General features: G+C 71.5%; 56 protein-coding genes and 2 tRNA genes (1 of these 58 only partly in view). 24 read left to right on the top strand and 34 right to left on the bottom strand.

Annotated features, from left to right (window positions below; translation table 11 throughout):
- On the top strand, positions 1–1,534 hold the 3' portion of the coding sequence (pknB, locus tag AAG827_RS05685; RefSeq protein ID WP_341924878.1) for a Stk1 family PASTA domain-containing Ser/Thr kinase. 320 nt of this gene lie to the left of the window's left edge; 1,534 of the gene's 1,854 nt are visible here — the last part of the coding sequence; its start codon lies beyond the left edge, outside the window; the stop codon is at positions 1,532–1,534.
- 88 nt (positions 1,535–1,622) lie between these two features.
- Positions 1,623–2,948, top strand: a complete 1,326-nt coding sequence (locus AAG827_RS05680) for a hypothetical protein (RefSeq protein ID WP_341924877.1) — start codon at positions 1,623–1,625, stop codon at positions 2,946–2,948.
- Here AAG827_RS05680 and AAG827_RS05675 read toward each other — a convergent pair.
- The 4 genes from AAG827_RS05675 to AAG827_RS05660 are packed head-to-tail and all read right to left on the bottom strand — an operon-like array spanning position 2,929 to position 5,729.
- A complete protein-coding gene (locus AAG827_RS05675) occupies positions 2,929–3,528 on the bottom strand; it encodes a hypothetical protein (protein WP_341924876.1) in 600 nt (199 codons plus the stop codon). The genes AAG827_RS05680 and AAG827_RS05675 overlap by 20 nt on opposite strands.
- Positions 3,525–4,112, bottom strand: a complete 588-nt coding sequence (locus tag AAG827_RS05670) for a hypothetical protein (protein WP_341924874.1) — start codon at positions 4,110–4,112, stop codon at positions 3,525–3,527. Before AAG827_RS05670 ends, AAG827_RS05675 begins: the two co-directional genes overlap by 4 nt.
- Positions 4,112–4,750 (bottom strand): hypothetical protein, encoded by a 639-nt coding sequence (locus AAG827_RS05665; protein WP_341924873.1) that lies wholly within the window; start codon positions 4,748–4,750, stop codon positions 4,112–4,114. The genes AAG827_RS05670 and AAG827_RS05665 overlap by 1 nt, the downstream gene beginning before the upstream one ends.
- A gap of 52 nt (positions 4,751–4,802) precedes the next feature.
- Positions 4,803–5,729, bottom strand: coding sequence for a DUF881 domain-containing protein (locus AAG827_RS05660; RefSeq protein WP_341924872.1), 927 nt, complete (start codon positions 5,727–5,729; stop codon positions 4,803–4,805).
- 66 nt (positions 5,730–5,795) lie between these two features.
- On the opposite strand from AAG827_RS05660, the gene AAG827_RS05655 reads away from it, so the two are divergent.
- Positions 5,796–6,257 (top strand): cell division protein CrgA, encoded by a 462-nt coding sequence (locus tag AAG827_RS05655; RefSeq protein WP_341924871.1) that lies wholly within the window; start codon positions 5,796–5,798, stop codon positions 6,255–6,257.
- A 214-nt stretch (positions 6,258–6,471) separates the two neighbouring features.
- Here AAG827_RS05655 and AAG827_RS05650 read toward each other — a convergent pair whose 3' ends face one another.
- Positions 6,472–7,296, bottom strand: coding sequence for a rhomboid family intramembrane serine protease (locus tag AAG827_RS05650; protein WP_341924870.1), 825 nt, complete (start codon positions 7,294–7,296; stop codon positions 6,472–6,474).
- Positions 7,297–7,409: 113 nt separating this feature from the next.
- Positions 7,410–7,922, bottom strand: coding sequence for a peptidylprolyl isomerase (locus AAG827_RS05645; protein ID WP_341924869.1), 513 nt, complete (start codon positions 7,920–7,922; stop codon positions 7,410–7,412).
- A 213-nt stretch (positions 7,923–8,135) separates the two neighbouring features.
- Here AAG827_RS05645 and AAG827_RS05640 point away from each other — a divergent pair, with 213 nt between their 5' ends.
- On the top strand, positions 8,136–8,846 hold the full coding sequence (locus AAG827_RS05640) for a DLW-39 family protein (protein WP_341924868.1): 711 nt from the start codon (positions 8,136–8,138) through the stop codon (positions 8,844–8,846).
- Positions 8,847–8,881: 35 nt separating this feature from the next.
- Here AAG827_RS05640 and AAG827_RS05635 read toward each other — a convergent pair whose 3' ends face one another.
- Genes AAG827_RS05635 through AAG827_RS05620 form a run of 4 tightly spaced genes read right to left on the bottom strand, consistent with a single transcriptional unit; the run spans position 8,882 to position 11,923 of the window.
- Entirely contained in the window at positions 8,882–9,913 is a 1,032-nt protein-coding gene (locus tag AAG827_RS05635) for a 1-acyl-sn-glycerol-3-phosphate acyltransferase (RefSeq protein WP_341924867.1), read from the bottom strand.
- Positions 9,914–9,928: 15 nt separating this feature from the next.
- Complete coding sequence (locus AAG827_RS05630; RefSeq protein ID WP_341924866.1) at positions 9,929–10,765, bottom strand: patatin-like phospholipase family protein; 837 nt, start codon at positions 10,763–10,765, stop codon at positions 9,929–9,931.
- Between the two features lie 4 nt (positions 10,766–10,769).
- Positions 10,770–11,132 (bottom strand): DUF3817 domain-containing protein, encoded by a 363-nt coding sequence (locus AAG827_RS05625; protein WP_341924865.1) that lies wholly within the window; start codon positions 11,130–11,132, stop codon positions 10,770–10,772.
- Positions 11,129–11,923, bottom strand: coding sequence for an SURF1 family protein (locus AAG827_RS05620; RefSeq protein WP_341924863.1), 795 nt, complete (start codon positions 11,921–11,923; stop codon positions 11,129–11,131). The genes AAG827_RS05625 and AAG827_RS05620 overlap by 4 nt, the downstream gene beginning before the upstream one ends.
- Positions 11,924–12,319: 396 nt before the next feature.
- On the opposite strand from AAG827_RS05620, the gene AAG827_RS05615 reads away from it, so the two are divergent.
- The 6 genes from AAG827_RS05615 (at position 12,320) to AAG827_RS05590 (ending at position 19,135) form a co-directional block, all read left to right on the top strand.
- Entirely contained in the window at positions 12,320–13,285 is a 966-nt protein-coding gene (locus AAG827_RS05615) for a MoxR family ATPase (RefSeq protein WP_341924861.1), read from the top strand.
- Between the two features lie 18 nt (positions 13,286–13,303).
- Positions 13,304–14,524 carry a DUF58 domain-containing protein gene (locus tag AAG827_RS05610; RefSeq protein WP_341924860.1) on the top strand — a complete coding sequence of 407 codons (1,221 nt, stop codon included), beginning with the start codon at positions 13,304–13,306 and terminating at the stop codon, positions 14,522–14,524.
- Complete coding sequence (locus AAG827_RS05605) at positions 14,521–16,785, top strand: transglutaminase-like domain-containing protein (RefSeq protein WP_341924859.1); 2,265 nt, start codon at positions 14,521–14,523, stop codon at positions 16,783–16,785. The genes AAG827_RS05610 and AAG827_RS05605 overlap by 4 nt, the downstream gene beginning before the upstream one ends.
- Before the next feature lie 111 nt (positions 16,786–16,896).
- Positions 16,897–17,628: a GntR family transcriptional regulator gene (locus AAG827_RS05600; protein WP_341924858.1), complete on the top strand. Its 732-nt coding sequence runs from the start codon at positions 16,897–16,899 to the stop codon at positions 17,626–17,628.
- On the top strand, positions 17,625–18,356 hold the full coding sequence (locus AAG827_RS05595; RefSeq protein ID WP_341924857.1) for a sterol desaturase family protein: 732 nt from the start codon (positions 17,625–17,627) through the stop codon (positions 18,354–18,356). Before AAG827_RS05600 ends, AAG827_RS05595 begins: the two co-directional genes overlap by 4 nt.
- Positions 18,353–19,135, top strand: a complete 783-nt coding sequence (locus AAG827_RS05590; RefSeq protein WP_341924856.1) for an MBL fold metallo-hydrolase — start codon at positions 18,353–18,355, stop codon at positions 19,133–19,135. Before AAG827_RS05595 ends, AAG827_RS05590 begins: the two co-directional genes overlap by 4 nt.
- Before the next feature lie 59 nt (positions 19,136–19,194).
- Here AAG827_RS05590 and AAG827_RS05585 read toward each other — a convergent pair whose 3' ends face one another.
- Complete coding sequence (locus AAG827_RS05585) at positions 19,195–20,178, bottom strand: hypothetical protein (protein ID WP_341924855.1); 984 nt, start codon at positions 20,176–20,178, stop codon at positions 19,195–19,197.
- Between the two features lie 94 nt (positions 20,179–20,272).
- Between AAG827_RS05585 and AAG827_RS05580 the strand changes: the two genes are divergently transcribed.
- Positions 20,273–21,304: a phosphatase domain-containing protein gene (locus AAG827_RS05580; RefSeq protein WP_341924854.1), complete on the top strand. Its 1,032-nt coding sequence runs from the start codon at positions 20,273–20,275 to the stop codon at positions 21,302–21,304.
- Between the two features lie 35 nt (positions 21,305–21,339).
- On the opposite strand, the gene AAG827_RS05575 is transcribed toward AAG827_RS05580, so the two are convergent.
- The 13 genes from AAG827_RS05575 to AAG827_RS05515 form a co-directional block, all read right to left on the bottom strand.
- On the bottom strand, positions 21,340–22,002 hold the full coding sequence (locus tag AAG827_RS05575) for a hypothetical protein (protein WP_341924853.1): 663 nt from the start codon (positions 22,000–22,002) through the stop codon (positions 21,340–21,342).
- A 97-nt stretch (positions 22,003–22,099) separates the two neighbouring features.
- The gene (locus AAG827_RS05570; protein WP_341924851.1) at positions 22,100–22,291 is read right to left on the bottom strand and encodes a hypothetical protein; all 192 of its coding nucleotides are present in this window, start codon (positions 22,289–22,291) and stop codon (positions 22,100–22,102) included.
- A gap of 115 nt (positions 22,292–22,406) precedes the next feature.
- A tRNA-Ala gene (locus AAG827_RS05565) sits at positions 22,407–22,479 on the bottom strand.
- Positions 22,480–22,526: 47 nt separating this feature from the next.
- Positions 22,527–22,652: a DLW-39 family protein gene (locus AAG827_RS05560; protein WP_341924850.1), complete on the bottom strand. Its 126-nt coding sequence runs from the start codon at positions 22,650–22,652 to the stop codon at positions 22,527–22,529.
- 85 nt (positions 22,653–22,737) lie between these two features.
- Positions 22,738–22,811, bottom strand: a tRNA-Ile gene (locus tag AAG827_RS05555).
- 70 nt (positions 22,812–22,881) lie between these two features.
- Complete coding sequence (locus AAG827_RS05550) at positions 22,882–23,499, bottom strand: DUF3566 domain-containing protein (RefSeq protein WP_341924849.1); 618 nt, start codon at positions 23,497–23,499, stop codon at positions 22,882–22,884.
- Positions 23,499–26,189, bottom strand: coding sequence for a DNA gyrase subunit A (gyrA, locus tag AAG827_RS05545; RefSeq protein WP_341924847.1), 2,691 nt, complete (start codon positions 26,187–26,189; stop codon positions 23,499–23,501). Before gyrA ends, AAG827_RS05550 begins: the two co-directional genes overlap by 1 nt.
- Positions 26,190–26,243: 54 nt before the next feature.
- Positions 26,244–28,388 carry a DNA topoisomerase (ATP-hydrolyzing) subunit B gene (gyrB, locus tag AAG827_RS05540; RefSeq protein ID WP_341924846.1) on the bottom strand — a complete coding sequence of 715 codons (2,145 nt, stop codon included), beginning with the start codon at positions 28,386–28,388 and terminating at the stop codon, positions 26,244–26,246.
- A 254-nt stretch (positions 28,389–28,642) separates the two neighbouring features.
- A complete protein-coding gene (locus tag AAG827_RS05535; RefSeq protein WP_341924845.1) occupies positions 28,643–29,215 on the bottom strand; it encodes a DciA family protein in 573 nt (190 codons plus the stop codon).
- Positions 29,208–30,362 carry a DNA replication/repair protein RecF gene (gene recF / locus AAG827_RS05530; RefSeq protein WP_341924843.1) on the bottom strand — a complete coding sequence of 385 codons (1,155 nt, stop codon included), beginning with the start codon at positions 30,360–30,362 and terminating at the stop codon, positions 29,208–29,210. The genes AAG827_RS05535 and recF overlap by 8 nt, the downstream gene beginning before the upstream one ends.
- 13 nt (positions 30,363–30,375) lie before the next feature.
- Positions 30,376–31,284 (bottom strand): phosphogluconate dehydrogenase (NAD(+)-dependent, decarboxylating), encoded by a 909-nt coding sequence (gene gnd, locus AAG827_RS05525; RefSeq protein WP_341924842.1) that lies wholly within the window; start codon positions 31,282–31,284, stop codon positions 30,376–30,378.
- Positions 31,285–31,365: 81 nt separating this feature from the next.
- Positions 31,366–32,505, bottom strand: coding sequence for a DNA polymerase III subunit beta (dnaN, locus tag AAG827_RS05520; protein WP_309648815.1), 1,140 nt, complete (start codon positions 32,503–32,505; stop codon positions 31,366–31,368).
- 356 nt (positions 32,506–32,861) lie between these two features.
- Positions 32,862–33,290: an organic hydroperoxide resistance protein gene (locus AAG827_RS05515; protein ID WP_341924840.1), complete on the bottom strand. Its 429-nt coding sequence runs from the start codon at positions 33,288–33,290 to the stop codon at positions 32,862–32,864.
- Between the two features lie 40 nt (positions 33,291–33,330).
- Between AAG827_RS05515 and AAG827_RS05510 the strand changes: the two genes are divergently transcribed.
- Complete coding sequence (locus tag AAG827_RS05510; protein WP_341924839.1) at positions 33,331–33,783, top strand: MarR family transcriptional regulator; 453 nt, start codon at positions 33,331–33,333, stop codon at positions 33,781–33,783.
- A gap of 22 nt (positions 33,784–33,805) precedes the next feature.
- Here AAG827_RS05510 and dnaA read toward each other — a convergent pair whose 3' ends face one another.
- On the bottom strand, positions 33,806–35,227 hold the full coding sequence (gene dnaA, locus AAG827_RS05505; protein ID WP_341924900.1) for a chromosomal replication initiator protein DnaA: 1,422 nt from the start codon (positions 35,225–35,227) through the stop codon (positions 33,806–33,808).
- A gap of 548 nt (positions 35,228–35,775) precedes the next feature.
- Here dnaA and rpmH point away from each other — a divergent pair.
- The 8 genes from rpmH to AAG827_RS05465 all read left to right on the top strand — a co-directional run bounded on the left by rpmH (position 35,776) and on the right by AAG827_RS05465 (position 40,976).
- On the top strand, positions 35,776–35,913 hold the full coding sequence (gene rpmH, locus AAG827_RS05500) for a 50S ribosomal protein L34 (protein ID WP_091112357.1): 138 nt from the start codon (positions 35,776–35,778) through the stop codon (positions 35,911–35,913).
- 46 nt (positions 35,914–35,959) lie between these two features.
- Positions 35,960–36,301 (top strand): ribonuclease P protein component, encoded by a 342-nt coding sequence (gene rnpA / locus AAG827_RS05495; RefSeq protein WP_341924838.1) that lies wholly within the window; start codon positions 35,960–35,962, stop codon positions 36,299–36,301.
- Positions 36,298–36,555 (top strand): membrane protein insertion efficiency factor YidD, encoded by a 258-nt coding sequence (yidD, locus tag AAG827_RS05490; RefSeq protein WP_341924837.1) that lies wholly within the window; start codon positions 36,298–36,300, stop codon positions 36,553–36,555. Before rnpA ends, yidD begins: the two co-directional genes overlap by 4 nt.
- A 3-nt stretch (positions 36,556–36,558) precedes the next feature.
- Positions 36,559–37,575: a membrane protein insertase YidC gene (yidC, locus tag AAG827_RS05485; RefSeq protein ID WP_341924836.1), complete on the top strand. Its 1,017-nt coding sequence runs from the start codon at positions 36,559–36,561 to the stop codon at positions 37,573–37,575.
- The gene (locus tag AAG827_RS05480; protein WP_341924835.1) at positions 37,572–38,135 is read left to right on the top strand and encodes a R3H domain-containing nucleic acid-binding protein; all 564 of its coding nucleotides are present in this window, start codon (positions 37,572–37,574) and stop codon (positions 38,133–38,135) included. Before yidC ends, AAG827_RS05480 begins: the two co-directional genes overlap by 4 nt.
- 50 nt (positions 38,136–38,185) lie before the next feature.
- Complete coding sequence (gene rsmG, locus AAG827_RS05475; protein ID WP_341924834.1) at positions 38,186–38,875, top strand: 16S rRNA (guanine(527)-N(7))-methyltransferase RsmG; 690 nt, start codon at positions 38,186–38,188, stop codon at positions 38,873–38,875.
- A 281-nt stretch (positions 38,876–39,156) separates the two neighbouring features.
- Positions 39,157–39,975 carry a ParA family protein gene (locus tag AAG827_RS05470; protein WP_341924833.1) on the top strand — a complete coding sequence of 273 codons (819 nt, stop codon included), beginning with the start codon at positions 39,157–39,159 and terminating at the stop codon, positions 39,973–39,975.
- On the top strand, positions 39,972–40,976 hold the full coding sequence (locus tag AAG827_RS05465) for a ParB/RepB/Spo0J family partition protein (protein WP_341924832.1): 1,005 nt from the start codon (positions 39,972–39,974) through the stop codon (positions 40,974–40,976). Before AAG827_RS05470 ends, AAG827_RS05465 begins: the two co-directional genes overlap by 4 nt.
- A gap of 349 nt (positions 40,977–41,325) precedes the next feature.
- Here AAG827_RS05465 and AAG827_RS05460 read toward each other — a convergent pair whose 3' ends face one another.
- Entirely contained in the window at positions 41,326–42,108 is a 783-nt protein-coding gene (locus tag AAG827_RS05460) for a lysophospholipid acyltransferase family protein (protein WP_341924831.1), read from the bottom strand.
- Positions 42,109–42,166: 58 nt separating this feature from the next.
- Positions 42,167–43,390, bottom strand: a complete 1,224-nt coding sequence (locus tag AAG827_RS05455; RefSeq protein WP_341924830.1) for a pyridoxal phosphate-dependent aminotransferase — start codon at positions 43,388–43,390, stop codon at positions 42,167–42,169.
- 55 nt (positions 43,391–43,445) lie between these two features.
- Here AAG827_RS05455 and AAG827_RS05450 point away from each other — a divergent pair, with 55 nt between their 5' ends.
- Positions 43,446–44,114 carry a GNAT family N-acetyltransferase gene (locus AAG827_RS05450; RefSeq protein WP_341924829.1) on the top strand — a complete coding sequence of 223 codons (669 nt, stop codon included), beginning with the start codon at positions 43,446–43,448 and terminating at the stop codon, positions 44,112–44,114.
- 22 nt (positions 44,115–44,136) lie between these two features.
- Here AAG827_RS05450 and trxA read toward each other — a convergent pair whose 3' ends face one another.
- From trxA to AAG827_RS05415, 7 genes are all read right to left on the bottom strand, one after another.
- Positions 44,137–44,463 carry a thioredoxin gene (gene trxA / locus AAG827_RS05445; protein WP_341924828.1) on the bottom strand — a complete coding sequence of 109 codons (327 nt, stop codon included), beginning with the start codon at positions 44,461–44,463 and terminating at the stop codon, positions 44,137–44,139.
- 116 nt (positions 44,464–44,579) lie between these two features.
- A complete protein-coding gene (gene trxB / locus AAG827_RS05440) occupies positions 44,580–45,572 on the bottom strand; it encodes a thioredoxin-disulfide reductase (RefSeq protein ID WP_341924827.1) in 993 nt (330 codons plus the stop codon).
- A 135-nt stretch (positions 45,573–45,707) separates the two neighbouring features.
- Positions 45,708–46,451 carry a hypothetical protein gene (locus tag AAG827_RS05435; protein WP_341924826.1) on the bottom strand — a complete coding sequence of 248 codons (744 nt, stop codon included), beginning with the start codon at positions 46,449–46,451 and terminating at the stop codon, positions 45,708–45,710.
- Positions 46,452–46,494: 43 nt separating this feature from the next.
- Positions 46,495–47,175 (bottom strand): RNA polymerase sigma factor SigM, encoded by a 681-nt coding sequence (gene sigM, locus AAG827_RS05430; RefSeq protein WP_341924825.1) that lies wholly within the window; start codon positions 47,173–47,175, stop codon positions 46,495–46,497.
- Positions 47,168–49,078, bottom strand: coding sequence for a protein kinase family protein (locus AAG827_RS05425; protein ID WP_341924824.1), 1,911 nt, complete (start codon positions 49,076–49,078; stop codon positions 47,168–47,170). Before AAG827_RS05425 ends, sigM begins: the two co-directional genes overlap by 8 nt.
- A gap of 67 nt (positions 49,079–49,145) precedes the next feature.
- Entirely contained in the window at positions 49,146–50,831 is a 1,686-nt protein-coding gene (murJ, locus tag AAG827_RS05420) for a murein biosynthesis integral membrane protein MurJ (protein WP_341924823.1), read from the bottom strand.
- Positions 50,828–53,002, bottom strand: a complete 2,175-nt coding sequence (locus tag AAG827_RS05415) for a DUF6049 family protein (protein ID WP_341924822.1) — start codon at positions 53,000–53,002, stop codon at positions 50,828–50,830. Before AAG827_RS05415 ends, murJ begins: the two co-directional genes overlap by 4 nt.
- 65 nt (positions 53,003–53,067) lie before the next feature.
- Here AAG827_RS05415 and AAG827_RS05410 point away from each other — a divergent pair, with 65 nt between their 5' ends.
- The 3 genes from AAG827_RS05410 (at position 53,068) to AAG827_RS05400 (ending at position 56,089) form a co-directional block, all read left to right on the top strand.
- Complete coding sequence (locus AAG827_RS05410; protein ID WP_341924899.1) at positions 53,068–54,501, top strand: CCA tRNA nucleotidyltransferase; 1,434 nt, start codon at positions 53,068–53,070, stop codon at positions 54,499–54,501.
- Complete coding sequence (locus AAG827_RS05405; protein WP_341924821.1) at positions 54,498–55,445, top strand: pyridoxal-phosphate dependent enzyme; 948 nt, start codon at positions 54,498–54,500, stop codon at positions 55,443–55,445. Before AAG827_RS05410 ends, AAG827_RS05405 begins: the two co-directional genes overlap by 4 nt.
- Before the next feature lie 164 nt (positions 55,446–55,609).
- Positions 55,610–56,089 (top strand): SRPBCC family protein, encoded by a 480-nt coding sequence (locus AAG827_RS05400; RefSeq protein ID WP_341924820.1) that lies wholly within the window; start codon positions 55,610–55,612, stop codon positions 56,087–56,089.
- The last annotated feature ends 206 nt before the right edge of the window (positions 56,090–56,295 follow it).

Below are 56,295 nucleotides of genomic sequence, written 5' to 3'. Positions count from 1 at the left end.
CATCCTGCGCGAGGGGCGCAAGATCCTGCCCGAGCGGGCACTCGAGATCACCAGCGGCGTCCTGGCCGCGCTCGACTACAGCCACCGCGCCGGGATCATCCACCGCGACATCAAGCCGGGCAACGTGATGCTCACCCCCAGCGGCGACGTCAAGGTCATGGACTTCGGCATCGCCCGGGCGATCAGCGACGCCTCCTCGACCATGACCCAGACCGCGGCCGTGGTCGGCACCGCTCAATACCTCTCCCCCGAGCAGGCTCGCGGCGAGACCGTCGACTCCCGCTCCGACGTCTACTCCACCGGCTGCCTGCTCTACGAGCTGCTCACCGGCCGTCCGCCGTTCGTCGGCGACAGCCCGGTCGCCGTGGCCTACCAGCACGTCCGCGAGCCGGCCGCCCCGCCGTCCGACCACGACACGGATCTGCCGCCCGAGATCGACACCATCGTCATGAAGTCGCTGGCCAAGCGGCTCGAGGAGCGCTACCAGTCGGCGGCCGAGATGCGCGCCGACATCGAGCGCTATCTCTCCGGCCGCCCGGTCCAGGCCGTCGTGTCCCCCGGCACCGAGGCCACGCGTGTCGTGCCGGTCGTGCCACCGCTGGCCGGTGCCGTCGGTGCGTCGACCCCCGCCACGGGGATCATGCCCACGCAGGCCGCCACCTCCCCCCGTCCGCCGATGCCGGTGGCCGCCGACGACGACCCGCGCCGCCGCACGGGCCTGCTGGTGACGCTCGGGGTGCTGATCCTCGGGCTCATCGTGGCCGCCGCCTACTTCGTGCTGCCCGCGATGTTCGAGAGCCCGCCCGAGCAGAACCAGGTGCCCAGCGTCGTCGGGGAGAGCCTCGACGCCGCCCGTCAGGCCATCGGTGATGCCGGCCTGACCGTCGGCGACATCAGCTATGAGGACAACGACTCGGTCCGCGAGAACCACGTCATCAGCCAGGACCCCAACCGCGACCAGTACGTCGACCCCGGCACCTCGATCGACCTGCTGGTCTCCTCGGGCAAGCCGATGGTCGTCGTCCCGTCGGTCGTCGGGCAGCTGCGCGGCGCGGCGGCCGAGCAGATCCGCGCGGCGGGCCTGAAGGTCGTCGTCGAGGAGCGCGACTCCGACGAGGACAAGAACCAGGTGCTCGAGACCTCGCCGACCGTGGGCTCCGAGGTGCCCGTCGACAGCGTCGTCACCGTCTTCTACTCCGACGGTCCCGAGCGCATCCCCGGCGTCATCGGCGACATGCAGGACGTGGCCGAGGAGAAGATCCGAGCCGCCGGGTTCTCCCCGGTCGTGCGCGAGGACGCCGCGTCGACCGAGCCGGCCGGCGTGGTCACCGACCAGTTCCCCGGCTCGGGTGACACCGCCGACCAGGGCGCCGAGATCATCATCTTCGTCTCGACCTTCGTCGAGCCGACACCCACGCCCACCCCGACCCCCACGCCCACCGACATCCCCACCACCGAGCCCCCGATCCCCACCGACATCCCGAGTCGCGCGGGTGCCGGGGTGCTCGGCGCGCTGCGGAGCACGGAGCCGTAGGGCCGGGGTGCCCGACTCGCCCACGGAGTCCGACCAGCCCCGCCGTCGTACGACGCCCGCCCGGTCCTGCGCACCTAGACTCGCCCGCGTGACGGTGCTCCGGGAGCTGCGCGACTGCGTCGTCGACGCCGCCCTGGTGGTGGCCGACGCAGCGCGGCTGCTCGGCCGGCACTGGCCGGCCCTGATCAGCATCTTCCTGCTGGGCCTGGCCGCCCGCAACGCCGCGATGTGGGCCGCGGTCCTGCTCGGGCGGGAGCACCCGGTGCTCGCCTCGCTGCTCGTGCCGCTCGCGCCACTGTCGATGGTGATCGCCCTGGTGCTGATGCTGCGGGTCGCCGGGTCGACCTCCCGGTGGACGCTGACTCCCCTGGTGGCCCCGGACGACGACCCCGTGACCCGACGCGCTGCCCGCCGCGAGCGGCTGACCGTGCTGGCGTCCGCGCTGGTGCCGTTCCTGACCGTCTATGCGCTGCAGGGTCACCTCGACGCCGACCGTGACCAGTTCATCAACGAGAGCTATGCCGACGAGTTCCTCTCCGGCGCCCTGTTCACCACGGGCACGATCGACGACCGCACGCTCGTCACCGTCACCAGCTGGCAGCTCGGGCTGGTGGTCGGGGCGCTGCTGCTGCGGGGGGTGCTGGACAAGCTCGACCTGGCCCGACGCCACGCCGCCTGGGCGCTCCTCGCCGCGCTGGTCGAGGTCACCTGGCTCACCTGGCTGGCCGCGCTGCTGACCTCGCGCTGGCGCGACGCCGGCGGCTGGGTGGGTGACCGGGTCGTGGTGTCGCGGGCTGCCGACGCGTGGGAGCGGGTCACCGGGGTGCTCGGCCCGCTCACCGGGCCGGTCCGCGCGGTGGGGGACGTCGTGGTGGGCATCGTGTCGGAGATCAGCGACATCGTCGTCACGCCCGTCGCGTGGTTGACCGTCGGCGCGGTGGTCCTGGCGGGCGGCCTGCGCGAGAGCCGGCGGGCGCGGATCGAGGAGCACCGGGTCGTCGTGCGCGCCCGGGAGGGTGCGCGGCAACGGGTCGGCTCGCGTCTCCGGCCGCGCCAGCGGTCGTGGTCGACCGCGCGCGTCGGTGACCTGCTCGGGCGTCGCTTCGAGGAGCTGATCGCGGGGCTGCGGACGCTGGCGCACGCCGGCGTGCTGCCGGTGCTCACCTTCTGCCTGGTGCTGGCCCTGGCCCCGCTCGCGGAGTGGGGCACCGCGCTCCTGCTCCGAGCCGCGATCGGCCCCCGCGACCCGGACACGATGGTGGCCTTCTCGCCCTACCTCGAGATCGCGACGCGCACCGTCTACACCGTGGTCGTCGTCGTGCTCGTCGCCGCCGCGGTGTCACGGCTGCTGACCCGCCGCCTCCAGGAGGAGCGCGACGAGGTCACGACGTCGGTCACGACGCCGACAGGCTGATCTCGGCGACGTCGGGCGCCTCCCACCACAGCCGCACGCGGTCGGGCTCGCCGTCGTCAGCGGTGACGACCAGGACGGAGACGTCGTAGGACGGCGGGCGGGGGCGGTCCCCCTCGATCCGGCTGCCGTCGTACTGCGGACCCGTGCGGCCCTCCGGCTCGCAGTCCGCGCCGGGGATCGAGGCCTCGCCCAGCGTCGCGCCGCCCGCCTCGGCCTCGCGGCCGCGGCTGTCGACCAGGGAGACGTTGCACCCCGCGAGCGGGACCTCCGGTTCGACCTCGAAGCGCAGCACGACCTCCCACACGGCGCTCCCGGCCACCGGCGCCAGCGGCTCGGGACCGTCGAAGCCCTCGACCTCGGTGGCGGGCCGGACCTCGACGAGCGTGACGGTGAGGTCGCGGCGTCGGTCGTCCCCGTCGCCGTCCTCCCACACGTCGCTCACCTCCAGCGGCTCACCCTGGCGTCCTGCCGTGACGTCGTGGAGCTGCTCGGGCCACCAGAAGACCTGGAGCCGACTCGCCGAGGCGACCAGCACGAGCGCCAGTGCGACCGGGAGGACCAGCAGCCACCGCCACCTCATGACGGCTCGTCGCCGAGGGTCGCGGTCGGTACGACGTAGGTCGGCGCGGCTGCGAACGTCGCCGCGTCGGCCCGGGTCAGGCCGAGGTCGACCTCGGCGACCGCGTCGAAGCGGGTGTCCCTGGAGAGCCGCGCCAGGCGCACGCGCAGCGTCGGCAGCGCGTCGGGCGGCACCTCGACGTAGACCGTGCAGTGCGCCGCGAGACCCGGCGGGCTGTCGACGCAGTCGTTGCTGTTGCGTCCCTCGAGCCCCCACACCCGGCCCTCGTCGTCGCGCATCTCGGCGAAGGTGATCGCCGTGTTCTCCTCGGACGCCACCACGGTGTAGCGGACCACCACCCACACGCCCGGGCTGACCAGCTCGCTGCCGAACTCCTCGACCCGGGTCGAGCCGAGCACCTCGTCGACGGTGACCGTCGCCGTGCGAAGGTCGAGGGCGTCACCGACGGCGCCACGGCGCAGGTGCGGAGCGGCCCCTGGGTCGTCCTCGTCGTCGGGCACCCAGCCCTGCACCCACGAGCCAGCGGCCAGCAGGCCGAGGCCGAGCAGCCCGGTGCCGAGCACGTGCTGCCAGCGGGTCGCCATCAGAACCCCTCCGGCTCGGGCCGCGTGGCGGGCAGCGGGGCGACGTCGAGCGCGACGCGGGCGACCGGGGTCGCGTCGAACCAGCCCAGCTCACCGTCGAGCGCGCTGGCTCGTCGCGCGTGCTGCAGCAGGGTCACGGTCAGCCGCTCGGGCACCGACGCCTCGTCGACGACGAAGGTGACCTGCACGTCGTAGACCAGCCCCGGTCCGATCCCCAGCAGCGTCGAGCCGTCGGCGGTGACCGTGACCTCCGCCTCGGGCTCCTCGGTCGGCGAGCCGAACTGGTCGTAGGTGCTGGTCAGGTCGGCGGTGATCGCACCGGTCACCGTGGTGAAGCCGACGGACTCGGGTGCCTCCAGCTCGAGTCGGCCCTCGACCACGACGAAGGCCAGGCCGGGCTCGGCGTCACGCCCGTCGTGGACGAAGGTGGCGGCGGCCTCGTCGAGCCGGATCCGGAAGGGCGTCGCCTCGACCGGCGTGCCCGCAGCGACGCTGACCGCGCCCTCGGGCGTCGAGCGCGCCCAGCCGCCCAGCGCCGTGACGACGACCAGCACGACGGCCACCCCGGCCACCGCGCTGGTCAGCCACGGGTGGGCGCGCAGGGTCGCGACCGGTGAGGTCGGCTCCCGAGGCGGCACGGGGTGAGTGTAGGTGGGTCCGGTCGGGCTGCGGTGATGGTGCGACAGCGACTCAGCGCAGCGGCTCGGCATAGCTGCGGCTGAGCAGCCCGTCGTACGCCGGCGCCTCGACGTCGTCCTCGACCTCGAAGTCCCAGCCGACCGAGATGTCGGGGATCTCGGCGCGGGCGAGGTAGTAGGCCACGTCGGCGTCGTTGCGCACGGTGTCCTCGAGCTGCTCGGGGTCGCCGACCGCCTCGATGACGTAGGGCTGGGCGTAGGGCACGCCCTGGAGCAGCACCGCGTTGCCGTGGCACTTGATGCCGGTCGTGGTCACGATGCGCTGGCCCTGGATCGTCACCGCGGTCGCTCCGCCGCGCCACATGGCGTTGACCACCGCCTGGATGTCCTGCTGGTGCACGACGAGCAGGTTGGGGTCGCGGCTGGTGGAGTTGATGACGTCCTCGGACGCGTCCGAGAGCGTGACCGAGATGCCCGGTCCGCGGCGCGGGGTCAGGCCGGCGGGGTCCTCGAGCTCCTCGATGCGCTCCTGGAACTTGTTGACCGCGCGGTCGTCGACGTCGGCGGCGAGCAGCCCCACCTCGGCGGTGAGCTCGTCGAGACGGCTCTTGAGGTCGTCGTAGTCGTCGGCCTCGTTCTGCACCAGGGCCGCGAGGTCGGTGTAGCGACCCGGGCGCAGGTCGGTCCCCTCGGAGTTGTAGGCGCTGATCGTGAACAGCGCGCCGCTGAGCAGCACCACCAGCGGGGTGCCGATCCGCCAGGCGCCACGCTTGGCCCGGGGGCGGGAGGAGTGGGGGTGCGCCGGGGTCCGACCGAGGACGACGTCGGCGTCCGCGCGCGCCAGCTGCTCGGCGTACTCCTCGTGGTGCTCGCCCTCAGCACGCAGGCCCTCGCCACGCAGGCCCTCAGCACGCAGGCCATCGGAACGCGGCTCGCCGGGAGCCGCGCCAGCGGGCCTCACGTGGGAACCGGACGTCATGACGACTAAGGTAGCCCGCGATCCGTGACGAGTCGTCACGTCTGCACTGCTACGAGGAGCCAACCCGTGTCCAAGCTCAAGGCCAAGGATCCGTTCGCCGAGCCGAGGAAGCCCGTCGCCACCGTGCGCACGGTCATCGCGCTGCTCCTCGCCGTCCTGGGCATCGCCTGGATCATCTACTACTACGCCGTGGTCCGCGTCGACCCGCTCGCCTTCCCGGCCCCCGCCGCCGGTGACCCGGAGTTCATGGCCGACCTCATGGACTGGAACTACCTGATCGGCTTCGGCGCGTTCTTCCTCGGCCTGGCGATCTCCGCGCACCCCTCCACCCCGATGGGTCGCGGCCGTGGTGTCGTGGTGGGCATGCTCGGCTGCTTCATCCTGGGCCTGCTGTGGATCTGCACGTTCTACGTGATCAGCGACGACCCGTCGAGCTTCTGGGTCTTCAACGACCTCGGCCAGAAGAACCTCTTCGTCGGCATCGGCTTCATGGCGATCGGCTTCACGTTCGCCACGCGCTGGGAGTGAGGCTCCCGCGCCACCCCTGACGTCCGCGACGCCCGGTCCCCTGTGGGGGCCGGGCGTCGCTGCTTCTCCACAGGCCGCGGTCGGAGTTCTCCACAGGTAAGTCCACAGGTGTGGATGAGTTACACCGGTGTTGTTCTCTCCACAGGTGAGTGCACAGGTGTGGACAACCGGCCGTGCCGTCGTACGACGGAGGGCTGGTCGGTGCGGCGGGTGCTCAGGCGGTGAGGACCAGCGTGCGGGCGACGATGGCGACCGCGATGGCCAGCCCGATGAGCACCAGGGCGGTGACCTGCACCTGGGTGCGGCGGGTGCGCGGCGCGTAGACCAGCGCAGCGGTGATGGCGACTCCGCCGACGAAGCCGCCGAGGTGTCCCTGCCAGGAGATGAACGAGCTGCCCAGGACGGTGATCAGGACGTTGATGCCGATCCAGGTCAGCAGCGACTGCACGTTGCCGCCGACCTTGTAGGCCACGACGAGCAGCGCGCCCATCAGGCCGAAGATGGCACCGGAGGCGCCGAGCGTGGCGCTGTAGTCCGCCGAGAGCCAGTAGACGAAGGCCGAACCCGACAGGCCCGAGAGCAGGTAGAGCGCGAGGAAGCGCGCGCGGCCCAGCGCCAGCTCGAGCTGGGGGCCGAAGGCGTAGAGCGCGAGCATGTTGAACGCGATGTGCCAGATCTCGACGTGCGCGAACATGCTGGTGACCAGCTGCCAGTAGGAGCCGTCGGCCACCCCGGGCACGTAGCGGGTGGCGGCCGTGCGGCACATCGCCTCGGTCGCGCCGGGGAAGTAGCCGCTGCCGTCGGAGGTGAAGCAGGTGCCCCGGGGGCTGAGCGCGAGGCGCTGGATCAGCTCGCTGCTCTTCCACCCGGTCGCCACGATGAGCACCCAGACGAAGACGTTGATCCCGATGAGGGTGATCGTGGTGGCGCCGGGGTTGCTGGGCCGGAGCCCGCCGTACGCCGTGCGGCCGGCGCGGGTGCTCTTGGCACCCTCGGCGACGCAGTCGGGGCACTGGAAGCCCACCGAGGCCGAGCGCATGCAGTCAGGGCAGATGACCTTGTCGCAGCGCTGGCAGTGGACGTAGGACTCCCGCCCGGGGTGCCGGTAGCACGCGGACTCCGGGACCCCGGGGACGGGAGAGGGGTGCTCGCTCAGGAACCCACGACCTCGACGGACTCGATCACGACGGCGTCGAGGGGACGGTCGCCGGGACCGGTGGGGGTGGTGCCGATGGCGTCGACCACGTCGCGGCCGGCCTGGTCGGCGACCTCACCGAAGATCGTGTGCTTGCGGTTGAGCCACGGGGTGGCGCCGACGGTGATGAAGAACTGCGAGCCGTTGGTGCCCGGGCCGGCGTTGGCCATCGCGAGCAGGTAGGGCTTGTCGAAGACGAGCTCGGGGTGGATCTCGTCCTTGAACGTGTAGCCGGGGCCGCCGGTGCCGGTGCCGAGGGGGCAGCCGCCCTGGATCATGAAGCCCTCGATGACACGGTGGAAGCCGAGGCCGTCGTAGAACTTGCCCGTGCGGCCGTTGCCGGCGTCGTAGGCCTTCTCGCCGGTCGCGAGGCCGACGAAGTTCTCGACGGTGGCGGGGGCGTGGTGGGGGAACAGGTTGACGGTGATGTCGCCCCGGTTGGTCTTGAGGATGGCCTGCTGGTCAGCCATGACTGCCTTTCACGTGGACTACGAGAGGATTCGAACTCCCGCGATCCTCCCACGCACGCCAAGGTCGCGGGTGTGACGGGCCCGCCGGGTGGGTACCGGACCGTCGGGGGCAGCGCCGGTGCGTTCCCCTGCCGCCACCGGGCCACCCTGGGGGTGGTCGACCCACCTGCCCCGTGGTTGGGTAGAGGTACCGCTGACAAAGGAGTGCTCGCAATGGGACTGCGCAAGAAGAAGTCGCTGCTCGACCAGGCGAGGGACCAGGCGAGCGACTACGTCGACGCCGCCCGTCCCCACGTCGAGGCCGCCTACGAGTCCGCACGTGACTTCGTGCAGGACACCGCCGTGCCGGCCCTCATCGACGCCAAGGACAAGGCCGCCCCCGTCCTCGCCGACGCCCGCGAGAAGGCCACGCCCGTCATCGCCTCCGGTGTCGCGATCGCCGGCGCCAAGGCCGTCGAGGCCCGGGAGAAGGCGGCCCCCGTGCTCGCCGAGGCCCGCGACAAGGCCACCAGCAAGGCCGCCCCCCTGATCGCGTCGGGCCAGGCGCTCGCGAGCGAGAAGGCCACCGCGGCCAAGACGCTGGCCGACGCCAAGGTCGCCCAGCTCAAGGGCGAGCCCGAGCCGACGAAGGGCTCCAAGCTCAAGAAGATCGTCCTCTTCACCGCCGTCGCCGGCGCGGTCGCGTTCGTGGCCAAGAAGCTCCAGGGCGGCAAGGCCGAGAGCAACAACTGGCAGTCGTCCTACGTGCCGACGCCTCCGCCTGCTCCGAGCGCGGCCCAGGCCGCTGCCCCGGCCGCCACCGCCGACGACACGGGCGGCTCGTCGCCCGACGAGGCCTTCGCCGACGCCGCCGAGGCGCCGCACCCGGTCACCACGCCCGACGAGCCCGCCGAGGTCGTCGAGATCGAGGACCCCAAGGCCTGATCGCCTGCCCCACCGCACGTCCGTACGCCGACCCGTCACCCACCAGGTGGCGGGTCGGCGTCGTTGCGGGTGGTGTCGAAGTCCTCGATCCAGGCGTCGATGTGCTCCCACCAGCCGAAGAGCCACTCGATGCGCTCGTCCCGGCCCTCGGGGATCTCGCTGCGCGACACCTGCCACCACCGCATGACGATCCGCTTGTCCATCGGCAGCTCGCGCCAGATGTCGCCGACGGTGAGCAGGTGGTCGAGACCGGTGTGGGCGACCAGCACGACGTCGGCCTCCGGCGCCGCGTCGAGGGCGGCGAGGAAGCCGCCCGGTCGTGGCGCGAGGACGTTGGTCATCGCCTCGGCCCGCTCGGCCATCCGCTCGAGTCCAAGCCGGCGCAGCTTGTCGATCGCCCGCTGCCGTCGCTCCGGGGTGAAGTTGCCGCCCTCGGGGAAGATCACGAACGCGTCGTCCGCGTCGAGGCCCGAGGCGAGGGTGGCGATCTGGCTCTCGAGGTCGTCGCCCGCGGCCGGGTTGGGCGAGATGAACGACGCCGGGATGCGGCGCAGCAGCACGTCGATCGCGGGGTCCCAGGCCAGCGTGTCCTTGAGGACGACGCGGGGCTCGCGGCGATACCAGTGCATCAGCGCGTGGATCAGGGTGAAGGAGTCGCCGGGTCCGGCGTGCCGGCAGGCCACCAGGATCGGCACGCCGGGGTGCGCGTCCGGGCTGGGCCCGTCGGTGACGATCGTCAGCTTGAGCACCCGCTTGGCCTCGCGGAAGAACACCCACATCACGCCCTGCACCAGGTCGTAGTGGATGCCCTCGAAGTAGGGGCTGCGGATCCGCCGACCGAAGCCGCTCGCCAGCCACAGCCCCAGCAGCACGGAGAGGACGAGCGCCTCCATGGTCAGGTACATGACGAAGATCCAGGCCAGCCGCAGCGCCCGCCACCGCCCGGGCAGCAGCGGCGAGAGCGCGGCGGCGCCGATCAGCCACAGCGGCAGCGTGATCCACATCAGGACCGCCAGCAGCATGACGGCCGGGGCGACGACCCCCCGTCGTACGACGCGGATCAGCACGCTCGCGCCACCCGGTCAGGCATCGTGCTCGGCGAGGTAGTCGCGGCAGGCCTCGTAGGTCGCGTCGATGCGGGCCTCGACGGTGCTGAAGTCGCGGGTGCCGAAGAGGGTGTCGTCACGCGCGGCGGTGCCGCGAGCCGGCAGGACGTGGCACTCGACGTCGTCGGGCAGCTCGGCCAGCTCGCGGGTGAAGCGGTGCCGACGGGCGATCTCGAAGGAAACCCGCGCGACCTCCCAGGGACGCTTGGGCACGGTCAACGGGCGGTCGATGCGTCCGACCTGGAGCACGAAGACCCGCGTGGCGCCGAGCTGCACGGCCCGCCCCAGCGGGATGGAGTTGACGATGCCGCCATCGAGATAGTGCTCGCCGTCGACCTCGGCCGGCGGCAGGATCCCGGGGACGGCGGCGCTCGCGACGACCGCGTCCACCACCGGGCCGCTGCTGAACCAGTGCTCCGCCGCGCGCTCGATGCTCGCCGCGCACACCTGGAAGCGCACCGGCAGCTCCTCGAAGGTGACGTCGCCGAGCTCCTCGACGAGGCGCTGCTTGAGCGGCTTGGCGGAGTAGATGTGGGTGCCGGTCGCGACCGCGCGACGCACGGTGCGCAGCGGCTTGTCGCCGTAGACCTCGCGGCCGCTCTCGTTGGCGCTGCGCCACAGGTCGAGCATCCGCTCGATCACGGCCTCGGACGGGTCGCGGGCGACCATCGCACCGTTGAGCGCGCCGACGCTGGTGCCGAGCACGAGGTCGGGGGTGATGCCGCGCTCGAAGAGTGCCCGGAGCATGCCGACCTCGACGGCCCCCAGGACACCGCCGCCGCCGAGCACGAACGCCGTGGTCCCGGCGGACATGGGCCTAGCCGACCGCGGTCGTGGTGGCGGGACCGAACGCCTCGGGGTGCTCAGCGCGGGTGCGCTGGGTCGCGCGGTGCTCGGCCCAGAAGCTCAGGACCGGCACGGTGCCGCACAGCAGCGTCACGATCGTGAAGCCCAGCTCCCAGCCGGCCTTGCGCGAGAGCACGAAGGCGGTGAGCAGGAAGATCATGTAGAGCCAGCCGTGGGCGACGCCGAGGTACTCGGTGATGAACTCGCCGGCCTGCTGCGCGCTGGAGCCGTCCTCGAGGAGGTACTTCAGCGGCACGCCGACGAGGATCAGCACGATCAGCAGCACGCCGACGATCGTGGCCATGATGCGGTAGCGGGTCAGGGCGCCTGTCACGCCTCCGAACGTACCGGGTCCTCCTCGGGTGACTCCGCCTGGTCCTCCTCGACCGCGGTCGCCACGAGGTCCTCCTCACGCACGAAGCGCCACCAGATGAACGCCGCGAAGGCCCCGAAGACCCACCACTCCAGCGCGTAGAGGATGTTGCGCAGCGCGGTGAACCTCCCCGGGGGCGGCAGCTGCTCGAGCGTCGCCGTCGTGAGGCCCTCGGCTCCGGCGTTGGTGGACGGCTCGTCGGCGTCGACCACGCCGTAGGCGCCGTAGAGGTCCTGGTCGACCTGCTGGATCAGGTCGGCCGTGCGCATCTGCGGCAGCACGTCGTCGGTCGGGTCGGTGTCGGCCTCGCCGGTGCCCTCGGGGGGCTGGAGCCACGCGACGAGCTCGGCGGTGCCGCTGGGCGGTGCGGGCGCGTCGTCCGGGTCGGGGACCCAGCCGCGCACGACGGGCAGCGCCGGGTCGTCCGCGGCCGCACCCACGGCGAGCGGCGTGACGACCCAGAAGCCCTCGACGCCGTCGACCTCGCGCCCGGAGACGTAGACCGTCGACTCCGGCAGCCAGGTGCCGCTGACGCTGACCGGCTGACCGACCAGGGTCGCGGGGAACGGGTCGTCGGGTCCCATCACGTCGGCGATCGGCTGGGGCTCGAGCTCGGTCAGGTCGACCGCCTCGGCAGCCCGGTTGGCCTGCCACGCGTCGTACTGCCACACGCCCAGCGACCCCGCGACCCCCACGCACGCCAGCGCCACCAGGTGGGCGCCGATCATCCGGAGGGTGAGGTAGCGGGACACCCCTCCAGGGTACGGAGGCGCCCGCGTCCATCATCGGCTGGTCGAGCACCGCCGTCCTCGCCTCGCTGGTCGAGCAGAGAGGAGCGCCAGCGACGAACGCACGTCGAGACCCCCGCCTGACGACGACCCCGGGCAGCCTCCCGACTCGCCGGGTCTCGACAACCGCTCGCTCCGCTCGCTGCTCGACCACCGCCGTCCTCGCCTCGCTGGTCGAGCCCGAGGAGCCCTGGCGGGGAGGCGTCGAGACCACGACGTACGACGACCTCCCCGACGCCGCTGCCCGGCTCACCGGGTCTCGACGCCTCCTCGCTGACGCTCGTCGGGCTCGACCACCGAGGGGGAGTGTCCCGATGGCTCGACCACCGAGGGGGAGCCTCTCGGCGTACCCTGCGGGGCATGACGGTCAGTGCCGAGCAGGCTGCGTGGTTCCGGGCGGGATTCACCGACATGGCCGAGTCGATGGGGCAGGCGCTGCTGGGCAAGGACCACGTGGTCCGCCTCGCGCTGACCTGCCTGGTGAGCGAGGGGCACCTGCTGCTCGAGGACCTGCCGGGCACGGGCAAGACGATGCTCGCCCGGTCGTTGGCCAACACCGTCGAGGGCAGCCACGCGCGCATCCAGTTCACCCCCGACCTGCTGCCGACCGACGTGACGGGGGTGACGGTCTACGACCAGGCGAAGGGGGCCTTCGAGTTCCACCCCGGGCCGATCTTCCACGACATCGTGCTGGCCGACGAGATCAACCGCGCCTCGCCCAAGACCCAGGCCGCGCTGCTGGAGGTCATGGAGGAGGGGCACGTGACCGTCGACGGCGTGACCCACGACGTGCCGCGCCCGTTCATGGTGATCGCGACGCAGAACCCGATCGAGCAGGCCGGCACCTACCGGCTGCCCGAGGCGCAGCTCGACCGCTTCCTGATGAAGACGTCGGTGGGCTACCCCGACGCCGAGTCGACCGAGGAGCTGCTGCTCGCCTCCCACGTGCGCGACCGGGCCGAGCTGGTGAAGCCGATCGCGTCGACGGCCCGCATCGCGGAGATGTCGGCGCTGGCGGCCGACGTGCACGTCGACCGGTCGGTGGTGCGCTATGTCCGCCAGCTCGCCGAGGCGTCGCGCGAGCTGCGCCACGTGCGGCTGGGGCTCTCGGCGCGCGGCTGCCTGGCGCTGGTGCGGGTCGCCAAGACCTGGGCCGCCGCCGACGGCCGCACCGCGGTCGTGCCGGAGGACGTCAACACCCTCGCCGAGCCGGTGCTGTGCCACCGGCTGCTCCTCGACCCGCAGGCCCAGTTCAGCGGGGTCACGATCGGCGAGGTCATCGGCCAGCTGCTCGCGGCGGTCCCGCCGCCCCTCGACCGCGCCTGACGCCGTGATCGAGGCGCCGTGATCGAGAACCGACGGACCCGCGTGCGTCGTCGCGTCAGCCGCGCGCTCGGCGGCATCACCCCCGCCGGGCGAGCGGTGATCCTGCTCGGGCTGTCCAGCGAGGCGGTCGCCCTCACCCTGGGCTACGCCGAGTTCCGGCTCATCGCGGTGATGTGCGGGCTGCTGGTGCTCGTGGCCCTCGTCCTGGTCGCCCTGCCCACCCGCGTGCGCGCCCAGCTCGAGCTGCGCCCGGCCCACACCGTGGCCGGCGAGACCGGCACCGGGCTGCTACGCGTGACCAACCTGCGGCTCGCCCCGATGTGGCACCCCCTCGTCAGCATCCCCCTCGACGCCGAGCGCGCCGACGCCACGACCCAGAGCGCCCACGTGCGGCTCCCGGTCCTGCGCCGCGGGGTGCGCGTGGAGGAGGAGATCGAGGTGCCGGCCGTCCGGCGCGGCGTGCTGCAGGTCGGCCCGGCGGGCGCCCGTCGCACGGACCCGCTCGGCTTCTTCCAGCGCCACGCCGCCTGGAGCGCACCGGTCGACCTCTTCGTGCGGCCGCGGATGGTGAGCGTGGAGTCGCTCGGTCCCGGCTCGGTGCGCGACCTCGAGGGCGTGCCCAGCGACGAGATCTCGATGAGCGACCTGTCGTTCCACGCGCTGCGGGAGTACGTCGTCGGCGACGACCTGCGCCACGTCCACTGGCGCTCGTCGGCGCGGACCGGGCGGCTGCACGTGCGGCAGTACCACGACACCCGCCGCAGCCACGTCGTCGTCATCGTCGACGACACCCACGCGGCCTACGACCACTCCGACGACCTCGAGCTCGCCCTCCAGGTCGCGGCCTCGCTCGTGCTGCGCGTCGGGCTCGACGAGTCCGACCTGACGATGGTCTGCGGCCCCCAGCAGGTCTCCGGCCCGCCGCAGCAGGTGCTCGACGCCTTCTGCCTCTCCACGTGGTCGCTGGGCGGCGACCTCGTCGTCGCGGCGCGCACGGCGGCGCTCGTCGCCCCCGACGCCAGCCAGGTCGTCGTCGTGTCGGGCGGTCATCTCGACACCTCGCTCCTGCCCGAGGTCGCGCGCGCCTTCCCCGACGACGTGCGCCTGCTCACGCTGCGCGCCGACGGGTCGGGCACGCCGGCCGAGCACACGCTCGCCGGCCCGCCGCTGCTGACGGTGACCCAGCTGCCTGAGCTGCCCGGGCTGCTCGCGGCATATGTGCGCGGGGTGCGGCTGTGAGGCTGCTGCGGCGCCGTCCACCGACGCAGGTGATGCCCTTCCACGCCTGGGACGTGCTGCTCGTCGTGACGCTCACGATGATCGCGCTGGCCGGCTGGTCGTCGACCTTCAGCGGCAACGGCTGGTGGATCACCGGCGGGGTCGCGGCGGTCCTGGGGTCGGCGGTCGCGACCGCGGTGGTGGCCGCACGCGGCGGGGTCGAGGTCGTGGGGCTGGTCCTGTCCTTTGGCTACTACTTCGCCTGCGGACCCATCGTGGAGCGCGACCTGCGGCTGACCGACCTGAGCATCCTCGAGTCGGGCGTGCGGGCCAGCGCCGACGCCTGGCCGGTGCTGCTCGGCACCCACCCGCCCGTCGACTCCTCGGGCGCCGCGCTGCTGGCGCCGGTGCTCCTCGCGCTCTTCTCGGCCGGCATCGGCACCGCCCTGGCGCTGCGCTCCACCCGGGCAGCGGTGCCCCTCGCGCCGCCGACGCTGGTGCTCGCCGTGGTGCTGCTCCTCGCCCAGCCGGAGCCGGTCTCGGTGCTGCTCCAGGGCGTCGGCTTCGGGGTCGTCGCGATGCTGTGGATGCGACTGCGCGGCCTGCGCATCGACGAGGCCGCCCACGGCCGCGACCCGGCCCGGGCCTGGCGGATGGTCGGCAGCGTGGCGCTGGTCCTGGCCGCCGCGCTCACCGCCGCCGCGGTGGCCGGTGACCCCACGCCGGGCGCGAGGTTCGTGCTGAGCCGCGAGATGCCGGCGTACGACGCGGGCCGCGAGGCGACGCCGCTCGACTCCTTCCGTGACTTCACCGAGCCGGCGCCCGGGCAGCGGGTGCCCGAGGGCAACGTGCACGAGCGCAAGCTGCTCACGCTGCGCGGCGCACCGGCGGGGGTGCGGGTGCGCTTCGCCGCGCTCGAGGCCTACGACGGCAACCGGTGGCAGGCCGCCAACGACAGCGACCCCTCACGCGACGACGACCGCTTCCTGCGGCTGTCCTCCACCATCGACAACCCGGCCGACGGCCGCGAGATCCGGGTCGCGGTCGACCCCACCGGCGACTACACCTCGCGGTGGGTCCCGACCATCGGCGCGGTGCAGTCCTTCTCGTTCTACGGCGCCGCGCGCGAGGACGCCCAGACCCACCTGCGCTACGACCCGGCCACGCAGACCGCGATCATGGACGACCGGCTGGAGAAGAACGACACCTACGCCTTCACCTCCGCGATCACCGGCGGGCTGCTGAAGCGGCGCATGACGGCGTCGACCCTCCTGGACCCGGCCTTGAAGGAGGCCGGTGCCTTCCTCGACCCGGCCATCGAGACCTGGGCGCTCGGGGCCGTGTCGCCGATCGACGGGGTCTTCCGGGTGGCCGAGCAGCTCAAGAAGGTCGGCCGCTACAGCGACGGTGCGATCTTCTGGCAGTCCTCCTACACCGCCGGCCAGAGCACCGCCCGGCTCGGTGACGGCTTCGTCCTCGGGGAGCCGACCGTCGGCAACGACGAGCAGTACGCCGCCGCCATGGCGCTCATGGCCAACCGGCTCGGAGCACCGGCTCGCGTCGTCGTCGGCGCGGTGCTGCCGGCCAGCGGGGTCGTGCGGGGTCGCGACGTGCAGGCCTGGGTCGAGGTGCGGATCGCCGACGGGTCGTGGCGCACGTTGCCGACCGAGATGTTCATGGGCGACCGTCCTCCTCGCCGGGTCGGCGTCAACGCGACGCTGCCGCCGCGGGCCTTCCCCGACCCTCCTCCGGCCCCTCCGCAGCAGCCGGAGATCGAGGAGGAGCCGGCCGCTGATCCGCCTCCGGCTCCTGCCGCGTCGTCCGACGATGCAGGGTCGGGCGGGGTCCCCTGGGGACTCGTCCTCCTCGCGCTCGCCCTGGGCGCGCCCGTCGTCGTACCTCTCGTGAAGGGGGTGCGGCGCCGGCGCCGGCTCTCGTCGCGACGCGTGACGCTGCGCTATGCCGGGGCGTGGCTGGAGCTGGTCGACCACGCCCGCGACCTCGGGGTGCCCGTCGCGCCGGGGCTGACCCGGCCGGCCGAGGCGCGGGCCGTCGGGTCGACCAGGGGCGCCGCTCCCGGCGACACGCTCGTCGATCTCGCGCACGAGGCCGACCGGAGGATCTACGCCGCCGACTCCCCCGAGGCCGCCGACGCCGACGCGTTCTGGTCGCTCGTGCGGGCCGCGCGCTCCTCGCTGGGCGAGTCCGCGTCCCCGTGGCGACGGGTCTGGGCGGTGTTCAGCCCCGCCAGCCTGCGCCGCCGGCCGAGCGGTGAGCTGTAGGAGGTCGGAGGACCGCGCCATCTCCCACAGGTCACCGCTCACCCGCACTCACTCCCAGGCAACTGGTCAGACCACTTGACCAACAACCACCGTCCGCCCTACGGTCGACCCATGCCCCTGCAACCCGTGGTGAGACGTTCCGTGCCCGACGAGGTCTTCGACCAGGTGCTCGCGGAGGTGGTCGACGGCGAGATCGGGGCCGGCGAGACGCTGCCCAGCGAGCGACGCCTGGCGGAGGTGCTCGGGGTGTCGCGGCCGGCGGTGCGCGAGGCGCTCCAGCGGATGGCGCAGACCCGGCTCCTCGACGTCCGCCACGGGGGCGCGACCACCGTGCGCGACTTCCGGCGCTACGCCGGGCTCGACCTGCTCCCCCAGCTCCTGGTCCGCAAGGGCTCCCTCGACGCAGCCGTCGCCCGGAGCATCCTCGAGGCACGACTCGCGATCGGACCGAGCGTGGCGGCGCTGGCGGCCGAGCGTGGCGGCGCGACCCTCGGGGCGCTGCTCACCGACTGCGTCGACGCGCTCGCCGCGACCGACGACGGCGTGGAGCGGCAGGTGCACGCGCTGACCTTCTGGGACCTCGTCGTCGACGCGGCCGACTCGGTGGTCTTCCGGCTGATGTTCAACAGCCTGCGCGCCGCCTATGAGCCGGCGCTGGAGGCGCTCGCCCCCGCGATGGCCGAGGAGGTCGGTCAAGCGGGTGCCTACCGCGTGCTCACCGCGGCGATCTCCGCCGGCGACCCCGACACCGCCCGCGCCGCCGCCGACCGGGTCCTGCGCCCGGCGACCGCCAGCCTCAGCAGCGCGCTCGACGCGCTCGCCCACCACCAGGAGCAGCGATGACCACCCCCGAGATCGAGGCCCTGGCCGCCGAGCGCCTCGCGGCGGACACCGCCGCGACCACCCGTCGTACGACGCTCTCGCTCGGCCAGGCCTGGCGCGCCTTCTGGCGGCACCCGAGCCCGCCGATGATCCTCACCGCCCTCGTGGCGGCGAGCGTCGCCCGCGTCCTCGCCCCCGGCGGTGACCTGTGGGAGATCGCGATCCCGGTCGCCCTGGTCGCGCTCTTCCCCGTGATCGAGTGGGTCATCCACGTCCTCGTCCTGCACTGGCGACCCCGCCAGGTCGGTCCCGTGCGCATCGACTCCCTGCTCGCGCGGGAGCACCGCGCCCACCACGCCGACCCGCGCGACATCCCGCTGGTCTTCATCCCGTGGAAGGCGCTCGTCTGGCTGGTCCCGGCCGGTGCCGCGGTCGCCCTGCTCGCGATGCCCACCCTCAGCAGCGCCCTCACGCTCCTGGTGAGCGCAGCCGCGCTCATGTTCGGCTACGAGTGGACCCACTACCTCGTGCACAGTGACTACCGTCCGCGATCACGCGCCTACCGCGCGGTCTGGCGCAACCACCGGTTGCACCACTACAAGAACGAGCACTACTGGTTCACCGTCACCACCTCCGGCACCGCCGACCGCCTCTTCGGGACCTGTCCCGACGCAGCCGACGTCCCGACGTCGCCCACGGTCCGGAAGCTCCACGAGACCGACGCGGGACCTGCCACCATCAGCGGGTGACGAACCAGCGGGTCCACCACCTCAACTGCGGCACCATGACGCCGCTCGCCGCGGCCCCGATGGTGGCCCACGTGCTGCTCGTCGAGCGCGACGAGGGGCTGCTGCTCGTGGACACCGGCTTCGGCACCACCGACCTCCAGCAGCCGCGACGGCTCGGCCAGCCGTTCCGGGCCGTCGTACGCCCCGTCCTCGACCCTGCCGAGACCGCCACCGCCCGGATCACGGCGCTGGGCCTCGACCCGGCCGACGTCACCGACATCGTGCTCACCCACCTCGACCTCGACCACGTCGGCGGCATCGGCGACTTCCCCCGGGCCCGCGTGCACGTGCACACCACCGAGCTCGAGGCCGCGCTGCACCCGACACTGCGGGAGAAGGCGCGCTACGTCGCCGGCCAGTGGTCCCACGACCCGACCTGGGTGCGCCACCGCGAGGGCGGCGACGCGTGGTTCGGGCTCGAGTCCGTGGCCGCGGTGGGCGACGAGGTGCTCATCGTCCCGCTGCACGGTCACAGCCGAGGCCACAGCGGTGTCGCCGTACGACGCCCCGACGGTCACTGGCTCCTGCACGCCGGCGACGCCTACTTCCACACCGATGAGAAGCGGACCCCGCCCACCTGCCCCCGCGCGCTGCGCGCCTTCCAGACCGTCCTGGCCCACGCCGACAAGGTCCGTCGTGCCAACGCCGACCGGGTGCGCGAGCTCCACGCCGGGCACGCAGGAGAGGTCACGGTCTTCAGCGCCCACGACGCCTCGGAGCTCGCCGCGCTCCAGGGCTGAGCGACCTCAGGGTCGTGTGCCGGAGAGAGCGCCCTGCCGCTGGCCGCGGCACACGACCGTCAGGACGGGCAGACCGCGAAGGGCAGCTGCCGCTCGCGGGTGAGCCGCCCCGCGACGGCGGGGTCGGGCATCTCGTAGCCGATGCGGCCACCGATCGGGTCGGCCACGCCCGAGGAGAAGCCCAGGCCCAGCTCGGGCTCGGTGGCGGGCAGGTTGCCGGCCAGCCGCATCCGCTCGAAGGCGTCGTCGCGACCGCTCCCCAGCCGCACCGTCGCCAGCTCACCGCCGAGCGTCACGGAGAACATCTCGAGCGGCTCGAGGGCCGCCAGGTCGTCGGCGGGCACCGCCGCGAGGGTGGCGGGATCGGCTCCGAAGGCCTGGTCGAAGTCGAGGCAGTCGCGCTCGACGTACGTCGCGTTGGCCGCCGCAGGCCCCACCAGGGCGACGATCTCCCCGGAGGTCGCCCAGCTGGACTCGGGGTCGTCGGTCGTGCCGACCGTGACGAGGCGCAGCACGGCGTCGACATCGGCTCCGGCCAGCGGACCGACGCCGTCCTCCACCGCACGCTGGACCCCCGCCATCGGGAGGTCGTCGCGCAGCGCCAGCACGAAGCCGTCGCCCGCCGGGCCGGTGAAGGAGGCCTCCCAGCTCACGTCGTCGCGGGTGAAGCCGTAGTCGGCCTCCAGCTCGGCGTCCACCGGGGCCAACAGGCCCTCCGACAGCAGCGGCGCCTGCGCAGCGGCGCGCCGCCAGAAGCGCTCCCGTGCGGGCGCCGGGTCCTGGCCGGTCAGCAGCGAGGCACCCAGCAGCAGCCGCACCTGGTCGAAGTCGGTCACCGAGAGCGAGGTCGCCTCCTCCGGCACCAGGGCGAGGACGGCCGAGGCAGCCTCCAGCTCGGGGTCGTACGTCGGCGGGTCGGCGTCGACGACCTCCTCCAGCGGGGGCGCCAGCGTGCGTGCGGAGCGGTCGGCGCTGCACCCGCTCGTCAGCGACGTCGCCGTCACCGCCGCCGTCAGCAGCACGGCTGCACCCCATGACCTCACCGGAGCAGTTTGCCACCACCGCGCCGTCGCCGCAGACTCCTGCGGCAACCGTGGTCCACCCGTCGGGCCGCGACCCTCGCTAGGGTCGTCGACCATGAGCCAGCCGCACCGCGCCGCCCGGCTCGAGCGTCACGTCCACGACGCTGTGGAGCAGCAGCTGGGCTCACGGGGCTGGACCCCGCGCGTGGTGCCGTTCACCGGCTACGGATCGACCGGGGCAGGAGAGACCGGCTGGGTCCGGGTCCTGGCCCGGGTGCTGCTGGCGCCCCCCGGCACGCCGCGTGCCGCGCGGACCGACGGGCGCGGCTGGCGACGCTTCGTGTCCACGTCCGCCGCCGACGTGCCTGTGACGATCGAGGTCGCCGGCCGCACGCACACCGTCACCAGCGGGACGGATGGCTACGTCGACGTGCGTCTCGACGCCGACCTGGCCCCGGGCTGGACGACGGTGGCGCTGCGCGTGGACGACGCCGATCCGGTCGACGCTCCCGTGCGCGTCGTCGGCCCCGACACCACCCTCGGCCTGCTCAGCGACCTCGACGACACCGTGATCGTCACGATGCTCCCGCGGCCGCTGCTGGCCTTCCGCAACGCGTTCCTGGTCCGTGAGGACGAGCGCCGGGCCGTCCCCGGCATGGCCGAGCTCTACGACGAGGTGGTGGCCGGCAGTACCGACGTCTTCGTCGTCTACCTCTCGACGGGGGCGTGGAACACCGCGCGACCGATGACGGCGTTCCTCGACCGCCACGGCTATCCGGCCGGTCCGCTGCTGATGACCGACTGGGGGCCGACCAGCGACGGCTGGTTCCGCTCGGGGCAAGACCACAAGCGCAGCACCCTGCGCCGGCTCTTGGAGGAGCTGCCGCAGCTGCAGTGGCTGCTCGTCGGTGACGACGGGCAGCACGACCCGACGCTCTACGCCGAGGCGGTCGCGGCCCACCCCGACCGGGTCGTCGGCGTGGCGATCCGCGAGCTGAGCCTGACCGAGCAGCTGGCCCAGGTCACGGCGCCGGCTCCCGGCCCGGACCAGGCCCACCCGTCCGCCGGGATCACCGTCCGCGCGGCTGACGGGCACGGGCTCGCACGGGCACTGCGCGATCGCGGGATCCTGCCCGGCCCGGCCTGAGGAATCCCCGAGGTCGAGCCGGTCGCTCCGCAAGATCAGGCAGCGACGTGGCCGCTGTCGTCGTCAGAGTCGTCGTCGTCCTCGCCACCGTCGTCGTCGCAGACGTCGCTGGCGTCGTCGTCCTCGTCCTCGTCGTCGACCGAGTCGTCGTCGGAGTCCTCGGAGCCGTCCGGGACGCCGTCGTCGTCGGAGTCGGAGTCGTGGGACGAGGTGTGGTGCTCGTTCTCGTCCTCGTCGTCGACACCGTCGTCGTCGCTGTCGTCGTCGTCCGCGAGGCAGGGCTCGCTCGCGTCGTCCTCGTCCTCGTTGTCGGTGCCGTCGTGGTCGCCGTCCTCGTCGCCGTCGCGCACCCCGTCGTCGTCGGAGTCGCGGTCGTCGGGGATCGTGCTCGAGCTGTGGTCGTCGACCTCGTCGCCGTCGTCCATGCCGTCGTCGTCGGAGTCCTCGTCGGAGGGGTCGAGGTGGCGGCGGAACTCCGCGATGTTGCGCAGGCCGTCGTGGTCGTGGTCGCGACGCGCGTCGGGCACACCGGGCTTGAGCCCGTGGACGCGCTCCCACCGGTTGGGCATGCCGTCACCGTCCCGGTCCGAGGACGAGGAGCCGGCGGTGGCCGGGGACATGCTGAGGAGTCCGGCCGTGGCGATCACGGCGACGGACGCGGTGATCCGCGCGGCCGGCGTGCGGGTGAAGGTGAACATGGGAGGTCCTTTCGGGAGTGGAGGCCTCATCGTGTGGTCACCCGCCCGAAGGTCGTCTCAACCGACCCTCAAATCCAGGTCAACGCCCCCGATCCCCTCAGTCGAGCAGCTCCCCGAGGTGCTGGGTCATCCCGCTGCCGCGGCTCTCCGGGGTGTTCCACAAGAGCTGACGGTCCTGCGTGGGGCCGCTGGTGGTCCACGACGACACCTCCTCGCTGATCCGCAGGAAGCGTCCGGACTCGAGGTCGTAGGCATAGGTGCTCTCGCCGCCGTTCTCGTACGACGTCACGGTCGGCCATCGCGACGAGCGAGGTCAGCCGCCGCAGGTCGCGCCCAGGGGCAGCCGGAGCGTCACGCCCGTCCCGGCACTCAGAACCGTGCGTCGTGCGGGTGGTCGTGGAGGGTGGAGCCTAGGGGACTCGAACCCCTAACCCCCTGCTTGCAAAGCAGGTGCGCTACCAATTGCGCCAAGGCCCCGCGGTGCCGGCCACGACGTGCGCGGTCGGCGGTGGTGGTGCTGGGAGTCAGACCTTGGCGACCGGGTCGGTGGCCTCGGCCCACAGGGCCTGTTCGGCCTTGCCCTCGGAGATCTTCTTGCGGGCCACGACGGCGCCGGCGGCGGCGAGCGCGACCAGGAGGATCTTCTTCATGCTGACTCCCTTGTGGTGCGGTGTCCCCGGCTCGGCCGGGGCGCCCCCGGAGGGGCTCCACGGGCCATGAGAGATCCCGCGTGAGTGGGCCTAACAGGACTTGAACCTGTGACCTCTTCCTTATCAGGGAAGCGCTCTAACCGTCTGAGCTATAGGCCCTCATGGCGACTGCCAGCCGCGAACATTACCCCACCGAGAACGGCGCCCACAAAACGGGATCGGTCAGCGGTCAGTTGTCCTCGGACAGCGTGACCTCGATGCCACCGAGCAGGGCGGCGGCCATGTTGTAGAGGAACGCGCCGAGGGTGGCGATCGCGGTCAGCAGGATGACGTCGACGGCGGCCACGAGCATCGTGAAGCCGAGCACGCGCGAGGTGCCGACGTAGTTCTCGACATCGAGGTTGGCCGTCTCCGGGCCGCCGATGCTCTCCTGGATCGTCTGGTTGATGGAGTCCCAGACGCCGGCGGCACCGAGCACCGACCAGACCATCAGCACCGACACGACCGTGACGATGCCGAAGGCGATGGAGAGCAGGAAGGCGGTCTTCATGACCGACCACGGGTCGATCCGCGTCAGGCGCAGCCGGGCCCGGCGCGGAGGCTTAGCCCCGGCAGCCGCCTTGCTGGCCTTCGTCTTCGACTCGGGCTCGGCGTTGGCGACGTGCTCGTCACGCGCCGAGCTGAGCTTGGCCTGGATCCGCTCCGTCAGGGGAGGGCGTACGGCGGTCTCGTCGGCGCCGCGGTCGGCTGCCGGCTTGCTCTGCGGCTTCCCGCTCGGCTTGGCGCCGGGCTTGGTCGCAGCGGTCGTCGCACGCTGGGCGGACGGCTGGGCGGAACGCTCCGTCATCAGCTGTCAGTCTCCCCTGTGTCGTCGGATTCGTCGGTGTCCACCGGGGCGGACTCATCGATTGTGACATCCGGAGCCTGATCCGACGACTCTGAAGCCGTCGGGACGACAGCCGACTCCCCCTCGACGGCACCCTCGGCCTCGGCCTCCTCGTCGACCTTCGACTCGACCGAGCGCGCCACGACCACGACGGAGTCACCGGACTTGGGCGACACGAACTTCACGCCCTGGGTCGAGCGACCGGTCGGTCGGAAGTGCTCGTTGATGGGACTGCGCACGACCTGGCCACCCTGGGTGATCGCCAGGACCTCGTCGCCCTCCTCCACGATGAAGGCTCCCACCAGGCCGCCTCGGTCCTCGTTGGCGAGCGCCATCGCGCGCACCCCGAGCCCGCCGCGGTTGGTGGTGCGGTATTCACTGATGCGGCTGCGCTTGGCGAAGCCACCGTCGGTGATCGTGAAGACGTACTGCACGTTGTCGTCGGACTCCTCCGCCGCTGCCTGGGCCGCGCGGATCACCGACATGGAGAGCACCGAGTCGTCCTCGTTGCGGAACTTCATGCCCGAGACGCCGGACGTGGCTCGCCCCATCGGGCGCAGCTGGGAGTCCTCGGCGCGGAAGCGGATCGCGGAGCCCTTGCGGGAGACCAGCAGGATGTCGTCCTCGGAGCTGACCAGCTCGGCACCGATGAGCTCGTCGTCGTCCTCGCGGAAGTTGATCGCGATGACGCCGGCCTGGCGCGGGCTGTTGTAGTCACCCAGGCGGGTCTTCTTGACCAGTCCGTTGCGGGTGGCGAGCACGAGGTAGGGCGCCTGCTCGTAGTCGCGGATCGCCAACACCTGCGCGATCGACTCGTCGGGCTGGAAGCTCAGCAGCCCGGCGACGTGGCCACCCTTGGCGTCACGCTGCGCCTCGGGCAGGTTGTAGGCCTTGGTGCGGTAGACACGACCGGCGGTGGTGAAGAAGAGCAGCCAGTGGTGGTTGGTCGTGGAGATGAAGTGCTCCACGACGTCGTCGCCTCGCAGGGTCGCGCCGCGCACGCCCTTGCCGCCGCGCTTCTGGGTGCGGTACTGGTGGCGCTGGGTCCGCTTGGCGTAGCCACCGCGGGTGATCGAGACGACCAGCTCCTCGTCGGGGATCAGGTCCTCCATGGAGAGGTCCCCGTCGGCCGCGATGATCTGGGTGCGCCGGTCGTCGCCGTACTTGTCGACGATCTCACCGAGCTCGTCGATGACGATCTGCCGCTGGCGCTCCTCCTTGGCGAGGATGTCCTCGAGGTCGGCGATGGTGCGCTCGATCTCGGCCAGGTCGTCGATGATCTTCTGCCGCTGCAGCGCGGCCAGACGGCGCAGCTGCAGGTTGAGGATCGCCATCGCCTGGATCTCGTCGATGTCGAGCAGCTCGATCAGGCCGTCGCGCGCGTCCTCGACCTCGGGGGAGCGGCGGATGAGGGCGATGACCTCGTCGAGCGCGTCGAGCGCCTTGACGAGACCGCGCAGGACGTGGGCCTGGCGCTCGGCCTCCGCGAGGCGGAAGCGGGTGCGTCGCTGGATGACCTCGATCTGGTGGGCGACCCAGTTGGAGATGAACTGGTCGATCGACAGCGTGCGCGGCACGCCGTCGACCAGCGCGAGCATGTTGGCGCTGAAGTTGGTCTGCAGCTCCGTGTGCTTGAGCAGGTTGTTGAGCACGACGCGGGCGACGGCGTCGCGCTTGAGCACGACGACCAGGCGCTGACCGGTGCGGCCCGAGGAGTCGTCGCGCACGTCGGAGATGCCCTGGACCTTGCCGGAGTCGGCGAGCTCGGCGATCTTGAGCGCGAGGTTGTCCGGGTTGACCATGTAGGGCAGCTCGGTGATCGAGAGGATCGTGCGCCCGCGGGCGTCCTCGTCGACCTCGATGACCGCGCGCTGGGTGATCGAGCCGCGACCGGTGCGGTAGGCCTGCTCGATGCCCTCGTGGCCCACGATCATCGCGCCGTTGGGGAAGTCGGGTCCCTTGACCCGCTCGAGGAGCGCGTCGAGCAGCTCCTCGCGGGTGGCGTCGGGGTGCTCGAGGGCCCAGCGTGCGCCGGCGGCGATCTCGCGCAGGTTGTGCGGCGGGATGTTGGTGGCCATGCCGACCGCGATGCCGGCCGAGCCGTTGACCAGGAGGTTGGGGTAGCGGGCCGGGAGGACGACCGGCTCCTGCGAGCGACCGTCGTAGTTGGGCTGGAAGTCGACGGTGTCCTCGGTGATGTCGCGGACCATCTCGAGGGCCAGCGGCGCCATCCGGCACTCGGTGTAACGCATGGCGGCGGCGGAGTCGTTGCCCGGCGAGCCGAAGTTGCCCTGACCGTTGACCAGCGGCGCCCGCATCACCCACGGCTGCGCGAGGCGCACCAGGGTGTCGTAGATCGCGGTGTCGCCGTGGGGGTGGTACTGACCCATGACGTCACCGACGACACGGCTGCACTTGGAGAAGCCGCGGTCGGGGCGGTAGCCGCCGTCGTACATCGCGTAGAGCACGCGGCGGTGCACCGGCTTGAGACCATCGCGTACGTCGGGCAGCGCGCGGCCGACGATGACGGCCATCGCGTAGTCGATGTAGGCGCGCTGCATGGAGGTCTGCAGCTCGATCGGCTCGATGCGTCCGCCGGGGCCGGGGCCCTCGGGGGGAGTGGTCGTGCCGCCGGTGGGGGTCTCAGTCACGTGTCTTCGTCTCTCTGGTCGGTTCTACTCGAATCTAGGAACGGTGCTAGAGACCTAGATATCGAGGAATCGAACGTCCTTGGCGTTGCGCTGGATGAAGGAACGGCGCTGCTCGACGTCCTCGCCCATGAGGATCGAGAAGATCTCGTCGGCCTGGGCGGCGTCGTCGAGGGTCACCTGGAGCATCAGGCGCTGCTCGGGGTTCATCGTGGTCTCCCACAGCTCCTCGGCGTTCATCTCACCGAGACCCTTGTAGCGCTGGACGGCGTTCTCCTTGGGGAGCTTGCGGCCCTGGGCGAGACCGTCCTTCATCATCAGGTCGCGCTCGGCGTCGGAGTAGACGAACTCGTGCTCGGCCGGCTTGTTCCACCGAAGCCGGTAGAGCGGGGGCTGGGCCATGTAGACGTAGCCGTGCTCGATGAGCGGCTTCATGAAGCGGAACAGCAGGGTGAGCAGCAGCGTGTTGATGTGGTGGCCGTCGACGTCGGCGTCGGCCATCAGCACGACCTTGTGGTAGCGCAGCTTCTCGAGGCTGAACTCCTCGTGGATGCCGGTGCCGAGCGCGGAGATGATCGCCTGGACCTCGGTGTTGGCCAGCACCTTGTCGATGCGGGCCTTCTCGACGTTGAGGATCTTGCCGCGGATCGGCAGGATCGCCTGGACCCGCGGGTCGCGTCCCTGACGGGCCGAGCCACCGGCCGAGTCGCCCTCGACGATGAAGACCTCGCACTCGGCTGGGTTGGTCGACTGGCAGTCCGACAGCTTGCCGGGCAGGCCGCCGCCACCGAGCAGGCCCTTGCGCGAGCGCGCGAGGTCGCGCGCCTTGCGGGCCGCGATCCGGGCCGAGGCCGCGGCCTGGGACTTGCGCACGATGTCGCGGCCCTCGGCGGGATTCTGCTCGAGCCAGGCGCCGAGCTGGTCGTTGACCAGGCGCTGCACGAAGCCCTTGGCCTCGGTGTTGCCGAGCTTGGTCTTGGTCTGGCCCTCGAACTGCGGCTCGCCGAGCTTGATCGAGATGATGGCGGTGAGGCCCTCACGGATGTCGTCGCCCGAGACGCGGTCCTCGCGCTTCTTGATCAGGCCCCACTCCTCGCCCCAGTGGTTGACCAGGGAGGTGAGCGCCGAGCGGAAGCCCTCCTCGTGGGTGCCGCCCTCGTGGGTGTTGATCGTGTTGGCGAAGGTGTGCACCGACTCGGTGAAGGTGGTGTTCCACTGCATGGCCACTTCGAGGCTCATGTGGTTCTCGACCGAGGCCGGGGTCTCGGCCTCGAAGGAGATGACCGTCGGGTTGGCCTTGTCCTTGCGGCGGTTGAGGTGCTCGACGTAGTCGACCAGGCCGCGGTCGTACTTGAAGACCTGGACGAGCCCGCCGCCCTCCGCCTTCTTCATGGCGTCGTGGCCGGCGGAGTCGACGTCGGCCTCGATCGTGCCGTCGTGGACGGCGTCGACGAGGTCGTCGGCCGCGGGGCGCTCGTCGCGCACGACGATCTCGAGGCCCTTGTTGAGGAAGGCCATCTCGCGGATCCGGTTGGTGATCGTCTCGAGCGTGTAGCTCGTCGTCTCGAAGATCTCGGGGGAGGCGTAGTAGGTGATGGTCGTGCCGGTGCGCTCACCGGGCTCCATCGGCCGCACCTGCTCCAGCGGGCCGTCGGGCACGCCGATGCTGAAGGTCTGGCGCCACTCGTGGCCGCGGTTGCGGACCTCGGCGATGACCTTCGTGGAGAGCGCGTTGACGACCGAGATGCCGACGCCGTGCAGACCACCGGAGACCTTGTAGCCGCCGCCGCCGAACTTGCCGCCCGCGTGGAGCATGGTCAGCGCCATCGTGAGCGCCGGCATCTCCTGGCCGGGCGCGGTGTCGGTGGGGATGCCGCGGCCGTTGTCCTCGACGCGGATGCCGCCGTCGGCCATCAGGGTCAGCACGATGCGGTCGCAGTGACCGGCCAGCGACTCGTCGACGGAGTTGTCGACGACCTCCCAGATCAGGTGGTGCAGGCCGCGCTCACCGGTGGAGCCGATGTACATGCCGGGGCGCTTGCGGACCGCCTCGAGGCCCTCGAGGACCTGGATCGCCGAGGCGTCGTAGTCGCCGCTGACGTTGGAGTACTGAGGTGCGTCGGGATCGACGGTGACGTCGGCAGGTGCCTCGGGGGCGACCTCGGTCGGGACCTCGTCGGGAGCGGCGTTCTCGTCGGACACGCAAGGACCTCTTCACACGTTGAGTTGACACACATGAGGTCGCTCGACCTGGGATGACCCAGTCATGGCGACCAACGCCCATGATAGCCGTTAAACGGCCGTCTTCCCCGTGTGTCACCCAGCAGATGGGGGATCTGTGGATGAAATATGCCCCTGAGCGTCCCGTAGCGGCCGTTCCGAGCCCCTCGCAGGGGCCCCGACAGGTCCCCATACGTCGGCGAGGCCCGCAGATCGTCTGAGCGGACCGCGGGGGCTCAGCCGTAGGTGTCGCGGGGACCCCGTCCGTCGCGGGTCGTGCGCCGGCCCTTCTTCCAGCTCGGCAGGTGCGGGCCCTGGACGTCGATCACGGTCACCGTGCCGTGGCCGAGCTCCTCGTTGAGACGTCGTACGACGGTCGGGGCGAGGAGGGTGAGCTGGGTCGCCCAGGCGGTGGAGTCGGTGCGGACGACGAGCTTGCCGTCGGTGAAGGTCTCCGGCGAGCAGTGGGCAGCGACCTCGTCGCCGACCAGCTCGGCCCAGCGGGCGAAGACCCCGCGCATGCGCAGGTCCAGCTCCCACCCGCGCTCACCGATCAGTCGCGCCATCGTGGAGTCGAGCAGCTGCGGGTCGCGGTCGTCGGGGTGGGATCCGCTGACGCGGTTGCCGGTCACCGCCCGACGCTCACCGGTGAACGGGCGGCGCCGCTTGGCGCGTGAGGTGGACCCGGCCGCGGCGCGGGTCAGTGCGCGGGCCAGGTCGAGTCCGTCGTCGGCGTGCGGCGCGGCCGGTGCTGCCGGCTCGGGGAGCCCTGAGGGGTCTGCGGGGTCCGCGGCCTCGTCGTCAGGCACGCGTCACCTCCCCTCCTGCCACGGCGTAGCGGACGCCCGCCAGCACCGCCGGCACGTCGTCGGCCACCGCGGCGGTGACCAGCACCTGCTCGGCACCGGCGACCAGCTCGGCGAGCTGGGCGCGTCGTTCGGTGTCGAGCTCGGCGAAGACGTCGTCCAGGATCAGGATCGGGTCGTCGCCGTCGGAGCGCAACAGGTCGTAGGACGCCAGCCGCAGCGCGAGCGCGAACGACCAGGACTCACCGTGCGAGGCATAGCCCTTGACCGGCAGCCGCAGGCCCCCGGCCTCGGGGGCCGCACCGAGGGTGAGGAGCAGCTCGTCGCGGTGGGGCCCGACCAGCGAGATGCCGCGGTCCAGCTCGTCGCCACGCCGGCGCTCCAGCTCCACGTGGAACGCCTCGGCCAGCGCGGCGGGGTCGTGCTCGCCCAGCTCGAAGGAGGGGCGGTAGTCGATCAGGGCGTCCTCCCGTGAGGCACCGCGGGCGACGGTGGCATAGGCCTTGCCGACGTACGGCGCCAGCGCCTCGACCAGCGCGAGCCGCTGGCTCAGCAGCTCGCTGCCGGCGTGGACCAGGTGGGAGTCCCAGGCGCTGAGCGTGGAGAGTGCCGACTCCTGGCTCGAGGAGCCGCGTCTCGCGGCACCGGCGGTCTTGAGCAGCGAGTTGCGCTGACGCAGGATCCGGTCGTAGTCGGCGCGCACCCCTGCCAGGCGCGGGGTGCGGAGCAAGAGCAGGTCGTCGAGGAACTTGCGACGGTCCGACGGATCGCCCTTGACCAGGGTGAGGTCCTCGGGGGAGAAGACGACCGTGCGCACCAGCCCGACCAGGTCACGCGACTTGGCCAGCGGCGACTTGTTGACGCGCGCCCGGTTGGCCTTGCCGGGGTTGAGCTCGACCTCGAGCACGGCCGTGCGACCGTCGCGGACGACCGCGGCGCGCACGATCGCCTGGTCGCAGCCGGCCCTCACCAGGGGTGCGTCGGTCGCGACCCGGTGCGAGGCGAGCCGCGAGAGGTAGTCGATCGCCTCGACGAGGTTGGTCTTGCCCTGCCCGTTGCGACCGATGAACGCCGTCACGCCGGCCTCGAGCGGGACGTCGGCGCTCGCGTAGGAGCGGAAGTTGTGCAGCGTCAGGTGGGAGACGTACAACGCGGCTCCGTGCCTAGCCGGGGTTGGCGTCGCCGCCGGGCGGCGGGGGAGTGTGCACGGCGTGGCCGCCGAACTGGTTGCGCATCGCGGCGACGGCCTTCATCGCCGGGCTGTCGTCCTGGCGCGACTGGAACCGCGCGAAGAGCGAGGCGGCGATGACGTTCATCGGGACCGCGTTGTCGATCGCGGCCTCCACGGTCCAGCGGCCCTCGCCCGAGTCGTCGGCGTAGCCGCGGATCTTGTCGAGATGGGTGTCGTCCTCGATCGCCGCGACGAGCAGGTCGAGCAGCCACGAGCGGATGACGGTGCCCTCGCGCCACGAGGAGAAGACCTCCGGGACGTTGTCGACGACGTCGACCGCCTCGAGGAGCTCCCAGCCCTCGGCATAGGCCTGCATGACGGCGTACTCGATGCCGTTGTGGACCATCTTGGAGAAGTGGCCCGCGCCCGGCTGCTGCCCGGCGTGCACGAAGCCGGACTCACCCTCGGGACGCAGCGCGTCGAAGGCCGGTTGGACCTTGGCGACGTCCTCAGTGGCGCCGCCGCACATCAGGGCGTAGCCATTCTGCAGGCCCCACACACCGCCGGAGACACCGCAGTCGACGAAGCCGATGCCCTTCTCGGCCAGCAGGTCGGCGTGGATCTTGTCGTCGGTCCAGCGCGAGTTGCCGCCGTCGACGACCAGGTCGCCCTCGCCGAGCAGGTCGGCGAGCGCCGTGATCGTGTCGTGGGTCGGAGCGCCGGCCGGCACCATCACCCAGACCACCTTGGGGGAGGGGAGCTGCTCGACGAGCTCCTCGAGGCTGTCGGTGTCGGAGACGTCGGGGTTGCGGTCGTAGCCGATGACGGTCACGCCGCCGTTGCGCATCCGGGTGCGCATGTTGCCGCCCATCTTGCCGAGTCCGACGAGTCCGATGTGCATGCGGGTCCTCCGGGGATGGGGGCTGCGGCGACTGGGTGGCCGTGACGACGGGGCGCGGGTGACGCGTGCTGCGGACGGGTCCTAGGAGAGCAGGCGGCGGGGCATGAGGAGGTAGCGGAAGCCGCTGTCCTCGGCACCGTCGGTGACCGCGCCGCTGAGCACGACCGGCTTGGACGCCTGGGTGAACGCCATCTCGACGACCGGCTCGTCGATGGCCTGGAGGCCGTCGAGGAGGAACTGCGGGTTGAAGCCGGTGGTGATGTCCTCGCCCTCGATCTGCGCCTCGATCGACTCCGAGGCCTGGGCCTCGTCGCCGGACCCGGCGTCGAGCGTGAGCACGCCGTCGCTGAACGCGAGCTGCACCGCGGTGTTGCGCTCGGCCACGAGGGAGACCCGCTTGACCGACTCGATCAGCGCGGCCTTGTCGACCTTGGCGACGGTGAGCTTGTCGGCGGGGAACAGGCTGCGGACCTTGGGGAACTCGCCGTCCAGGAGCCGCGTCGTCGTGCGGCGCAAGCCGCCGGGTGCGTTGCCCTCGAAGCCGATGATGCCCTCGCCGGAGCCGCTGGCGGAGAGCGCGATCGTGACCTCGCTGCCGGCGGTGAGCGACTTGGCGGTGTCGCCGAGGACCTTGGCGGGGACGAGCGCGGCGAGGGACTCGTCGGGCGACATCGGGTCCCAGCCGAGCTCACGGTGGGAGAGGCGGAAGCGGTCGGTGGCCAGGAGGGAGATCGTCGAGCCGTCGATCTCGAGGCGCACGCCGGTGAGGACCGGGAGCATGTCGTCACGGCCGGCGGCGGTCACGGCCTGGGCGACGGCGTGGGAGAACACGTCGCTCTGGACGGTGCCGGTGGCCGTGGGCATCTGCGGGATCGTGGGGTAGTCCTCGACCGGCATCGTCTGCAGCGTGAACCGCGCCGATCCGCAGGTCAGCGTGACGCGCGAGCCGTCGATGGCCATCTCGACCGGCTTGCTCGGCAGGCTCTTGCAGATGTCGGCGAGGAGGCGACCGCTGACCAGCGCCCGACCCTCGTCCGCCACGTCGGCCTTGAGCGTGGCGCGCGCCGACGTCTCGTAGTCGAACGTCGAGAGCACCAGGCCGTCATCGGTCGCGTCGATGAGGAGTCCGGCCAGGACCGGGGCGCTGGGACGGACCGGAAGGCTGCGAGCAGCCCAGGCGACGGCGTCGGCGAGCGCGTCGCGGTCGACACGAAACTTCACGGTGGATCCTTCGGATGGGCGACGAGGTGCGTCGGAAGCACAGGAGTTCTTGGGATGCGCATCCTGCCACGCCCGCCCGACCGGCACGAGTCATCCCCAGGCAGGGGCCCAGCAGGATGTTCACGGAGGATCGATCCAGATAGAGGTCCGTAGTCGTCATAGCGTCGGTGGAAACTGTGGATGAGGTGGGTAAGCCCAGGTCAGCGCGGCGATTCGTGGTGCACAGGGGCTGTGGAGGACGGCGGGACAACTCGACGGCCGTGTGGAACCGGCCTCGGCCGTGCGGAGGGCCGCGTCGTCCATCCACAGATCCTCCCCGTGTAGTTCGGACGTCGAACCACATGTTGTGCACAGGCTCAGGCGACGGTGAGGGTGACCTCGATGTTGCCGCGGGTGGCGTTGGAGTAGGGGCACACCTGGTGGGCCTTGTCGACCAGGGCCTGGGCTGTGGCGGCGTCGAGAGCGGGCAGGGTCACCTCGAGCTGGACGGCGAGACCGAAGCCTCCGGAGTCGTTGGCACCGAGCGAGACGTCGGCCACGACCTCGGAGTCGGTGGTGTCGGCCTTCTCAGCGCCGGCGACGAGCTTGAGCGCGGAGTGGAAGCACGCGGCATAGCCCGCGGCGAAGAGCTGCTCGGGGTTGGTGGCGCCACCGGGCCCGCCGAGCTCAGTGGGGGTGCGGACATCGGTGTCGACGAGACCGTCGGTGGACTGGACGTGACCGTTGCGGCCGTCCCCGGTGGCGACGGCACTGGCGGTGTAGAGAGTCTTCATGGGCACGAACATATTGGACACAATCGAATCGTGCAACGTCTAGAGTGTCGCCATGCCGTCCGACCTGCCGCAGCTGGACCTCGAGGCCCAGCTCTGTTTCCCGCTCTACGCCGCGAGCCGCGCCCTGACCCGCCGCTACGCCCCTCTCCTGGCCGAGACGGGGCTGACCTACCCGCAGTACCTCTCGATGCTGGCGTTGTGGGAGGGCGACGAGCCGATGACGGTCGGGGAGCTGGGTCGACGGCTGAGGCTGGACTCGGGCACGTTGACCCCGGTGCTGAAGCGCCTGGAGCAGGCGGGCCACCTGGTGCGCCGGCGTGACCCCTCCGACGAGCGCCGGGTGCTGCTGGCGGTGACCGACGCCGGCTGGCGGCTGCGTCAGGAGGTGGCGGAGGTGCCGTCGCGGCTGCTGGCCGGGGTGGAGATGTCACCGACGGACGGCGCGGAGCTGCACCGGTTGCTCGGCGAGCTGATCACCGAGCTGGACCGTCTCGGTCCCGGCTGACCCGGGGTGCCTCGACGGGGGGTCAGGACTGGCGCGCCTGGAGCTTCACCCGGTTGGTGAGCTCGCTGACCTGGTTGAAGACGGCGCGTCGCTCCGCCAGCAGCTGGTTGATCTTGCGGTCGGCGTACATGACCGTGGTGTGGTCGCGGTTGCCGAACTGCGCGCCGATCTTGGGCAGGGACAGGGCGGTCAGCTCGCGGCAGAGGTACATCGCGATCTGTCGTGCCATGACCAGGTGCCGGCCGCGGCTGGGACCCGTGAGCTCCTCGATGGAAAGCCCGAAGTAGGCCGCGGTCTGGGCGATGATCAGCGGCGCGGTGATCTCGGGCTCGCCGCCCTCGGGGATCAGGTCCTTGAGGACGATCTCGGCCAGGGTCATGTCGACCTCCTGGCGGTTGAGGTTGGCGAAGGCCGTGACGCGGATGAGCGCACCCTCGAGCTCGCGGATGTTGGTCTGGATCTTGGAGGCGATGAACTCCAGCACGTCGGGCGGAGCGGTCAGCCGGTCCATCGCCGCCTTCTTGCGCAGGATGGCGATCCGCGTCTCGAGGTCGGGGGGCTGGACGTCGGTGATCAGGCCCCACTCGAAGCGGTTGCGCAGCCGGTCCTCGAGGGCCTCGAGACGCTTGGGAGCACGGTCGGAGGTGAGCACGATCTGCTTGTTGGCGTTGTGGAGGGTGTTGAACGTGTGGAAGAACTCCTCCTGGGTCTGGGTCTTGCCCTCCAGGAACTGGATGTCGTCGATCAGCAGCACGTCGACGTCGCGGTAGCGCCGCTTGAAGCGGTCCTGTCGGTCGTCGCGGATCGCGTTGATGAACTCGTTGGTGAACTCCTCGCTCGACACGTAGCGCACCTTGGCGCCGGTGTAGAGGCTCCGCACGTAGTGCCCGATGGCGTGCAGGAGGTGGGTCTTGCCCAGCCCGGAGTCGCCGTAGACGAGCAGGGGGTTGTAGGCCTTGCCCGGCGCCTCCGCCACCGCGACGGCGGCGGCGTGCGGGAAGCGGTTGGAGCTGCCGATGACGAAGGTCTCGAAGGTGTACTTCGGGTTGAGCCGTGTCTCCAGGGCGCTGCCCTTGGGCTGCTCGGTGGCTTCGGGGGCGAAGGTCGGGGACGGCGACGGAGCCGCGACCGGGGCAATTGTCGACATGTCGATGTCTCGACTAGTCGATGTTTCGTGGTGAGCGGGTGCCATCTGGCCCTCGTCGAGGCTGGCGTCGACGGTGACGGCGATCCGGATCTCGCGGGCGAAGCTCTCGGTGAGCGCGTCCTCCAGCTGCCCGCGCAACCGGCCCTCGAGCTGGACCCGGGTGAAGTCGTTGGGCACCGCGATGATCGCGGTGTTCTCGTGGAGGGTGACCGGCTTGCTCGCGCGCAGCCAGGCCCGCTGGTTGGGCTGGAGGTCGTTGACCACCTGGCGCCACGCCTGGTCGAGGTCGGACATCATCTGCTCCACGGATCCCGCCGCCTTCCTGTCGGGCTGTGTGCCCGAGTGCTGTGCCCCACCTCACCCGTGAGGCGCTGTCTCCACAAGTTTGTCCACAGGGTGTGAACCCGACTCCGTGTCTGTGGAGAGAGTCGGCCCGACCACGCTCGAAACTGTGGGATCGAGCGAGTCTTCGCAGGTCAGAGGGCCTTTGACGCACCGTGTGAGCGGGGTCACAAGGCCTGGATGACCGGGGAGAACCGGGGCTGCGGGGGCACCTCGGCGCCCCGAACCTAACCCGCCGCGACGAGCAGCGGCAAGCCTTCATCCACAGGCCTGGACAGCCGGTGTCCACGCCCTGGCACCTCGGACCGTGCACGGGTTTGACCCTGCGGAACGCCCACGCGTACCGTTAGCCGGTCGCCCGGTGTCGACAGGTGCCGCATGTCCACGGGAAAGTCACTCTCCGTGGGTGGGCGGTGCCAGCCGAACTGTCTCATCAAGAGCGAGGCCAGGCATCCCGATCTGCCGGCGTGACCCTTCCCGAATCAACCGAAAGAGACAAGCTCGTGAGCAAGCGTACGTACCAGCCGAACAACCGTCGTCGCCACAAGGTGCACGGGTTCCGCCTGCGCATGCGCACCCGCGCCGGTCGCGCCATCCTCTCGGAGCGCCGCCGCAAGGGCCGCAAGAGCCTGGCCGTCTGAGGGTTGCGTCCTCCGGCCGTGCTGGCCTGACGCGACTCCTGTCCCCGTGCTGCCCGCGGCCCATCGGCTGACCGACGCGGCGTCCTACCGTGCCGCCTCGCGCGCGGGCAGACGTGCGGGGTCGCGCACGCTGGTGGTGCACCTCGCCCCCGGCGAGGAGGGTGACCTCAGGGTCGGCTTCGTCGTCAGCAAGGCCGTCGGCAACGCCGTCATCCGCAATCGTGTGAAGCGCCGCCTGCGTCACCTGGTCCGGGACCGACTTACGTCGCTCCCGGACTCTGGCGCGCTCGTGGTGCGTGCCCTGCCGGCCGCTGCGGCCTCCGGCAGCGCGGAACTCGCCGACGACCTGGACCGTTGTCTCCATCGAGTCCTGGAGGCGCCTCGATGAAGTACGTCCTGATCGGACTGCTGCGTCTCTACCGCGCCGTGATCAGCCCGCTCTACGGGCAGGTGTGCCGCTACCACCCCTCCTGCTCGGCCTACGCCCTCGACGCCGTGCGCGCGCACGGCAGCCTGCGGGGCAGCTGGCTCGCCGTCCGCCGGCTCGGCCGCTGCCATCCCTGGGCGGCCGGCGGCTACGACCCCGTGCCACCCCGCCTCGCAGCGGGGACCTCGTCCTCTACGCCACACCAAGGAGCCTGATCCGTGGGATTCATCGGCGATATCGGCAGCTTCATCATGACGCCGCTCTACTACATCATCTCGGCGATCCTGATCGGCTTCCACAAGCTCTTCAGCACCTTCCTCGACCCGGCCGGCGGCCTGGCATGGGCGCTGTCGATCATCGGCCTTACCGTGGTCATCCGCACGGCCCTGATCCCGCTGTTCGTCAAGCAGATCAAGTCCAGCCGCAACATGCAGCTGATCCAGCCCAAGGTGAAGGAGCTGCAGAAGAAGTACGGCCACGACCGGGAGCGTCTCGCCCAGGAGACGATGAAGCTCTACAAGGACACGGGCACCAACCCGTTCTCCTCGTGCCTGCCGATCCTCCTGCAGATGCCGATCTTCTTCGCGCTCTTCCGGCTGCTGGACCAGGCGGCGAAGAACAACACCGCACACGGCTTCCTGACCGAGGACCTGGCCCGCAAGTTCGGTGAGGCGCAGATCTTCGGCGCCATCCCGATCTCCGACAGCTTCTGGGGTGCTCGCACCTGGGGCGGCAACCCCGACGCCAACGGCCTCGTGATGGTCGTTGCCCTGGTCCTGGTGCTGATGATGACGGCGACGACCTTCCTCACGCAGCGTCAGCTGATGAGCAAGAACATGCCGGCGGACGCGCTGAGCGGCCCTTATGCCCAGCAGCAGAAGATGCTCCTCTACATCCTGCCCGTGGCGTTCGGCCTCGGTGGCGTGGCCTTCCCGATCGGCGTCCTCCTCTACTGGACCACGTCGAACCTGTGGACGATGAGCCAGCAGTTCTACGTCATCCGCAACAACCCGGCGCCCGGCACGCCGGCCGAGGAGGCGAAGAAGGAGCGCGACAAGGCCAAGGCGCTCAAGAAGGGCATCCCCCTCGTCGAGGAGGTCGTGCCGGAGCCGGAGGCCGCTCCTCGCCCCGCGGCTCGCCAGCAGCCCAAGAAGCAGACCAAGTCCCAGCGCAAGCAGTCCGGTGGCAAGCCGTCCGGACGCCCCAACGACCAGAACAAGGGAGACAGCCGATGAGCGCGGACGTCGAGACCGAGAACGCCCCCGACACCGAGGTGCCGGTGACCGAGGAGTCGTCTGACGCGGAGGGCTCGCCGACGACGGGTCGGGCCGACCGGCTCAAGCAGCTCGAGCAGGAGGGCGACATCGCTGCCGACTACCTCGAGGAGCTCCTGGACATCGCTGACCTCGACGGTGACCTGGACATGGATGTCGACGGCGACCGCGCTGCGGTGTCGATCGTGGGCGCCGACCTGAGCCAGCTGATCGGTCACGACGGTGAGGTCCTGGAGGCGCTGCAGGAGCTGACGCGCCTCGCCGTCTTCCGCGAGACCGGCGACCGCTCGCGCCTGATGTTGGACATCTCCGGTTACCGCGCGCAGAAGCGTGAGGAGCTGGTGGCCCTCGCTGAGCGGTTGATCGCGCAGGTCAAGGAGTCGGGCGAGCAGGTCTCGTTGGACCCGATGAGCCCGTTCGAGCGCAAGGTCGTCCACGACACGGTGGCGTCGTCCGGCCTCACCTCCGAGTCGGAGGGCGCGGAGCCGCGTCGCTTCGTGGTGATCCTGCCTGCGTCATGAACGACGATGTTTCACGTGAAACGCCCTCCGCGCCCGAGGTGGCCCGGAGGGTGTTTCCGTCTGAGCGACTCCCGCTGGCGGAGCGGTTCGCCGAGCTCCTCGCAACCGAGGGCGTGCTGCGCGGACTGATCGGCCCGCGGGAGGCGCCGCGACTCTGGGACCGCCACCTGCTCAACTGCGCGGTCCTGGGCGAGCTGCTCCCCCAGGACGCCACGGTGTGCGACATCGGCTCAGGAGCGGGCCTCCCGGGGCTGGTCCTGGCGATCACTCGCCCCGACGTGCGCATCACCTTGGTGGAGCCGCTGCTGCGACGCACCACCTTCCTGGAGGAGGTCGTGGTGGAGCTGGGTCTCGACACCGTCGAAGTGGTCCGTGGGAGGGCGGAGGTCCTGCACGGACAGCGACGTTTCGATGTCGTGACGTCGCGGGCGGTCGCTCCCCTCGAGCGGCTCCTCGGGTGGTCGATGCCGTTGGTGGCGGCCGACGGGGCGCTGGTGGCCATGAAGGGCTCGTCGATCACCGACGAGATCGAGACCGCGCACGACGTCCTGGTCCAGGGTGGCTGCGGTGTCCCCGAGGTCATCGTGCTCGGCGAGGGGCTCCTGTCCTCCACCACGGTGGCCGTGCGGGTTCCGTGGCAGGACCCGACACGGGTATCTTGGCCGCTTGCCGTTTCTCACCCCGCGGGGCCGAAGAAGCGCCCCTCCCAGAATCGACGTAAGAAGAGGCGACCCGCGTGACCGAGGAGTTTTCCACCGGCACGAACCCCCCGTCTGAGCCTGACTCTCCACAGGTTGACCCAAGTTCTCCACAGGCTGGCCCTCCCAGCACGGCCGCCGATGTTTCACGTGAAACAGCGAAGCCGCCCTCACCGATCCCCTCACCGCTGAGCGCCTTCGGCGTCCGCACGGCCGGTGATGTCGCGTCGCTGGGTGAGCACTTCGACGACCCGGCGACACCGCTGGCGCGCGCGGCCCAGCACAGCATCCTGGCGCGTCAGGAGGCGCACGCACGCCCGGCGTTGCAGCGACCGAGCACCACCCGGGTCTTCGTGGTCGCCAACCAGAAGGGCGGGGTCGGCAAGACCACCTCGACCGTCAACGTGGCGGCCGGGCTGGCGCAGCTCGGCCAGCGGGTCCTCGTGGTCGACCTGGACCCCCAGGGGAACGCGTCGACGGCGCTGGCGGTCGAGCACCGACGCGGCGTGCCGTCGACGTACGACGCGCTCGTGGACGGTGTCCCCCTCGCCGACGTCGTCGCCCCCTGTCCCGACGTCCCGGGTCTGTGGGTCGTCCCGGCGACCATCGACCTCGCTGGCGCCGAGATCGAGCTCGTGAGCGTGGTGGCCCGCGAGGGACGCCTGAAGCGGGCGATCGACGGCCATCCGCTGGTCGGAAGCGCGGAGAAGGTCGGTGACGACCGCTTCGACTACGTGCTCATCGACTGCCCCCCGTCCCTGGGCCTGCTGACCCTCAACGCGCTCGTCGCGGGCGACGAGATGATGATCCCGATCCAGGCGGAGTACTACGCGCTCGAGGGCCTGGGCCAGCTGCTCGAGACCGTGGACATGGTGCGGGCGCACCTCAACCCGGACCTGGCGGTGTCGACGATCCTGGTCACCATGTTCGACGCCCGCACCCGTCTGGCGTCGGGCGTGGCCGCGGAGGTGCGCGAGCACTTCGGCGACCAGGTGCTCAAGACCTCGATCCCCCGCTCGGTGCGGGTGTCCGAGGCCCCGTCCTACGGGCAGACGGTCATGACCTACGACCCCGGGTCCCCGGGTGCGCTCAGCTATCTCGAAGCTGCCCGCGAGATCGCCACCAAGGGAGTCCGTGCGTGAACAGCAACCGCCCGCCGCAACGTCGAGGTCTCGGTCGGGGCCTGGGCTCGCTGATCCCGACCGCACCCTCGGAGCCGCCGCCGGCGGCACCCGCCGGCGAGGAGGGTGCGACAGCCGCTGCTGACCCAGCGGTCCCCCTGGCGTCACAGGCCCTGGCGCCGGTTCCCGGTGCGAGCACCGCGGTGGTGGCCGGTGCCTACTTCGCCGAGCTGCCGATCACGCAGATCCAGCCCAACGCCGTCCAGCCCCGCAGCGTCTTCGACGAGGAGGCCATGGCGGAGCTGGTGCACTCCATCGGCGAGGTGGGGCTCCTCCAGCCCATCGTCGTACGACGCACCGGCGAAGAGTCCTACGAGCTCGTCATGGGCGAGCGTCGGTGGCGCGCCTCGCAGCAGGCGGGCCTCGAGGCGATCCCGGCCATCGTGCGCGAGACCGACGACAACGACATGCTGCGCGACGCGCTGCTCGAGAACCTGCACCGCTCGCAGCTCAACCCGCTCGAGGAGGCGTCGGCCTACGCCCAGCTGCTCGAGGACTTCTCGTGCACCCACGAGGAGCTCGCCTCCCGGATCGGTCGGTCGCGGCCCCAGATCAGCAACACGCTGCGCCTGCTCAAGCTGAGCCCCGCCGTCCAGCGGCGGGTCGCCGCCGGAGTCCTGTCGGCCGGTCACGCCCGGTCCCTCCTCGCGGTCGAGGATGCCGACATCCAGGACCGGTTGGCCCAGCGGGTCGTCGCCGAGGGCATCAGCGTGCGTGGTCTCGAGGAGATCGTCGCGGTGGGCGACCTCAAGAGCGCCTCCCAGCGAAGCCAGCGCAACCGGCCGACGGCTCCGGGCCTGGCCGACCTGGCCGAGAGGCTCTCCGACCGGCTCGAGACCCGGGTCAAGGTGGACCTCGGTCAGCGCAAGGGCAAGATCACCGTGGAGTTCGCCTCGCTTGACGACCTTCGCCGGATCATCGACATCATGGACCCGCGCAACCGCAACGACAGGCCCATCTAGCGATTTGTGGCTTTGTCGACATAGAGCGGGATCGACATGTCGACATTAATGCTGCACCCCTCTGACCTGCGGCGATGTATCGCGCAGGACCTCACGAATGGCCGTTGAGCAACGTCGAGCGCCCTCGGCGATCCATCGGACGCCACCTCCCACGGCGAGACGCCACCTCCCACGGGGTGCTCACCGTGGGGAGTGGCGGTTCGTCGACATACCTTGATGGAGCGGCAGTCGGAGCCGGAGCGACGCCACCGCGACCGCACGCGCCGATGTTTCACGCGAAACATCCACCTGCGGATTGGTCACCAACCGCAGGCCCATGAGCCTGCGGCGCCTCGGCGAGCCAGCGGCGTCAGGACTTCTGGGAGCTCTTCGCTGCCCGCTTGGCGGCGCGCTTGGCCGCGCGCTCGCGCTTCTCCTCGGCGTCGAGCCGGGCGGCCTCCTCGAGCGTGGGCGCGGAGCCGCCGTGGCGAGCGGGGAGCCACCAGGAACCCGGTGGCTGCTCCTCGGCGGGATAGGCCGCGATGGTGTCGTCGAGCATCTGGGACATGACGCGGTGCAGCTCGGCGGTCTCGGCGACCGGGTCCTCGCCCGTGGGGTGCATCGGCTCACCGACCCGGATCGCGATCGTCTTGCCGCGGGAGAAGTCGCGGGGGTGGTCCTTGGTCATCATCCGCTGGGTGCCCCACAAGATGACGGGCACCAGCGGCACACCGGCTGCCGCGGCGATGCGCACGGCGCCGGACTTGAACTCCTTGAGCTCCAGGGCGCGCGAGATCGTCGCCTCGGGGAAGATCCCGACTGCCTCGCCCTGCTGGAGGTAGTCGATCGCGGTGCGGAACGACGCCAGCCCCTCGCCCCGATCGACCTCGATGTGGTGCAGCGAGCGCATCAGCGGCCCACCGAAGCGGTCGTCGAAGATCTCCTTCTTGGCCATGAAGCGCACCAGCCGCTTGGAGGGCTGGGTCGCCAGGCCGCCGTAGACGAAGTCGACGTAGCCGATGTGGTTGTAGGCCAGCAGCACACCCCCCTCGCGGGGGACGTGCTCCGTGCCGGTCATGACGAAGCGCTGCCCCAGGACCCGGAAGAGCGTCTTGGCCGTCACGATGATCGGCGGGTAGGTCAGGTCACGCATGGGGGCTCCTCGTTGAGCGCGGTCGGGCCGGACGTCGTACGACGAAGTCTGGTGCAGGTCAGCGTCGGGTGGCCAGGAAGTCGGCGATCCGACCGATGGCCTCCTCCAGCACGGCGACGTCGGGCAACGTGACCAGCCGGAAGTGGTCGGGCGTGGGCCAGTTGAAGCCGGTGCCGTGGGTGACGAGCAGCTTCTTGGCGCGCAGCAGGTCGATGACGAACTGCTGGTCGTCCTCGATCCGGTAGACCTCGGGGTCGAGGCGCGGGAAGCAGTAGAGCGCGCCTTGGGGCTTGACCGAGGAGACGCCCGGGATCTCGTTGAGGAGCCGGTGGGCCAGCATGCTCTGCTCGTAGAACCGGCCTCCCGGCACGATCAGCTCCTGGATCGACTGGTAGCCCCCGAGCGCGGTCTGGATGGCGTGCTGGGCGGGCACGTTGGCGCACATGCGCATGTTGGCCACGAGGGTCAGGCCCTCGAGGAAGTCCTGGGCGATCTCCTTGGGGCCGGAGATCATCACCCAGCCGGCGCGGTAGCCGCAGACCCGGTAGGCCTTGGAGAGGCCGCTGAAGGTCAGGCACAGCACGTCGTCGCCGGCGGCCTTGGCCGCGTGGTGGTGCACGGCGCCGTCGAAGAGGATCTTCTCGTAGATCTCGTCGGCGAAGACCACCAGCTGATGGCGACGGGCGATGTCCACGAGTCCCTCGACGACCTCGCGGCTGTAGACGGCACCGGTGGGGTTGTTGGGGTTGATGATGACGATGGCGTGGGTGTTCTCGGTGATCTTGGCCTCGATGTCGGCCAGGTCGGGGTTCCAGTCGTCGTCCTCGTCGCAGAGGTAGTGCACGGGCACGCCGCCGGCCAGGGTTACCGCCCCGGTCCACAGCGGGTAGTCGGGCGCCGGCACCAGGATCTCGTTGCCGTCGTCGACGAAGGCCTGCAGCACCATCGAGATCAGCTCGGACACGCCGTTGCCGATGAAGACGTCCTCGACCATGCAGTCCTTGAGGCCCTGCTGCTGGTAGAACTGCGAGACCGCGGTGCGGGCGGGGTAGATCCCCTGGGAGTCGCTGTAGCCCTGCGCGTCCGGCAGGTGGTGGATCATGTCGGCCAGGATCGCCTCGGGAGCCTCGAAGCCGAACGGCGCAGGATTGCCGATGTTGAGCTTGAGGATCCGGTGACCCTCCGCCTCGAGGCGCTGGGCCTCGACGAGGATGGGTCCGCGGACGTCGTAGCGGACGTTGTGGAGCTTGCGGCTCTGCCGGATGGGGCGCACGGGTGTCATCCTCTCAGGAGGGGACCCACGCCGACCGGCGGTCCCACCCGGGAGGAGGCACCCGATGTCGCGCAAGGTCGTCCGGCTGACCGTCGACCACCTGGCCGACCTGCCCGGGCCGTGTCCCACCTGTCTCTTCTGGGAGCTCGATCCCGTGCGCCGCGGTCGCGTCGAGACCGCGGAGGCCGCGGCGGCCGAGAAGGAGGCCTGGCTCTCCGAGGTGCTGCGTGAGTGGGGCTCCTGCGGCCGCGTCGTCCTGGTCGACGACCGACCGGTGGGCTTCGTCGTCTACGTCCCGGCGGCCTACGCACCGGGAGCCGACGGGTTCCCCACCGCCCCCGTCTCGACGGACGCGGTCCTGCTCACCACGGCGTACGTCGATCCCCTCCATGCCGGCGGGGGGCTGGGGCGCCTGCTGGTGCAGGGCATGGCGGGCGACCTGATCCGTCGCGGAGGCATCCGCGCGGTGGAGGCGTTCGGGACGACGACCCCGCGGCTCGGGCAGGCCTGGGGCTCCTGCCTGGTGCCGGCCGGCTTCCTCGGTGGCGTGGGCTTCAAGACCCACCGGCCGCACGCCCTCACGCCACGGATGCGGATGGAGCTGCGCTCGGCGCTGACGTGGCGCGACGAGGTCGAGGCAGCCGTGGAGCGGCTCATCGGCGTGGTCCGACCGGCGCCGGCGCCCGCCCCCGAACGCAGTCACCGCTCCCTCGGCGAGCCGGGGGAGCGGTGAGGGGTGAAACGAGTGGAGCAGGTCAGCCGATGAAGGGCTCGAGCTCCTTGAGCAGCGCCGCCTTGGGCTTGGCGCCGACGATCGAGCGGACGACCTCGCCACCCTGGTAGACGTTGATCGTCGGGATGCCGGTCACGCGGTAGGACGAGGGCGTGACGGGGTTCTCGTCGACGTTCATCTTCAGGAAGGTGATCTTGTCACCGTGGCTGGTCGCGATCTCGTCGAGGATGGGGGCGACCTGGCGGCACGGGCCGCACCACTCGGCCCAGAAGTCCACGAGGACCGGCTTGTCGGACTTGAGGACCTGCGCCTCGAACTCGGCGTCGGTGACGGCTGCGATGTTGCCCACGGTGATTTTCCCTTCTGAGTGAGCCTGTGGCTCGGTGAACACTGAGGTCTGTCTCTAGTCAACACCAGGCCGGTGCCCGGTGTTCCCTTGCTGGTCCGTGTCGCGACGAAGCGGACTCAGGCGCCAGCGGCCTGGGCGACCTCGGCCATCATCGCCTCAGGTCCGGCGACCGCAGCAGCGAAGTCGCGCTCCCCGAGGTAGCGCTCGGCGTCGAGCGCGGCCGCGCAGCCGGTGCCGGCTGCGGTGATGGCCTGGCGGTAGTGGTGGTCGACCAGGTCGCCCGCGGCGAAGACGCCGGGCAGGTTGGTGACGGTGGAGGGCTGCCGGACCAGGACGTAACCGTTCTCGTCGAGGTCGACCTGGCCCTGGAGCAGCTCGGAGCGCGGGTCGTGACCGATCGCGATGAAGAGCCCGGTGGCGTCCAGGTCGCGGGTCTCGCCCGTGACCGTGTCCTTGAGCGTGACCGACTCCAGCTTGTCCTCGCCGTTGACGCTCTCGACGACGGAGTTCCACACGATGTCGAGCTTGGGGTCGGCGAACGCGCGCTCCTGCATGATCTTGGAGGCGCGCAGCTCGTCGCGGCGCACGATCAGCGACACCTTGGAGCCGAAGCGGGTCAGGAAGGTGGCCTCTTCGACCGCAGAGTCGCCACCGCCCACGACGGCGATGTGCTGCTCGCGGAAGAAGAACCCGTCACAGGTGGCGCAGTAGGAGACGCCGCGTCCCGAGAGCTTCTCCTCGTTGGGCAGGTCGAGCTTGCGGTAGCCCGAGCCGGTCGCGAGGATCACCGCGCGCGCCGTGTAGGTGTCGGTGGCGGTCTTGACCACCTTGACGTCACCGGTGAGGTCGACCTCCACGACGTCGTCGGGGATCATCTCGGCGCCGAAGCGCTCGGCCTGGGCGCGCATCTCGTCCATGAGGGCCGGGCCCATGATCCCGTCGCGGAAGCCGGGGAAGTTCTCGACCTCGGTGGTGTTCATCAAGGCACCGCCGGCGGTCACCGACCCCTCGAAGAGGAGGGGGTTCAGGCTCGCGCGCGCGGCGTAGACCGCGGCGGTGTAGCCCGAGGGGCCGGAGCCGATGATGATCACGTTGCGGGTCTCAGACATGCCGTCCATCTCTCGTCGCTGATCGGGACTGATCGTGGTGTGCGGGGCGACCCAGCACGGGTCGCACCTGCTACAACCGATCGTAGGCGAGCGTTCTTCCCGCGCAGCGCCCCGCTCACGCCGGGCCCGCGGGTGTCAGCTCCCGGGCAGGGTCACCGAGCGCAGGATGTCAGCGGTGCCGCACTGGAGCAGGTCGACGACCTGGGTGTCGCCCGCGGCCGGGCGGAAGGCGAGCACGGCCGGGTTGCCGGCGTACTGCACGACGTAGAGGTCGCCCGCGCCCCAGTCGGCGGGCTCGCACATGGCCGATCCCGCCGCGTCGGCAGAGCCGCTCTCCCGGTCGGTGGGGGCCTCCGCGGACAGGGTGGACAGGGCGACGCGGCTGCGCACGCGGGCCACGTCGTCGGCGAAGAACGCGGGTCGGATCCGGACGGGTCGGCCGCGCTTGAGGTCGTAGGCGGCACTGCCGTCCTCGGTGAACGGAGCCGGCGGCGCCTCGGCGGGGGCGGGGGCCAGCGCACTGCCGGCGGCACCCGAGTCGAGGAGCTCGTCCTGGGTGGCTGCCTCGGGAGCGGAGCCCGCGGCCGTGCTGTCCGAGGCGGTGTCCGACGGACCGGGCGAGAGCTGGCTGGCCCCCACGCCGACCGCGACGACGGCGGCTGCGGCGACGAGCAGCGTCGTGACCTTGCGGCGACGACGCGAGGCGAGGGCGACGACCTCGGCGGGGTCGTGGTCGGGCTCCGCGTCGGCGAGGCGCGCCAGCACCCGGTCCAGCCGTCCGGCCACGTCGCCCGGGATCGGCTCGTCGACGCGCGCCTGGGCGAGCAGGCGGCGTACGCGCTCTTGCTGCTCGGGGCTCAGCTCGCGATCGTCGGACACGGGGCGGATTCTCCTGGTGGCGGAGGGACGGGTGGGAGGCGGGTCAGTCGACCGGGGGCGGTCCCCGCGGCGAGCGTGTGGATCGGACGGGAGCGGCGACCGGGGGGTTCCGCGGCGGATCGTGGTCCTGCTCACGTCCGGGGGCCAGCAGCTCCAGCGCCACCGCCAGCCGGGCTCGGCCGCGCGAGCACCGCGACTTCACCGTCCCCTCGGCGCAGTCGAGCATCACGGCCACCTCGGCGACCGGATAGCCCTCCATGTCGACCAGGACCAGCGCCGCACGCTGCTCGGCCGGCAGCTCCGCGAGGGCGGCGAGGACACGGTCGCGCCGCTCGTCGCGGACGGCCAGGTCGGCCGGGTCCGCGGTGGCTTCGGTGTGCGCGGTGAGCGCCCCGCGGTCGCCGTACTCCTCGAGGTCGTCGGGCAGCGGATCGGCCCGGCGCACCTTGGCGGCGCGGATCCGGTCGAGGCAGGCGTTGACGACGACGCGGTGCAGCCACGTGGTGACCTGGGCCTCGCCACGGAAGGAGGCGGCGCGGCGGTAGGCGGCGACCATGCCGTCCTGGAGCCCGTCGGCGGCGTCCTCGGGGTTGCCCATCGTGCGCAGTGCGACCGCCCAGAGCCGGTCGCGGTGGCGGTGGAAGAGGACGCCGAAGGCCTCGGTGTCGCCGTCGACGTGGGCGCGCAGGAGCTCGACGTCGCTCGGGTCCAGGTCGTCACTCACCGCGCACCGTCACCTCGGCCACGGACCCGCGGAAACGGCCGTCGTCCTGGAGGGGGAGCGCGGTCAGCCACACGACCAGGAAGCGCCCGGTCGTGTCGTCGGGCAGCTCGAGGTCGAGGCTCTCGCCGTCGGCGGTGCCGCTCACGGCGGGCTCGAGGTCGCGTACGCCGTCGGGGGCCGCCTCGGTGACGTAGAGCGACACCGACGTCGGGGAGCCGACCAGGTCCAGGGCCACCGACGACACCGTGTGCTCGCCGTTGAGGTCGATGGTCAGCCCGACGCCGGTCTTGAGGCCGGCGGGACCGAACTGCTCGTTGTAGCTGGACGTCGTCCAGGTCGTGGCCGGGTCGCCGTCCACGACCAGCGGGGCATCCTCGGGGCTCTCGCCGCCGTCGGTGCCCTGGGGGTCGAGGTCCTCGGCGACCAGGCCACCGAGGGGCACGGCGGCGGTCGGGGTGGTCGACGCGCTCGCGCTGGGCGTGGGGTCGGCCGGGGCCGGCTCGGTGCCGAGGACGGTCTTGCCGCGGCCGAGGTTGTAGGCGACCACCATCGCGACGAGCAGCAGCAGGCAGGCGGCGATCAGCATGGCCAGGCGCAACCAGCTGCGCCCGGGCGGCGGCTCGTCGTCGACGACCCGGGTGAGGCCGCTCCCGGTGGTGCGCCCCGTCCCGGTCGCGGACTCCCACGGCCAGAAGTCGCTGCCGGTCGAGGTGGTGGCGGCGCCGGGGCGCGGTCGTCGTGCGGGCTCGCCGCTGGCGGGCGCCGGGGCGAAGAGGGGCCGCTCCGGCGGCTCCTCGAACGGCGGCGGGGGCGGTGGTGGGGTGGTGCGCGACTCCAGCCACGACACGTCGTCGTTGTCGTCGTCGAAGATGGGCAGCCCGGCCTGGGTGGCCAGCTCGGCGGGAGGTGCGGGCTCCTCCTCGCTGCCGGTGCCGTCGGTGTCGTCCTCGAGGTCGGCGTCGGCGTCGGTCGTCGACCCCGTGAGCGGCACCGCCTGCGTGACCGCGGGGATCTCGGCGCTGTCGCGGGCGGGGATGTCGGGGACGGCCGGCAGGACGAGGAACTGCTCCTCGTGGTGGGCCGGGAGACCGGCGAGCAGAGCCTCGGAGATGCCGACCGGGTCACCGACGTAGTCGGCGAGGTAGAGGCTGATCTCGCTGGCCGTCGTGGGGGCGATCAGCTCGCGGTGCCGGGCGGAGGCCCGGGCGACGCCGTCGCCCGAGGCGTGCAGGACCGCGTCACACAGGGCGTCGAGGCTGCGCGGCACGCCCGCACGGACCTGGCGGGGGCGCAGGACCTCGCCGTGCTCGGCCGGGGCGCGGGGGACCGCCGAGGCCGAGACCCCGGCCCACCTGCCGGTGAGGCCGCAGTAGAGCAGCCCGGCCAGGTCGGCGATGTCGCTCTCGACGCGGGAGCCGGTCAGCCCGTGCATGGCGGCGTCGACGGAGAAGCCGATCACCCGGATCTCGCCGTTGCGGTCGACCATGACGTTCTCGGGGACCAGACGCCCGTGGGTGACCCCCGCCTCGTGGGCGCGCGCCACCGAGTCGGCGACCTCGCCCGCGACCCACGCGGCCCGGCGCGGCAGCAGCGGACCGCCGGCCACGAGGATGTCCAGGGACGTGCCCGAGCCCCACTCGTTGACCACGAAGACCAGGCCGTCATCGGTGTCGGCGTCGAGCACGCGCAGGATCCGCCGGTCGAGGATCATCGCCGAGCGGCGGGCCGCCTCGAGCAGACCCGGTGCCCGCGCATCGTCCGCGGCGATGACGTGCAGCGCGACGTGGCGCTCCAGCACGCGGTCGTGGGCTCGCCAGAACCGTCCGCCCCCGCTCTCGGTGAGCAGATCCACGAGTCGATAGCGGTCGGCGAGCACGTCGCCGGGCCGGATCGAGTGCGGCACTACCGTCCCTTCACGTCCGTGTGCGGTGCTGTCCTGGTCGTTCGGTCTGAGCCATCGTAGGAGCAGTTCACGATCGCCGGGCGCGACCGAGCCTGCTGGTGACCGTGTCGATGACCGACGTCACCTCGCGCAGGCGCATCAGCCGCGCCAGCACGACGAAGAGGACCACGTCCACGCCCGTCACCAGGAGCGCCCGGAGCGCGGCCAGCGGCCACGGGGGCTGCTCGGCGAGCGTGCGCAGGCCCAGCGCCAGCGCACCGGCCACGGCCGTCGAGAGCGCGACGGCGATGACCAGCCGCACGAGGAAGCGCACCAGGCGCGGGCTCTCGAGGCCGCCGAGACGAGCGCGCAGGACGGTGTAGGAGACGGCCGAGCCGACGGCGTACGCCGCGGTGTAGGCGAGGACCAGCGCCGGGGAGGTCTGCTCGAGGCTGGTGCGGCCCACGAGGACGACGGCGGCGACGATGTTGGTGGTGGCCACCGCGACCTGGATCAGGAAGACCGTGCGTGTCTCCTCCAGGGCGTAGAAGCCGCGCAGGACGAGGTAGTGGACGGTGAAGAAGACCAGCCCGCCGCCGAAGAGCGCCAGCGAGGGGACGTAGCGGGGGAAGTCGTCGGCGCCGGCGCCGTGGCCCCACACCACGTTGGCGACGTCGAGGGCGATGACCGGCATCAGCGCCGCGAACGGGACGACCACGGCGAGCGCGGTGCGCAGGGTGGTGGTCAGGGACGAGGCGAGGCCGGCGAGGTCCTGGGCGGCCGCGCGGGCGGACAGTCCCGGCAGGATCGCCGTGGCCAGGGACACGGTGATGATCGAGTGCGGCACCATCATGATCAGGAAGGCCGAGGAGTAGATCGTGATGCCGGTGCCCTCGCCGCCCGAGGCGGTGCCGCTGCTCGCGAGGTTGACCACCACGACGTAGGCCACCTGGTTGGCGATGACGAAGAGCACCGTCCACACGCCCAGGCGCAGGGTGTGCCCGAGACCGGCGTTGCGGAAGTCGAAGCGGGGTCGGTAGGTGAAGCCGGCCTTGCGCAGGTAGGGCACCAGGATGACCAGCTGGGCGGCGATGCCGAGCGTGGACCCGAGCCCGAGCAGCAGCTCCTGGTCGGCGCTGAACGGTCCGACCTTCTCCGCCCCCTGGGCGGCGCCGTAGACGACGAGGTAGACGACCAGCACCGCCACCGAGAGCACGTTGTTGGCGATCGGCGCCCACATCATCGGGCCGAAGCGTCCGCGGGAGTTGAGGATCTGCCCGACGAGCACGAACATGCCGTAGAAGAAGACCTGGGGCAGGCAGTAGCGGGCGAAGTCGATGGCCGACTGACGTTGCTCGGCGAGGTCGGCGGTGGAGTACTGGTCGCTGAGGACCAGGTCCATCACCAACGGCGCCGCGACGACCAGGACGACCGTGACGACCCCGAGGAAGAGCGCGGCGAGGGTGATGACCCGGTTGGTGTAGGCCTCACCGCCGTCCGTGTCGTTCTTCATCGCCCGCACCAGCTGTGGCACGAGCACGGCGTTGAACACGCCCCCCGCCAGCAGGATGTAGAGCATGTTGGGGATCGTGTTGGCGATCGTGAAGATGTCGGCGTGCAGCGAGACGCCGAGGGCGGCGACCAGCAGCGTCGAGCGCACGAAGCCGCTCAGCCGGGACACCACGGTGCCGGCCGCCATCACCGCGCTGGAGGCGAGGACCTTCTGGTCCTCCGCCGCCCGCGCCTGCGAGGACGTCTCGTCGGAGGCGCTCACGTGGCCCCACCCGGGTCTGCCTCGGTGGGCTCGTGGCGGCGCCGGAAGCGCCGCACCAGCCGCACCCCGATGGCGAGGAAGAGGATGCCGGCGCCGGAGGCGAGGACGACCCAGATGATCGTGCTGACCTGGCCGGAGCGGATCGGCAGCTGGTCGGAGGAGCCGAGGAGCCGGCCGTCGGTGTCGGTGACGTAGAGGGTGACGCTGTGGACCCCCAGCCGCAGGGTCCGGGCCCGGAGCAGGATCGTGGTCTGGCTGTCCGCGGCCAGCTGGATCTCCTCGGAGTCAGAGACGACGATGCCGGCGTCGGTGCGGGCAGTGACGACCACCGTGACGGGCTCGTCGAGCGCATTGGTGAGGGTGGGCGCGAAGGTACCGCTGGCGCCCGAGAGGGTCACCCCGGGGGGAGCGTCGACCTGGACGGAGCCCAGGCGGGCGTCGATCCAGGTGCGGGAGGCGACCACGGCCTGACGTGCCGAGCGCGGCGCCTCCCGGGCGGCGTACGACGCGCTGCTGAGGGCCTGGTCGGTGACGACGGAGGCGACCTGGTCGTTGCGGGTGAGCAGGTTCTGGAGCTTCTCGCCCGCGGTGATGAGGCCCTCGACCGCGGCGAAGGAGCGCTCGTCGAGCTCGCGGTCCGCCTGGCGGTCGGGGTAGGTGAGCTCGGCGGCATCGACGGGAGTCGCCGTCCGTGCGGCGGCGTCGGCGACCGAGCTGAGGTCGAGCCAGTCGGGTGCGAGACCGTCGAAGAAGACGTTGACGTCGTCGGGGTTCCACTGGACGGGCAGCACCATGACCAGCGGCTGGTCGTCGTCCTCCAGGACCCGGACGGCCGCCTCGCTGAGGAGGCGCTGGCGCAGCCCGATCGCCGAGAGCCGCTCACCGGGGAGCGGACCACCGGAGGCCGCGCCCGTGGAGGTCACGACCAGCGTGTGCCCGTCCGCCTCGGCGACGGCGGGCGGGTCGTCGCCGAACATCCGGTCGGTGACCAGGATGGTGGAGTCGGGGGTGGCCAGGTCGATCCCGGCGGCGTCCATGTAGCCGCTGGGCGAGCCGATCCCCGAGGTCGTGCTGACGCCCCAGGCCTCGAAGAGGGCACTGGTGCGGGACGCCGCGACGTCGTAGAGCGCCCGGTCGTGCTGCGCGCTGGCGGCGACGTCGAGGTCGCCGTAGGGAAGTGTCAGCACCTGGTCGTCGGCCACGGCGTCCTCGAGGTCGGCCAACCACGCGGTGGCGGTCTCGGCGAGAGCCGCGGCCTCGGGGTCGAGCAGGTCGCTCGGCTCCTCGCTCGGCTGTCCGTCGGTCTCGCCCGGGACGACGGTCGCCGAGGGACTGGCCGAGGGCGTCAGGTCGGGGTCGTCCGGGTCGGCCGGCTGGGTGGGGGTCAGCGAACGGGCCGGGTTGCCGGCCGCGAGTCGTCGTACGGCGTCGAGGAGCGCGGGGTCGATCAGCCAGGTCACCGGCTGGTCGCCCGCGGCGGTGCCGAGGTCGACCAGTCCGCGCATCCGGCCGCCGTCCTCCAGGGTGCGGGTCCAGTCGTCGGTGTTGGCGATCGCCCCGTCAGCCTCGTGGGCGATGTAGCGGCGCAGCGGGATGACGATCCCGGCCTCGACCGTGCCCTCGACGTTGGCGGGCACGTAGGGCAGGAAGGTGCGGGCCCGACCGTCGGCCACCCTGTCGCGTGGGACCGGGCCCTCGCCGAGCGCGTGCACGCCGAACCAGTAGACGCCGCGCCGTTCGAGGGAGATGGCGTCGCGCGGCACGGTGAGGCTGAAGAAGTAGGACTCGCCCGGAGCGAGCTCCTCGACGGTGTCGAACGGGCCGGAGTCGGTGATCCGGCCCCCGACCTCCTGGTCGACGGGGACCTTCGCGGCCGCGGCGAGCTCGTCGGAGGTGGTCATCGGCTGGTCGCCGACGAAGGGGTAGAGGTTGATCGTCGACCAGGTCTCGATGTCGATGTTGGTGATCGTGCCGGTGATCCGGATGGGGCCCTCGCGGGGCACGACCGACGGCGACAGGGTGCTCAGCTCGATCGACAGCGGCTCGAGGGTGCGGATCGGTGCGATCGGGGTCGCGGCGGCCGCGGTCACGCCGAGGGCGGGGCAGGCCAGCAGCGGCAGGCTCCCGATCGCTGCGCCCAGGGCGCGACGAAACGAGGGGGACCGGACCACGACGCGAGCCTATCGGCCTTGACGCCCTAGACTCGTCGGCCGTGCCCGACGCCCCGTTCCAGACCCTGAGCATCGTCGAGGTCCAGCGCGCCGTCGAGACGGAGCTGGACCGGATCGCCCCGGTCATCGACGACCTGGGACGCCTCTTCACCGACGCGGGCCACGAGCTCGCCCTGGTCGGCGGACCCGTCCGCGACGCGATGCTCGGCCGTCGGCACCACGACCTGGACTTCGCGACCTCCGCGCACCCCGACGACACCGAGCGGCTGCTCAAGGCGTGGGGCGACGCGACGTGGGACATGGGCCGCGACTTCGGCACCATCGGCTGCCGCAAGGGCGACTGGATGGTCGAGGTCACGACCTACCGCTCCGAGGTCTACGACGCCTCCTCCCGCAAGCCCGACGTCGACTTCGGCGACTCCCTCGCCGGCGACCTGGGTCGACGCGACTTCACGGTCAACGCGATGGCCGTGATGGTCCCGGGCCGGGTCGTCGAGGACCCGTTCGGTGGGGTGGTGGACCTGGCGCACCGCGTGCTGCGCACGCCCGGTCGTCCGGAGGACTCCTTCTCCGACGACCCGCTGCGGATGATGCGCGCCGCGCGCTTCGCCGCCCAGCTCGGCTTCACCGTCGACCCGGGCGTGGTGGCCGCGATGACCGCGATGGCCGACCGCATCGAGATCATCTCCGCCGAGCGGGTGCGCGACGAGCTGGTCAAGCTCGTCTGCGCGCCGCACCCCCGCCTCGGCCTGACGCTCCTGGTGGAGACAGGGCTGGCGCAGCGGGTGCTGCCCGAGCTGCCGGCACTCGCCCTGGAGCGCGACGAGCACCACCGCCACAAGGACGTCTACGAGCACACGCTCACCGTGCTCGAGCAGGCCATCGACCTCGAGGAGCGCCTCGGTGGCGAGCCCGACTTCGTCTCGCGCTTCGCGGCCCTGATGCACGACGTGGGCAAGCCGCGCACGCGCACGTTCGTCGACGACGGCACCGTCACCTTCCACCACCACGACGTCGTGGGCGCCAAGATCACCCGCAAGCGGATGAAGGCGCTGAAGTTCTCCAACGACGAGACCGACGCGGTCAGCAAGCTCGTCGAGCTGCACCTGCGCTTCCACGGCTACGGCAACGGCGAGTGGACCGACTCCGCCGTACGCCGCTACGTGCGCGACGCCGGCGACCAGCTCGAGCGGCTGCACGTGCTCACGCGGGCCGACTGCACCACCCGCAACCAGCGCAAGGCCGACCGGCTGCGTCGTACGTATGACGGGTTGGAGGAGCGCATCGCGCGGCTGCGCGAGCAGGAGGAGCTGGACTCGATCCGGCCCGACCTCGACGGCAACCAGATCATGGCGATCCTCGGGATCGGGCCCGGGCGCGAGGTCGGTCAGGCCTACCAGCACCTGCTGGAGGTCCGGATGGACGACGGCCCGATGAGCGAGGAGCAGGCGCGCGAGGCCCTGCTGGCCTGGTGGGCCGCGCGGGTGCCCTCGTCGTGAGCCTGCTGGCCGAGCGTTGTCCGGGACTGGGTCACGTGGCGCTCGGCTCCGCGCCGACGCCGGTGCACCCGCTCGAGCTCGACTTCGACACCGAGGTGTGGCTCAAGGACGAGGCCGCCTTCGGCGACGGCGCCTGGGGCGGCAACAAGGTCCGCAAGCTGGAGTGGATCATCCCCGAGGCCCAGCAGCGCGGGACCTCGACGCTCTTCACCGTCGGAGGCATCGGCACGCACTGGGGCCTGGCCTGTGCGCTCTACGGTCGTGACCACGGCCTGCGGACCGTGCTCGGCCTGGTCGACCAGCCCGTCGACGACCACGTGCGCGACCAGCTCGCCCGCCTGGGGGCCTCGGGCGCGCGGATCTACCGCTTCCCCTCGACGCTGCGGCTCAAGCTGGCGGCGCCGTGGATCCTCGCCAAGCACCGGCCTTGGTATCTCCCGGCCGGCGGCTCCAACGCCTTCGGCACGCTCGGCTACGTCGACGTGGCGCTCGAGATCGCCGCACAGGTCGCCTCGGGCGACCTGCCCGAGCCGGCCACGATGGTCGTGCCCGTCGGGTCGGGCGGCACCGTCACGGGCCTGACCCTCGGCTTCCGGATCGCCGGCCTGCGCACCCGGGTCCTCGGCGCGGTCGTCAACGACATGCTCCCCCTCGACGCGGCCGCGATGTCCCGGCTGGCCGGGCAGACCTCGACGCTGCTGCGCGAGCGCGGCATGTCGCAGGCGCCCGACCTGTCGCCCGACGACTTCGACCTGAGGCCCGACTGGCTCGGCGCGACGTACGGCGACCCGACCCCGGCCTCCGTCGCCGAGGTCGCCCGCGCCGCCGCGGCCGGTCTCGAGCTCGAGCCGGTCTACACCGGCAAGGCCCTCGCCGCCGTCCGCTCGCTCGGCTCCGCGCTCCCCGGCCCGGTGCTCTGGCTCAACACGCACGGGCCGCGCTGACGGCTGGTGGCACGGGTGGCACGGGTGGCCGCGCTCGCGAGAGTCGTGTGCCGCAGAGCGACCCCAGGCGCTGCCGGGGGCACACGACCCGACCGGGGCGACCGCCAACCACGTGGCGACGATCACACAGACGCGGCCGACATACCGACGGTAGGTTGCCCGGCATGGCAGACACCCAGCACGCCCAGCTCGAGGCGACCATCGAGATCGACGCCCCGCCCGCCCAGGTCTGGGCGCTCGTGACCGACCTGGCCGCGATGTCCGCGCGCAGCCCCCAGGTCGTGCGCACCACCGTCAAGGGGGGTGCGGTCGCCCAGGGCGTGAAGTTCTCCAACCTCAACCGCAAGGGCCTGCTCTTCTGGCCGACCAAGGGCAAGGTCGTGCGCTTCACGCCGCACGAGGACTTCGCCTTCCGGATCGCCGAGAACAAGACGATCTGGTCCTTCCAGCTCACCCCCACCGCGAGCGGCGGCACCACCGTGACGCACCGCCGCGAGACCCCGGACGGCATCTCGGGCGTGTCCCTCAACCTGACCAAGTACGTCCTCGGCGGGGTCCCGAAGTTCACCGAGGAGCTCCGCACCGGCATGGCCGCGACGCTCGCCGCCCTCAAGAAGGACGCCGAGGGCGCCCGGGCTGCCTGATCCTCGCTGCGGCCACATGTAACACGCTGTCCACCCATCTGGCAGAACGCTGCAACGGCGCGAACTCATAGGGTCGAGGCAACACCCAGAGTGATTGGAGTGTTGTTATGCCGAAGGTGTTGTCCTACGAAACGAAGGACGAGTTCTTCGAGCTGGTCTGTGGCGGGTTCGCGATCCAGCGGGCTGCGGGATTGGTCGGCGTGTCG

This window comes from Nocardioides psychrotolerans (genome assembly GCF_943371775.1).
GTDB lineage: Bacteria > Actinomycetota > Actinomycetes > Propionibacteriales > Nocardioidaceae > Nocardioides > Nocardioides psychrotolerans_A.
The sequence above is the reverse complement of the archived record's forward strand: the minus strand, read 5'-3'. Positions and strand labels throughout refer to the sequence as shown.

What these genes read in the sequence shown, in the direction of transcription:
- AAG827_RS05450 (WP_341924829.1), top strand. Translation starts at nt 43,446, where the DNA reads ATGTCGCGCAAGGTCGTCCGGCTGACCGTCGACCACCTGGCCGACCTG.
- AAG827_RS05550 (WP_341924849.1), bottom strand. Translation starts at nt 23,499, where the DNA reads ATGACGGAGCGTTCCGCCCAGCCGTCCGCCCAGCGTGCGACGACCGCT.
- AAG827_RS05645 (WP_341924869.1), bottom strand. Translation starts at nt 7,922, where the DNA reads ATGGCTGACCAGCAGGCCATCCTCAAGACCAACCGGGGCGACATCACC.
- dnaA (WP_341924900.1), bottom strand. Translation starts at nt 35,227, where the DNA reads ATGATGTCCGACCTCGACCAGGCGTGGCGCCAGGTGGTCAACGACCTC.
- AAG827_RS05640 (WP_341924868.1), top strand. Translation starts at nt 8,136, where the DNA reads ATGGGACTGCGCAAGAAGAAGTCGCTGCTCGACCAGGCGAGGGACCAG.
- gnd (WP_341924842.1), bottom strand. Translation starts at nt 31,284, where the DNA reads ATGCACATCGGACTCGTCGGACTCGGCAAGATGGGCGGCAACATGCGC.
- AAG827_RS05600 (WP_341924858.1), top strand. Translation starts at nt 16,897, where the DNA reads ATGCCCCTGCAACCCGTGGTGAGACGTTCCGTGCCCGACGAGGTCTTC.
- AAG827_RS05650 (WP_341924870.1), bottom strand. Translation starts at nt 7,296, where the DNA reads ATGCGCTCGGCCTCGGTGGGCTTCCAGTGCCCCGACTGCGTCGCCGAG.
- AAG827_RS05515 (WP_341924840.1), bottom strand. Translation starts at nt 33,290, where the DNA reads ATGTTCGTGCCCATGAAGACTCTCTACACCGCCAGTGCCGTCGCCACC.
- AAG827_RS05595 (WP_341924857.1), top strand. Translation starts at nt 17,625, where the DNA reads ATGACCACCCCCGAGATCGAGGCCCTGGCCGCCGAGCGCCTCGCGGCG.
- trxB (WP_341924827.1), bottom strand. Translation starts at nt 45,572, where the DNA reads ATGTCTGAGACCCGCAACGTGATCATCATCGGCTCCGGCCCCTCGGGC.
- AAG827_RS05660 (WP_341924872.1), bottom strand. Translation starts at nt 5,729, where the DNA reads ATGACGTCCGGTTCCCACGTGAGGCCCGCTGGCGCGGCTCCCGGCGAG.
- AAG827_RS05560 (WP_341924850.1), bottom strand. Translation starts at nt 22,652, where the DNA reads ATGAAGAAGATCCTCCTGGTCGCGCTCGCCGCCGCCGGCGCCGTCGTG.
- AAG827_RS05630 (WP_341924866.1), bottom strand. Translation starts at nt 10,765, where the DNA reads ATGTCCGCCGGGACCACGGCGTTCGTGCTCGGCGGCGGCGGTGTCCTG.
- AAG827_RS05510 (WP_341924839.1), top strand. Translation starts at nt 33,331, where the DNA reads ATGCCGTCCGACCTGCCGCAGCTGGACCTCGAGGCCCAGCTCTGTTTC.
- AAG827_RS05675 (WP_341924876.1), bottom strand. Translation starts at nt 3,528, where the DNA reads ATGAGGTGGCGGTGGCTGCTGGTCCTCCCGGTCGCACTGGCGCTCGTG.
- AAG827_RS05615 (WP_341924861.1), top strand. Translation starts at nt 12,320, where the DNA reads ATGACGGTCAGTGCCGAGCAGGCTGCGTGGTTCCGGGCGGGATTCACC.
- AAG827_RS05670 (WP_341924874.1), bottom strand. Translation starts at nt 4,112, where the DNA reads ATGGCGACCCGCTGGCAGCACGTGCTCGGCACCGGGCTGCTCGGCCTC.
- yidD (WP_341924837.1), top strand. Translation starts at nt 36,298, where the DNA reads ATGAAGTACGTCCTGATCGGACTGCTGCGTCTCTACCGCGCCGTGATC.
- AAG827_RS05460 (WP_341924831.1), bottom strand. Translation starts at nt 42,108, where the DNA reads ATGCGTGACCTGACCTACCCGCCGATCATCGTGACGGCCAAGACGCTC.
- AAG827_RS05400 (WP_341924820.1), top strand. Translation starts at nt 55,610, where the DNA reads ATGGCAGACACCCAGCACGCCCAGCTCGAGGCGACCATCGAGATCGAC.
- AAG827_RS05455 (WP_341924830.1), bottom strand. Translation starts at nt 43,390, where the DNA reads ATGACACCCGTGCGCCCCATCCGGCAGAGCCGCAAGCTCCACAACGTC.
- AAG827_RS05480 (WP_341924835.1), top strand. Translation starts at nt 37,572, where the DNA reads ATGAGCGCGGACGTCGAGACCGAGAACGCCCCCGACACCGAGGTGCCG.
- AAG827_RS05580 (WP_341924854.1), top strand. Translation starts at nt 20,273, where the DNA reads ATGAGCCAGCCGCACCGCGCCGCCCGGCTCGAGCGTCACGTCCACGAC.
- AAG827_RS05575 (WP_341924853.1), bottom strand. Translation starts at nt 22,002, where the DNA reads ATGTTCACCTTCACCCGCACGCCGGCCGCGCGGATCACCGCGTCCGTC.